The 57,671-nt window shown below is 43.9% G+C and carries 56 protein-coding genes and 1 tRNA gene (2 of these 57 cut by a window edge); 18 read left to right on the top strand and 39 right to left on the bottom strand.

Annotated elements, in window-relative coordinates:
• The 11 genes from ftsZ to ACTXGK_RS18055 all read right to left on the bottom strand — a co-directional run.
• Nucleotides 1-170, bottom strand: partial view of a cell division protein FtsZ gene (gene ftsZ, locus ACTXGK_RS18105; RefSeq protein WP_058024577.1) — the start only. Its footprint begins 1,036 nt before the window's first position; only the first 170 of its 1,206 coding nucleotides appear in the window; its start codon is at nt 168-170; the stop codon falls past the left edge of the window.
• Nucleotides 171-440: 270 nt separating this feature from the next.
• On the bottom strand, nt 441-1,778 hold the full coding sequence (gene ftsA / locus ACTXGK_RS18100; RefSeq protein WP_443515806.1) for a cell division protein FtsA: 1,338 nt from the start codon (nt 1,776-1,778) through the stop codon (nt 441-443).
• A gap of 112 nt (nt 1,779-1,890) precedes the next feature.
• On the bottom strand, nt 1,891-2,685 hold the full coding sequence (locus ACTXGK_RS18095; RefSeq protein ID WP_443515808.1) for a cell division protein FtsQ/DivIB: 795 nt from the start codon (nt 2,683-2,685) through the stop codon (nt 1,891-1,893).
• A 513-nt stretch (nt 2,686-3,198) separates the two neighbouring features.
• Entirely contained in the window at nt 3,199-4,299 is a 1,101-nt protein-coding gene (locus tag ACTXGK_RS18090) for a D-alanine--D-alanine ligase (protein WP_443515809.1), read from the bottom strand.
• Between the two features lie 23 nt (nt 4,300-4,322).
• Nucleotides 4,323-5,762, bottom strand: a complete 1,440-nt coding sequence (murC, locus tag ACTXGK_RS18085) for a UDP-N-acetylmuramate--L-alanine ligase (protein WP_443515811.1) — start codon at nt 5,760-5,762, stop codon at nt 4,323-4,325.
• Between the two features lie 87 nt (nt 5,763-5,849).
• Entirely contained in the window at nt 5,850-6,935 is a 1,086-nt protein-coding gene (gene murG / locus ACTXGK_RS18080; protein ID WP_443515813.1) for an undecaprenyldiphospho-muramoylpentapeptide beta-N-acetylglucosaminyltransferase, read from the bottom strand.
• Between the two features lie 276 nt (nt 6,936-7,211).
• The gene (gene gshB, locus ACTXGK_RS18075; RefSeq protein WP_443515815.1) at nt 7,212-8,213 is read right to left on the bottom strand and encodes a glutathione synthase; all 1,002 of its coding nucleotides are present in this window, start codon (nt 8,211-8,213) and stop codon (nt 7,212-7,214) included.
• A 52-nt stretch (nt 8,214-8,265) separates the two neighbouring features.
• The gene (pyrE, locus tag ACTXGK_RS18070; protein ID WP_443515816.1) at nt 8,266-8,982 is read right to left on the bottom strand and encodes an orotate phosphoribosyltransferase; all 717 of its coding nucleotides are present in this window, start codon (nt 8,980-8,982) and stop codon (nt 8,266-8,268) included.
• 61 nt (nt 8,983-9,043) lie between these two features.
• Complete coding sequence (locus tag ACTXGK_RS18065) at nt 9,044-10,042, bottom strand: hypothetical protein (protein WP_443515817.1); 999 nt, start codon at nt 10,040-10,042, stop codon at nt 9,044-9,046.
• Nucleotides 10,043-10,135: 93 nt separating this feature from the next.
• The gene (locus ACTXGK_RS18060) at nt 10,136-10,975 is read right to left on the bottom strand and encodes an SDR family oxidoreductase (protein WP_443515819.1); all 840 of its coding nucleotides are present in this window, start codon (nt 10,973-10,975) and stop codon (nt 10,136-10,138) included.
• Nucleotides 10,976-11,035: 60 nt separating this feature from the next.
• Entirely contained in the window at nt 11,036-13,192 is a 2,157-nt protein-coding gene (locus ACTXGK_RS18055; protein ID WP_443515820.1) for an Lnb N-terminal periplasmic domain-containing protein, read from the bottom strand.
• A gap of 157 nt (nt 13,193-13,349) precedes the next feature.
• Between ACTXGK_RS18055 and ampD the strand changes: the two genes are divergently transcribed.
• The 3 genes from ampD (at nt 13,350) to ACTXGK_RS18040 (ending at nt 16,404) form a co-directional block, all read left to right on the top strand.
• A complete protein-coding gene (gene ampD / locus ACTXGK_RS18050; protein ID WP_443515821.1) occupies nt 13,350-13,985 on the top strand; it encodes a 1,6-anhydro-N-acetylmuramyl-L-alanine amidase AmpD in 636 nt (211 codons plus the stop codon).
• Nucleotides 13,986-14,109: 124 nt separating this feature from the next.
• A complete protein-coding gene (gene murJ, locus ACTXGK_RS18045) occupies nt 14,110-15,660 on the top strand; it encodes a murein biosynthesis integral membrane protein MurJ (protein WP_443515823.1) in 1,551 nt (516 codons plus the stop codon).
• A gap of 129 nt (nt 15,661-15,789) precedes the next feature.
• Complete coding sequence (locus ACTXGK_RS18040) at nt 15,790-16,404, top strand: hypothetical protein (RefSeq protein ID WP_443515824.1); 615 nt, start codon at nt 15,790-15,792, stop codon at nt 16,402-16,404.
• Between the two features lie 11 nt (nt 16,405-16,415).
• Here ACTXGK_RS18040 and ACTXGK_RS18035 read toward each other — a convergent pair whose 3' ends face one another.
• Nucleotides 16,416-17,027 (bottom strand): GNAT family N-acetyltransferase, encoded by a 612-nt coding sequence (locus ACTXGK_RS18035; RefSeq protein WP_443515826.1) that lies wholly within the window; start codon nt 17,025-17,027, stop codon nt 16,416-16,418.
• A 245-nt stretch (nt 17,028-17,272) separates the two neighbouring features.
• On the opposite strand from ACTXGK_RS18035, the gene ribF reads away from it, so the two are divergent.
• Nucleotides 17,273-18,340, top strand: a complete 1,068-nt coding sequence (gene ribF / locus ACTXGK_RS18030; protein ID WP_443515828.1) for a riboflavin biosynthesis protein RibF — start codon at nt 17,273-17,275, stop codon at nt 18,338-18,340.
• Between the two features lie 84 nt (nt 18,341-18,424).
• Here the strand turns inward: ribF and ACTXGK_RS18025 are convergent, their stop codons facing one another.
• From ACTXGK_RS18025 to ACTXGK_RS18010, 4 genes are all read right to left on the bottom strand, one after another.
• Nucleotides 18,425-18,664, bottom strand: a complete 240-nt coding sequence (locus ACTXGK_RS18025; RefSeq protein ID WP_238037890.1) for a DUF2789 family protein — start codon at nt 18,662-18,664, stop codon at nt 18,425-18,427.
• Nucleotides 18,665-18,946: 282 nt separating this feature from the next.
• Nucleotides 18,947-19,936 carry a malate dehydrogenase gene (locus ACTXGK_RS18020; RefSeq protein WP_443515830.1) on the bottom strand — a complete coding sequence of 330 codons (990 nt, stop codon included), beginning with the start codon at nt 19,934-19,936 and terminating at the stop codon, nt 18,947-18,949.
• A gap of 396 nt (nt 19,937-20,332) precedes the next feature.
• Complete coding sequence (locus ACTXGK_RS18015; protein ID WP_201598007.1) at nt 20,333-20,974, bottom strand: T2 family ribonuclease; 642 nt, start codon at nt 20,972-20,974, stop codon at nt 20,333-20,335.
• Nucleotides 20,975-21,475: 501 nt separating this feature from the next.
• The gene (locus ACTXGK_RS18010) at nt 21,476-23,596 is read right to left on the bottom strand and encodes a lytic transglycosylase domain-containing protein (protein ID WP_443515832.1); all 2,121 of its coding nucleotides are present in this window, start codon (nt 23,594-23,596) and stop codon (nt 21,476-21,478) included.
• A 347-nt stretch (nt 23,597-23,943) separates the two neighbouring features.
• On the opposite strand from ACTXGK_RS18010, the gene miaB reads away from it, so the two are divergent.
• Nucleotides 23,944-25,437 carry a tRNA (N6-isopentenyl adenosine(37)-C2)-methylthiotransferase MiaB gene (miaB, locus tag ACTXGK_RS18005; RefSeq protein ID WP_443515833.1) on the top strand — a complete coding sequence of 498 codons (1,494 nt, stop codon included), beginning with the start codon at nt 23,944-23,946 and terminating at the stop codon, nt 25,435-25,437.
• An 86-nt stretch (nt 25,438-25,523) separates the two neighbouring features.
• On the opposite strand, the gene ACTXGK_RS18000 is transcribed toward miaB, so the two are convergent.
• The 6 genes from ACTXGK_RS18000 to ACTXGK_RS17975 form a co-directional block, all read right to left on the bottom strand.
• Complete coding sequence (locus tag ACTXGK_RS18000; protein ID WP_443515834.1) at nt 25,524-26,372, bottom strand: SDR family oxidoreductase; 849 nt, start codon at nt 26,370-26,372, stop codon at nt 25,524-25,526.
• A 141-nt stretch (nt 26,373-26,513) separates the two neighbouring features.
• Entirely contained in the window at nt 26,514-26,750 is a 237-nt protein-coding gene (locus tag ACTXGK_RS17995) for a hypothetical protein (RefSeq protein WP_443515836.1), read from the bottom strand.
• A gap of 131 nt (nt 26,751-26,881) precedes the next feature.
• A complete protein-coding gene (locus ACTXGK_RS17990) occupies nt 26,882-28,096 on the bottom strand; it encodes an RtcB family protein (protein ID WP_443515838.1) in 1,215 nt (404 codons plus the stop codon).
• A 768-nt stretch (nt 28,097-28,864) separates the two neighbouring features.
• The gene (locus ACTXGK_RS17985) at nt 28,865-29,593 is read right to left on the bottom strand and encodes a LysE family translocator (protein ID WP_443515840.1); all 729 of its coding nucleotides are present in this window, start codon (nt 29,591-29,593) and stop codon (nt 28,865-28,867) included.
• Between the two features lie 135 nt (nt 29,594-29,728).
• On the bottom strand, nt 29,729-30,967 hold the full coding sequence (gene argE / locus ACTXGK_RS17980) for an acetylornithine deacetylase (protein ID WP_443515841.1): 1,239 nt from the start codon (nt 30,965-30,967) through the stop codon (nt 29,729-29,731).
• A 91-nt stretch (nt 30,968-31,058) separates the two neighbouring features.
• Nucleotides 31,059-31,712 carry a UPF0149 family protein gene (locus ACTXGK_RS17975; protein WP_443515843.1) on the bottom strand — a complete coding sequence of 218 codons (654 nt, stop codon included), beginning with the start codon at nt 31,710-31,712 and terminating at the stop codon, nt 31,059-31,061.
• A 210-nt stretch (nt 31,713-31,922) separates the two neighbouring features.
• Here ACTXGK_RS17975 and ACTXGK_RS17970 point away from each other — a divergent pair, with 210 nt between their 5' ends.
• Both ACTXGK_RS17970 and ACTXGK_RS17965 read left to right on the top strand, forming a co-directional pair.
• Entirely contained in the window at nt 31,923-32,363 is a 441-nt protein-coding gene (locus ACTXGK_RS17970) for a hypothetical protein (RefSeq protein ID WP_443515844.1), read from the top strand.
• Between the two features lie 107 nt (nt 32,364-32,470).
• A complete protein-coding gene (locus tag ACTXGK_RS17965; RefSeq protein ID WP_443515846.1) occupies nt 32,471-32,917 on the top strand; it encodes a cell division protein ZapA in 447 nt (148 codons plus the stop codon).
• 147 nt (nt 32,918-33,064) lie between these two features.
• Here the strand turns inward: ACTXGK_RS17965 and ACTXGK_RS17960 are convergent, their stop codons facing one another.
• The 4 genes from ACTXGK_RS17960 to ACTXGK_RS17945 form a co-directional block, all read right to left on the bottom strand.
• On the bottom strand, nt 33,065-33,361 hold the full coding sequence (locus ACTXGK_RS17960) for a hypothetical protein (RefSeq protein WP_227675646.1): 297 nt from the start codon (nt 33,359-33,361) through the stop codon (nt 33,065-33,067).
• 249 nt (nt 33,362-33,610) lie between these two features.
• Nucleotides 33,611-35,704 carry a glycine--tRNA ligase subunit beta gene (glyS, locus tag ACTXGK_RS17955; RefSeq protein WP_443515848.1) on the bottom strand — a complete coding sequence of 698 codons (2,094 nt, stop codon included), beginning with the start codon at nt 35,702-35,704 and terminating at the stop codon, nt 33,611-33,613.
• 9 nt (nt 35,705-35,713) lie between these two features.
• Nucleotides 35,714-36,700 (bottom strand): glycine--tRNA ligase subunit alpha, encoded by a 987-nt coding sequence (glyQ, locus tag ACTXGK_RS17950; RefSeq protein ID WP_371532046.1) that lies wholly within the window; start codon nt 36,698-36,700, stop codon nt 35,714-35,716.
• Nucleotides 36,701-37,151: 451 nt separating this feature from the next.
• A complete protein-coding gene (locus ACTXGK_RS17945; RefSeq protein ID WP_201597988.1) occupies nt 37,152-37,364 on the bottom strand; it encodes a PspC domain-containing protein in 213 nt (70 codons plus the stop codon).
• Between the two features lie 581 nt (nt 37,365-37,945).
• On the opposite strand from ACTXGK_RS17945, the gene nadR reads away from it, so the two are divergent.
• The 3 genes from nadR (at nt 37,946) to ACTXGK_RS17930 (ending at nt 40,500) form a co-directional block, all read left to right on the top strand.
• Nucleotides 37,946-39,001, top strand: a complete 1,056-nt coding sequence (gene nadR, locus ACTXGK_RS17940; RefSeq protein ID WP_443515850.1) for a multifunctional transcriptional regulator/nicotinamide-nucleotide adenylyltransferase/ribosylnicotinamide kinase NadR — start codon at nt 37,946-37,948, stop codon at nt 38,999-39,001.
• A 120-nt stretch (nt 39,002-39,121) separates the two neighbouring features.
• A complete protein-coding gene (gene pnuC / locus ACTXGK_RS17935) occupies nt 39,122-39,853 on the top strand; it encodes a nicotinamide riboside transporter PnuC (RefSeq protein ID WP_443515851.1) in 732 nt (243 codons plus the stop codon).
• A 212-nt stretch (nt 39,854-40,065) separates the two neighbouring features.
• Nucleotides 40,066-40,500, top strand: coding sequence for an Mpo1 family 2-hydroxy fatty acid dioxygenase (locus ACTXGK_RS17930; RefSeq protein WP_443515853.1), 435 nt, complete (start codon nt 40,066-40,068; stop codon nt 40,498-40,500).
• Nucleotides 40,501-40,663: 163 nt separating this feature from the next.
• On the opposite strand, the gene ACTXGK_RS17925 is transcribed toward ACTXGK_RS17930, so the two are convergent.
• From ACTXGK_RS17925 to ACTXGK_RS17915, 3 genes are all read right to left on the bottom strand, one after another.
• Nucleotides 40,664-41,275 (bottom strand): nitroreductase family protein, encoded by a 612-nt coding sequence (locus ACTXGK_RS17925; RefSeq protein ID WP_443515855.1) that lies wholly within the window; start codon nt 41,273-41,275, stop codon nt 40,664-40,666.
• Between the two features lie 208 nt (nt 41,276-41,483).
• Nucleotides 41,484-42,437 carry a pirin family protein gene (locus ACTXGK_RS17920; RefSeq protein ID WP_443515856.1) on the bottom strand — a complete coding sequence of 318 codons (954 nt, stop codon included), beginning with the start codon at nt 42,435-42,437 and terminating at the stop codon, nt 41,484-41,486.
• Between the two features lie 30 nt (nt 42,438-42,467).
• Complete coding sequence (locus ACTXGK_RS17915; protein WP_443515858.1) at nt 42,468-43,181, bottom strand: pirin family protein; 714 nt, start codon at nt 43,179-43,181, stop codon at nt 42,468-42,470.
• A 159-nt stretch (nt 43,182-43,340) separates the two neighbouring features.
• Between ACTXGK_RS17915 and ACTXGK_RS17910 the strand changes: the two genes are divergently transcribed.
• Nucleotides 43,341-44,246, top strand: coding sequence for a LysR family transcriptional regulator (locus ACTXGK_RS17910; RefSeq protein ID WP_443515860.1), 906 nt, complete (start codon nt 43,341-43,343; stop codon nt 44,244-44,246).
• A gap of 86 nt (nt 44,247-44,332) precedes the next feature.
• Here the strand turns inward: ACTXGK_RS17910 and ACTXGK_RS17905 are convergent, their stop codons facing one another.
• The 4 genes from ACTXGK_RS17905 to ACTXGK_RS17890 form a co-directional block, all read right to left on the bottom strand.
• Entirely contained in the window at nt 44,333-44,737 is a 405-nt protein-coding gene (locus tag ACTXGK_RS17905) for a roadblock/LC7 domain-containing protein (protein WP_371531801.1), read from the bottom strand.
• 8 nt (nt 44,738-44,745) lie between these two features.
• Complete coding sequence (locus ACTXGK_RS17900; RefSeq protein ID WP_201597974.1) at nt 44,746-45,279, bottom strand: GTP-binding protein; 534 nt, start codon at nt 45,277-45,279, stop codon at nt 44,746-44,748.
• Nucleotides 45,280-45,283: 4 nt separating this feature from the next.
• Nucleotides 45,284-46,012: a BLUF domain-containing protein gene (locus tag ACTXGK_RS17895; protein WP_443515863.1), complete on the bottom strand. Its 729-nt coding sequence runs from the start codon at nt 46,010-46,012 to the stop codon at nt 45,284-45,286.
• 184 nt (nt 46,013-46,196) lie between these two features.
• On the bottom strand, nt 46,197-46,556 hold the full coding sequence (locus tag ACTXGK_RS17890) for a hypothetical protein (protein WP_201597971.1): 360 nt from the start codon (nt 46,554-46,556) through the stop codon (nt 46,197-46,199).
• 425 nt (nt 46,557-46,981) lie between these two features.
• Between ACTXGK_RS17890 and ACTXGK_RS17885 the strand changes: the two genes are divergently transcribed.
• Complete coding sequence (locus ACTXGK_RS17885) at nt 46,982-48,223, top strand: amidohydrolase family protein (protein WP_443515865.1); 1,242 nt, start codon at nt 46,982-46,984, stop codon at nt 48,221-48,223.
• A gap of 329 nt (nt 48,224-48,552) precedes the next feature.
• On the opposite strand, the gene nhaC is transcribed toward ACTXGK_RS17885, so the two are convergent.
• Together nhaC and ACTXGK_RS17875 are read right to left on the bottom strand one after the other, a co-directional pair.
• Entirely contained in the window at nt 48,553-49,944 is a 1,392-nt protein-coding gene (gene nhaC, locus ACTXGK_RS17880) for a Na+/H+ antiporter NhaC (RefSeq protein ID WP_443515867.1), read from the bottom strand.
• Between the two features lie 228 nt (nt 49,945-50,172).
• Nucleotides 50,173-50,247, bottom strand: a tRNA-Gly gene (locus ACTXGK_RS17875).
• A gap of 587 nt (nt 50,248-50,834) precedes the next feature.
• Between ACTXGK_RS17875 and ACTXGK_RS17870 the strand changes: the two genes are divergently transcribed.
• The 4 genes from ACTXGK_RS17870 (at nt 50,835) to ACTXGK_RS17855 (ending at nt 53,194) form a co-directional block, all read left to right on the top strand.
• Nucleotides 50,835-51,647, top strand: a complete 813-nt coding sequence (locus tag ACTXGK_RS17870) for a M48 family metallopeptidase (protein WP_201597965.1) — start codon at nt 50,835-50,837, stop codon at nt 51,645-51,647.
• A gap of 219 nt (nt 51,648-51,866) precedes the next feature.
• Nucleotides 51,867-52,187: a BolA family protein gene (locus ACTXGK_RS17865; protein WP_058025709.1), complete on the top strand. Its 321-nt coding sequence runs from the start codon at nt 51,867-51,869 to the stop codon at nt 52,185-52,187.
• Between the two features lie 60 nt (nt 52,188-52,247).
• Nucleotides 52,248-52,607: a SirB2 family protein gene (locus ACTXGK_RS17860; RefSeq protein WP_186473680.1), complete on the top strand. Its 360-nt coding sequence runs from the start codon at nt 52,248-52,250 to the stop codon at nt 52,605-52,607.
• A gap of 185 nt (nt 52,608-52,792) precedes the next feature.
• Complete coding sequence (locus ACTXGK_RS17855) at nt 52,793-53,194, top strand: hypothetical protein (protein WP_201597961.1); 402 nt, start codon at nt 52,793-52,795, stop codon at nt 53,192-53,194.
• 154 nt (nt 53,195-53,348) lie between these two features.
• Here the strand turns inward: ACTXGK_RS17855 and trxC are convergent, their stop codons facing one another.
• From trxC to ACTXGK_RS17835, 4 genes are all read right to left on the bottom strand, one after another.
• Nucleotides 53,349-53,786 carry a thioredoxin TrxC gene (trxC, locus tag ACTXGK_RS17850; RefSeq protein ID WP_443516038.1) on the bottom strand — a complete coding sequence of 146 codons (438 nt, stop codon included), beginning with the start codon at nt 53,784-53,786 and terminating at the stop codon, nt 53,349-53,351.
• Nucleotides 53,787-53,917: 131 nt separating this feature from the next.
• Entirely contained in the window at nt 53,918-54,538 is a 621-nt protein-coding gene (locus ACTXGK_RS17845) for a class I SAM-dependent methyltransferase (RefSeq protein WP_443515870.1), read from the bottom strand.
• 24 nt (nt 54,539-54,562) lie between these two features.
• The gene (locus ACTXGK_RS17840; RefSeq protein WP_201597955.1) at nt 54,563-54,745 is read right to left on the bottom strand and encodes a YgaP family membrane protein; all 183 of its coding nucleotides are present in this window, start codon (nt 54,743-54,745) and stop codon (nt 54,563-54,565) included.
• A gap of 60 nt (nt 54,746-54,805) precedes the next feature.
• Complete coding sequence (locus tag ACTXGK_RS17835) at nt 54,806-55,678, bottom strand: MBL fold metallo-hydrolase (protein WP_443515872.1); 873 nt, start codon at nt 55,676-55,678, stop codon at nt 54,806-54,808.
• 295 nt (nt 55,679-55,973) lie between these two features.
• Between ACTXGK_RS17835 and ACTXGK_RS17830 the strand changes: the two genes are divergently transcribed.
• Nucleotides 55,974-56,336, top strand: a complete 363-nt coding sequence (locus ACTXGK_RS17830) for an ArsR/SmtB family transcription factor (protein WP_394211890.1) — start codon at nt 55,974-55,976, stop codon at nt 56,334-56,336.
• A gap of 54 nt (nt 56,337-56,390) precedes the next feature.
• On the top strand, nt 56,391-57,671 hold the 5' portion of the coding sequence (locus ACTXGK_RS17825) for a SulP family inorganic anion transporter (protein ID WP_443515874.1). 429 nt of this gene lie beyond the right edge of the window; the window shows 1,281 of its 1,710 coding nt (coding positions 1-1,281); its start codon is at nt 56,391-56,393; the stop codon falls past the right edge of the window.

The following is a 57,671-nucleotide window of genomic DNA, read 5'->3' as shown; positions in this document are numbered from 1 at the left end:
TCTAGCGCTTGCTTATCTGTATTAGCACAGACGAACGTTACACCTCTAATCCCTTGTTGTACCATATGTTCAACCGCATTACCGCCGCCGCCGCCAACACCGAATACAGTGAAGCTCGCTTGGCCGTTATTTTGAAGCTGGTTATCATCTGGCATGGTGTATTTTGACATAAAAAAGATTCTCCAGTTGCAGATAGCGTGTAGGTCGATACGTAGTAACGCACTCATATGGCGCGCTATCGACATACTATATATAAATGTATTTAAATAAAACAGGGCTATGGATCAAATAGTTCAGCGCGGACCATAATATGTCATCATCGCTTAAGGTATTACTGTTACTGCTTAGCGTATTGCTTTCAATATGACTTCAATTTTCGCTTACTTCATTCAAGAGCATCTTACAAAAGTGTTTATGCTCTACATGTTTGGTCAGTAGGTCTATAGTATTTTTTTCAACACATCAGCAAAACGTTTGCCTGCGCTTTGAAAGACCCCTGTGACTCGATTTTTTTGAATCGTATCAGGTTCACTTTTTTCACTACGGCGAAATTGCTCGCTTTGACTATATAAGAGTGTGCCAAAAGCTGTTTGGTAAGCCCGGTCATTGACCTGACTATTAAGCTGTTTAAATGACTCGTCGTTATCAAAATGATTGTAAGCACTAATAGCAGGATGTGTATTGGTCAGTACTACTGGCATTTTGAGCAGCCGTTTAGCAAACGGTATCATACCTTTAATGGTACTACCGCCGCCTGTCAGCACGATACCTTTGTCAATGTAGCCTATCAAACCTGCTTCATGCAGTTGACGAGCGACTTCAGTGAATATCTGTACATAACGCGCTTCAATGATGCGTGCTAAATTATAGATACCGATGTTGATTTCATCGCTCGATCCTTGCGGTTTAAACAAAAAGAATGAGCTTGGATCAACACTATTGGCATCAGCGGTACCATGAGACTTTTTCAGTTTCTCAGCTTCAATCATCGATATACCGAAATCAGCTGAGATATCCATTGTCACTTCATGGCTGCCAGTAGCTATGCAGTGCGTAAAAATCAATTTGTTTTCTTTGTAGACGCAGATACTGGTCGTACTAGCACCGATATCTACCAAGCAAACCCCTTGCTGACGCTCTTCAGTCATCAGACTATATTCAGCACTGGTCACTGCATCAAACACGATATGGTCAATACCAACATCGCAGCTTTGTAATAGTTTTTGAATATTTTGGCGACTAGCGACAGGCATCATCATCATGTGATACATCACAGTGATATTATGTGCCATTATCTCAATTACATCGTCGACCATGAAGTCCTGATCATCAACATAGATGCCTTGCTGACAGCAATGCATGAGATAGTAATCGGATGGCAGATCGCGCGACTTGGCATTAGACAAGGCCTGTACCATATCTTTAGCACGTACGAACTCGCCTTCAACCCTCACTTCTCCAGCACTGTTTTTACTAGATAGCTCAGGTGTTGCGAGCGTCAACCACACGCTATGCACGCGGCAATTGGCAGTATCTTCTGCTTCTTGGATGGCTTGCTTGATAGCACCTTGTAGGCGTTCACGATGCTTGATTTGGCCTTGATAAAAATCGCTATTTTTAACTTGCCCTACGCCTAAGATACGAATGTCTTTTGCAGAGACAACATTGCCAATTACGACATACACTGCCGTGGCACTTAGATGGACAACAACCAAATTTTCGTTATATTTCATGGTACCAGACAAATTATTACTAAATAGGAGCGCAAATAACGCCATCCTATTGAATCATTAAAAAAAGCGCTGTTAATACGCTATGATGTTGTACATATCTTATTCATTTTGGGCAAAAAGTTTCGACTCAAGTAATCACTCATCAGTATTGCTTTAATTATTTGGGCTCATCAACTGGCGGCGCTGACATATCCCAAGCAATTGTAAAACCGTTCTTGTAGCGTAAGTCTACAGATTGCATCTCATCTCGGCGTCCGCTTAACTGATTACCAAGTAACTGGCTTAGATTCAGTAATTTTTGTGCGGTGTTCTCATTATCGACGATGACGCGCAAGCCATTATCAAAACGAATGAGCCAAGTCATCCTTGGTGACAAAATAATGTCTTCAACCTGCATATCAAGTGGCGCATACCAGTCATTGACTTGCTGCATTTGCTGCATAATGACTGGCGCTTGAGCCATTTCACCTTGCAAAGTAGCAAAGCGCTCTTGCGTCAAGTCGCTACTATCAGCAGGAACGAACACAGATCCTTTTGCATCAACCAAGCGTTCTGTCCCAAAATTAGCGACTGGTTGCTTAGGTAAGGCGGTAACCACAATGCCGCGTTGCCAGTCTCGAGAGATACTCACTTGATCAACCCATGCAAGGCTTGTCGTAATATCTCTTAATGCTTGCAAATCAGAAGTAAAAAAACTGCTGACTTTTTGCTGGTCCATCACTGTCTGTAATGAGTTATATTGAGCGGTAGAAAGCCCTTGACTACTGACATGAATCTCAGCAGGCGGTGCATCACGTAACGCTTTACCACCCATTATCAATATTAGTACCAATAAACCTAATACCAATATCATAAAAAGATATCGGGCCGAGGCTGGTAATTGGAGTTTAGATGCTGGGCGACCGGCTTTATCACTCATCAAGTCAGTTACCTCGTTGACAGTTTGAGCCATAACGACCTTTGTCCCTATATTTGCATAAAACTGATCATGCTAATTATTGATGTAAACCTGCAAGTTTTTGCAGAAGCTTATTAAGGCAATATATTATCAAAGACTGTCGATAAAAAGACTGATAGTCAGCGATTATTCTTATTTAAACGTAACATTTTTCTTAGGTTATGAATAACTTATAAGTTATCCCTACAAAAAACGTAAATATTACTAAAACAAAGCTATTCTTACAATATTAACGTATTTTATAGGCAAACAATAGCGTAACGCTCGCTAGCGGCCTTGAATTTACACAAGTTTACATGAAGCTGTCTTATAGCAGCTCTAGTGACACATTAACGGCTTTTTTGGCTAAAATCGCCATGCTACAAAAGCGATAAAGCTGAGCAATTATAAATCTCTATATAATTTATGATTGCCCATGTTTTAACGTAGCTCATTTACTCAAAGTGATTGTCATCAGACTCATTGTTAAAAAATCGTGATAAATATGATGGACGTCACATTAAAAAATTAGACTGTCTGCGATAATATGTGCCAGCACAATGTGTCAAAATCCATGCCTCTAGCTTTGGCTGCCATCGGCACCAAACTATGGCTGGTCATACCGGGCACGGTATTGATCTCAAGCAACCAAAAATTCCCTGCTTCATCTTGCATGGCATCGATACGTCCCCAGCCTTTTGCATCTACTGCACGGAATGCCGCAAGACTTAAATCTTGCAGATGCTTCTCATCAGCAGCGCTCAATCCGCAAGGAATATAGTAGCTGGTATCGTTACGATTGTACTTGGCTTCAAAGTCATAGAAGTTTGTGATATCAGCAGGCTCAAGTCGAATGACAGGATAAGCTTCGTCATCGATAATCACAATCGTAAACTCACGACCTGTGATCCAGCGCTCAGCCATCACGGCATCACCACACTGTACTGCTGTGGCATAAGCAGCAGGTAACTCATCAAGATGGTTGACCTTGGTCATACCAATACTTGAGCCTTCATGAACGGGCTTGATGATAAGTGGCAGTCCTAACATATTGACCACTTGCTGCCAGTCGGTATCAGCCGTCAATAATGAAAACGGTGCTGTGGATAAGCCGCAACCTTGCCATAGTTGTTTGGTACGCACTTTGTCCATACCTAATGCTGATGCCAAAATACCAGATCCCGTTTGCGGTATATCAAACCACTGTAATACACCTTGCAATAGACCGTCTTCGCCGCCGCGACCGTGCAAGACATTAAACACGCGATCGTAATCACGTAATTCTGTGATGTCTTGATGCTTAGGGTCAAAATGAGTGGCGTCGACACCTTGGTTTTGCAGTGCTTGCAATACAGCCGCACCGCTATCCAAAGACACGCTGCGCTCATTGCTGCTACCACCATAAATCACAGCGACTTTACCAAACTGAGCGGCATCTTTTACATGACCAGTCATCGTACTGATAGATTTTTTATTCTCTTTTTCATTTGGTGAAATGCTCGCGTCGCTTTGTCCTGCTTGTGCAGCCGCCGCCAATGCTGGTTCTGGATTGTTAATGGCTGACTTATCTTCGGTATCATCGATAGCGAGGTTTTGAGTACTCATGTTTTCTTTATTATTCGTCGTCATGAAGATAATTCCTAAATTTTAGCTTACTTGATGTAAAGATTATTGGCAGCCAAATCAATAGCGATCTGCCCCACATTACCCGCGCCTTGCGTGATAAGCATGTCATTGGCTTTTAATAAACGCTGCATCACAGGAGCAAGATTGTCTTTGTCAATAATCGTCGGTTCAACTTCACCGCGCAGACGGATACTACGTGCTAATGACTTGGTATCAGCGCCTATAATCGGGCTTTCACCTGCTGAATATACATCCAATAGTAGCAGCTCATCAACACTTGATAGCACTTCAACAAAATCGTCATAGCAATCACGGGTGCGACTATAACGATGCGGTTGAAATAACATCACTAAACGGCGATCAGGAAAGCTTTGGCGAGCGGCTTTGATGGTTGCGTCAACTTCTTTTGGATGATGACCGTAATCGTCAATCAACAGGACATTACCATCATCGATATCGACCGAGGCATGCTGCTCAAATCGGCGGCCTACCCCTTCAAATTTCTGCAAGGCACGCTCAATCGCGGCATCATCGACACCTTCATCGGTTGCCATGGTGATAGCGGCCAGCGCGTTGTAAACATTGTGTGTACCAGGAATGTTTAGTGTCAGACGCAATGGTTCACGGTCACGGCGCAATACAGTAAAGTGAGTCTTGGTACCTTCTGTCACCAAATCGACAGCTTGTACATCGTTAAAAGGCTCAAGTCCAAAGGTCAACACTGGACGACCAATATCATCAATCATTGCATACAGCTCAGGGTCATCACCGCATACCACAGCCAAACCATAAAACGGCATATTGTGTAAAAACTGAATGTACGCGGCTTTTAATTTATCAAAGCTGTTGCCATAGGTTTCCATGTGATCTTGATCGATATTGGTCACAATTGCTGCCATCGGACGCAGTGATAAAAAAGACGCATCGGACTCATCCGCTTCTGCTACCAAGAAACGGCTGTTGCCTAATGCAGCATTTTTACCCGAAGCATTTAGCTTACCACCAATCACATAGGTAGGATCTAGCTGCCCTTCTGCCATCATCGTGGTTAGCAAACTGGTCGTCGTCGTTTTACCATGCGCACCAGCAACCGCAATACCATGGCGATAGCGCATCAACTCGCCAAGCATATCGGCACGGCGTACGACTGGCAGGCGAGCTTCAAGCGCAGCTTTTACCTCAGGGTTGCTACGATCAATCGCTGATGACACGACAATGACATCAGCGTTGGCAATGTTTTTGGAATCATGACCAATTGATATCTTGATGCCAATCTGCTGTAAACGCTTCGTCACCAAGCTTTCTGCAATGTCAGAACCACTGACTTGATAACCTTGATTGTTCATCACCTCAGCGATGCCGCACATGCCTGAGCCACCGATACCAATAAAATGCAAATGCTGAATACGGCGCATTTCTGGTATTTCAATCAAACGCTTAGGAAGGGCTTTGGCAGAGGTAGACATAAAATTTTCTCTTTATTAAGGGATAATAAAAATTAAAGGACAGTAAAATATGATCAATAAAAAAATAACGAGTGGCAAGAATTTAGACTATAAGGCTTGCCAAATAATATCAGCCACTTGTTTACTCGCGCTGCGATTGGCAAGCGCATGACCTTTCTTGGCCATTTCAAGGCATTTCTCTCGATTGAGTACGCTAAGCTCATCACTTAAACGTTTGGCCGTTAGCTCTGACTGTGGCAATAAGATCGCAGCAGCATGTGAAGTCAATGTGCGCGCATTGGCGGTTTGATGGTCATCAACCGCATGTGGTAGCGGTACAAAAATAGCAGCAATACCGACATTTTGGATTTCAGTCACTGTCAATGCACCAGCGCGACAAACGATAATATCTGCCCAGTTGTAGGCCGCCGCCATATCATCGATAAAGGGCTGCACTGTGAACTGATGCTTGCTTAAATCTTGCTCGCTATAAGCCGCCTGAGTGGCTGCTTCGTTATTGCGTCCGCATTGATGAAGGACTTCAAACGGTTGGTCTAGCAAAGCCAGTGCTTTTGGCACAGTATCATTCAATACCTGAGCACCAAGCGAACCGCCCACGACCAGCAGTTTAAGCGGTGAGCTATCATTGACGTCATAACGCACCTTTGGCTCTGCGACACCAGTGATGGCGTTACGCACAGGATTGCCAACTGTTTCAAGCTTGGCATCTTGCTCACTATTGGCAAAGGTGTTCTCAAATGCTTGTAATACTTTGGTAGACAGCTTAGACAGATAACGATTGCTCATACCAGCGATGGCATTTTGTTCATGGATAATTAGCGGTGTATTGGTCAGACGTGCAGCAAGTCCACCAGGCGCACTTACATAGCCACCAAAACCAACGACCACGTCAATCTGATTGCTGCGAATCACTTTCACCGCAGCCATCGTCGCTGACAATAACGTTACTGGTAGCTTGACTAAACGACCCACGCCCTTACCACGCAGCCCTTGCATATTGATGGCATGAAAAGGATAACCTGTCGGTTCAACCAAGCCGTTTTCCATACCATTTGGCGTTCCAAGCCAATGAATAACCGCACCGCGCTGGGTCAGCTCATCGCTCACTGCAAGCGCGGGGAAAACATGTCCGCCCGTCCCAGCTGCCATCATCAATATGTGCGGTGTTTTCATGAATATCTGCCTATCTTTACTTTACTTATATGAAGGATTTGTCCTACTACTATGAGGCCATTTACTAAAAAAATGACACGGTAAAAGCCCGCATAGTATAGAGGAAATCATTGTCTTATATACAGTACTTTATGCAGTAGAAATAACAAAAAAACCAAGCCATGAGCTGGCACGACTTGGCGTCATGTACTATTGACACACGACCCTAAAAGGCAATGCTAAAAAGGTATTAAGACGTACTTTCTTTAATAAACATGTGTCTTAGACTGCCTAAAACTATACCGTAAATTTATTTTCGATTGCCATGATAAAGTCGGTCGCGATATCGGTACCGCATTGGTCATCAATCTCACGCACGCACGTTGGGCTGGTGACATTAATCTCAGTAATACGTCCACCGATCAAGTCCAAACCCACGAACATCAGACCTTTTTCTTTGACAATCGGCGCCACAACTTCTGCTACTTGACGCTCAATATCGGTTAATGGCATCGCCACACCGCTACCACCTGCGGCAAGATTACCACGGGTCTCGCCTTTGCTTGGGATACGCGCCAAGCTATAGTCGACCACGACGCCATCTACAATAAGTACGCGTTTATCACCTTCTTTAATCTCTGGCAAATAACGCTGCGCCATGATGGGCAAAGTCTCAAGCTCAGTCAGCACCTCAATCGTCACGCCAATATTTGGACTATCCGCAGTCAGACGGAAGATACCCGTACCGCCCATACCATCTAGCGGCTTAACGATGACATCTTGATGCTCAGCGATAAACTGACGAATGTGAGCTTGTTTGCTGGTCACAATCGTTGGGCTCATATACTCACTAAACCACGTCGCAAATAATTTCTCATTACAATCACGGATGGCTTGCGGATCATTGACCACGAGCACGCCTGCTGCTTTGGCATGATCTAACATATAAGTGGCATAAATAAAGCGCATATCAAACGGTGGGTCTTTGCGCATCAAAATCACGTCATAGTCAGCAACTGAGCGTGTCGTTTTATCACCCAGTGTATAAAAATCTGCAGGATCACGCTTCACCGTCAGCGGCTGCGTATCAACCATTAACTGTCCACGGTCCAACCACAAGTCATGAATCTGACAATAGCCAAGCTGATGCCCGCGATCCTGAGCGGCCCACATCATAGCGAGACTGGTGTCTTTTTTATAATTGACCCGCTCGATAGGATCCATAATAACGAGTATTTTTAGCGATTTTTCTTGGCTTTCTTGGCTTTCTTGGCTTTCTTGGCTCATTGTCTGACTCATAGTAGGGCTCACTTACGTTATATTATTAGTATAAAACAGGCTCAGTGCCCAACTATACGCCGTACTGCTCACGGTAATGTTGCATTTTGGCTAACTGGGTCGCGTCTTTGTACTGGCTCTCATCGTCTTCCAAATAGCTGATTAAATCGTCGATATCAACCAATGCACGCACTGGCACTGCTAATGTGGCAGCAAGCTCTTGAATAGCAGAGTGCTCAGCTTGGCCTTTTTCTTTGCGATCAAGCGCGACAATAATACCAGCAACGCTTGCCCCTGCTTGCTCTAGAATCTCCACCACTTCACGCATCGCTGTGCCTGCTGTGATGACATCGTCAAGCACCCAAACAGCCTTGCCACTTACGTCAGCACCGACCAAGTTACCCCCTTCACCGTGGGTTTTGGCTTCTTTACGGTTGTAACCCCATTTGGCATTGATGCCATGATGTAGCCATAATGCTTGCGCGGTCGCAGCGACAAAAGGTATGCCTTTATAAGCCGCACCAAAGATGACCGGCTCTTGCGCATCAGCGCCATCATTTGCCGTACTCATTTGCTCAGCCATTTGTTCAGCCAAGGCATCAGCATAGCCGCGTGCTAGCAATGACAACATCTCACCCGTTGCAAGCAGACCTGCATTAAAGAAATATGGACTAATACGACCTGATTTGAGGACAAACTCGCCGAATTTAAGTACTTGGTTATCTAAAGCCAGTTGAATAAATTGATGAGATGAAAACGTTGGGTCTTGCGGGCGTGATACGTGAGACATGATGACATTCCTATGGGCAAAAAGAGGGGCGAAAAATTTGCATTATTGTACGCATTATTGATCAGCTTGACCAACCGTTGATTTCGTAATCCTGCATATTGGCATAGCGAGTCAACAAACCACTACGCGACGAGATATTAAAATAGCTCTGTCCATCTGCTCGCACTTGTATCTCCCAGCCTAAATGATACGCAGCAACAATGATATGACCAGAAAATATTCGGATTTGACGATATGCGTGACGCTGCGTAGGCTCACAGACAATTTGACTAAGCAAATAACTACGTACGTGCTGGCAAATTTGCGCGGCACTACAGCTATGATTGATACTTTTACGGGTACTACATTGCTTGAGCGCATGGACAGCAGCACTACACGCCATAATATCTGTCGCCAAACTGCCCTCGCCTGTCTCAAATTGCTGTGGTTGCAAAATCACTTGCCAATCATCAGCATACAGGCTACTCAGCAGCTCATCAGGATTATAGCGTTTGATCAATGCGCGCAGAGAGGCTGAAGACTCGTTAATTTCGCTATTGTTATTTGGCTCAGCCATCTCGTCGCTATCAGCAGAGCCAAACCCATAACGGTTTAGTTTTGGATAGGCACGAATCGCCTGCTGGATATCTGACATATCTAATAATGTCATCTCTGATAATGGCGATAATAAGGGCTGATCACTGTGGTTCTGATAAAAACTATCAGGCAGCTCGACAAGCTGCGCCGCCTTGAGTAACGATAGATGCTCCGCCAAGGGTTCTGAAGCAATCAGCGACCATTTTGACAAGCTATCTACATTAGGCTGATAAAACCGCGTCGAATTACCATAAAGCCTGCGCAATTGACCATTTAAGCGCCTAGCAGGCTCAGGAATATCACTCAACGGTCTGGCAGGATCAAGGGGTGATCGTTTGGGATCAAAATTAGGATGTACGATCGCAGGCTGCTGTGAATCAGCTAGCATAGAGGACTGCCCAGCATCGCCTTTTGTGAGCTTGCTACCTTCTGCTGCCAGACTAGCATGAGACAAACGGTCATCAGAAGTAGAAGGCTGGGTCATGAAATCTCCATACAAAATAAACTATAAAAACAATCAAACTAAAAGACGATCTTAAGCTTAAGAGCTTATACTTAAATACTTACACCGAAGAGCTTACTCTTGGTGAGCTAAAATATCACGATAGCCTGTTTGCCAATCAGCGTACTCAAGCCAAGCTAACGGAATATTGCTGTGCAAGCGCTTTCCTGTCACTGACGTCTTTTTTTCATCGATAATAGGCGCGGCTTCACCGATTTGTTCACTCAACCAAACGTCAAGCTCAAAGGTGGTCACAGGTCTGTAGTCTGTCGCAAGGTAGAGTGGCTTTGGTGTTTCTGTCGTCAACACATTGGCAATGATAGTGACCAAGTCGCGATCCATAATACGATTGCTCCAATGCTCAGCGGCTACTGGCTCTTTTTGTGGCTCGCGAGCTTTTCGCAGGCGCATAAGACGCTCACGTCCATAAATGCCGCTAGGACGAATGATGATGGCTTTGTCACCAAAGCTTTGTTGCAGTGCTTGTTCGGCTTGCAATATGACCTTTGATGCGTCACGCTCAGGCGTCATAGGTTCAGTATGCTCATCAATCCATTCGCCATTATCTTGACCATAAACACCAGTAGAAGAAATAAACACGACGCGCTGCAAATTCGCCAGATTCGGAGCAAGCGTTGCCAAATGCTGGCTGATCGCCAAGTAGCTGTCATGATAACCGCTGGTCGAATACTCATCAGGTGTGACGATAATCGCAATATGCGTAAATGCTTGCAGTTGATCGGTCGTCAGAGTCAGCGCATCTGCCTGCAAAAATTCAGCGTTATCCACTAGGGCATAATGATCACGCTCACTACGGGCCAGCCCTGTCACAGAAAAACCCTTTTGCGCAAGGGTGTTGGTGACTGGCAAGCCGATATCGCCTTGCCCGATGATGAGTATAGTTGGTGTATTCATAAAGCATCTTTCCTTTTATACAACTTACACAGCGATTACAGCGCTAAGAGATAACTCTACTCAAAAGTACCGTCTGTATGACAGCTGTATATCCTCATTCGCATCGACGCGCTCTTGCCAGTCATAGCTGGCATTGATACGTAATGCTTGTTTTTTATCAATATCGTATTGTAGACCGAGGCTTGAGATCGGTTGCCAATAATGACCACGGACGTTGGACTCATCGCTGCTGCCATGATACCAATATGGCAATTGCAATTCAGCTTGCGCACGTAACTGATTGTTAATCTGATAACGACAACCAGCATTGATGCCAGCACCTACCCGAAAGCCTTTATTGATAGCGCGTCCTGCTTGTGCTGTCCCAGCCAAAAACGTATAGCATAGCTGCGGTGGCATCTGACCCGTACCTATGCTTGGGGTACCGAACGCCCAAGACCACCCCGTCTCGTAACCCACACTACCCACCAGATGATCTCTCCCGCCCTCTTGTGAGCCATCATTCACTCGCGTCGCCTCAATACTTGCGCCCCACGTTTTGCCTTTTTTGCCAGCATTGATAGGATTAAAAGAGCGCCCACGAATCAAAGTCGCATTTTGTAAGACCACGCTGTCTGGTTGATTGGGCTTATCATCATCTGTGTCATACAGGCGTAAGGTCGCAGCCAACCCTTCTAAATTAAAAAACTGCGGATACCCTGATGCGTGGTCAAGCGTATCATGAAACCCTGCTCTAACCCCAATATCGATATAGTCATTGTCACCGCGCTGACCGATAGCTATCGTCCCCAGCTGTAGTGGATGCCTATCTATTGGGTTATTATCCGATACGTCAATTTCACGTTTGCGTAACCGTTGTCCATCATCTGATAAGCTTGATACAGGATTAAGCTGTGCCGACTTTATCTCATTTAAGGTTTGTTTGGCGCTGTTATGATAGCCCAGCTGCGCGCGTTGTTGCTTAACGTCATTAAGCTGAGCTTGACGCAACGTATTATCGGCAGGGGTATAAGTGGCATTTGCCAAAAGGTTTTTGTTATTCAATAGTTGGATAACATCAGAGGGCACAACAACATAAGCCAGTTGCTTCAATAGACTTTGCTGCGGACGAACCACGTCGATCAAGCGCAGGATCTCAGAAGCACAATTATCCGTAGTGAAGTAATACAGCATTTTTAGCGCTTTGGTCTCCCAAACATGGCGCATAATCTGCTGCACTTCACTTGGAGTCAAATTCAATGGATACGTCCACGTATCACGCTCATCGTCTTGTAGATATTTTGCGAGCTTTTCTGGATAAGGATCAATCTCGATGGCGCTATCATAACTGCCAATCATAGATTTGGTCGCATAGATTGGAAAGCTATCGTCTGGATCACCATCCACCGTATAATTGAGCGCATACGCCTGTCTGATTTGATTGGGGTCTGCTACGCTCGATTTTGAATCAATGCGCAGTAGCGTATGACCGAAGGCAGAGAGTGGATTGTCCAAATACTCTTCGGCAAACACAATAGATAACCGCTCAGGGGCCAATGTCGCCATCCAGTCATCTAGCTCTGGACACTCAGCCGATAAATGCCCATCATCGATAGCTAACTTTTCTTTTAGCCATGCCACTCGTGCTGGGAAACGGCACAAAACGGAATTGTTATTGGCTTGATTTTTTATATGAATGTTTGCTTGGTTATTACCAGTTGTCTGCGATGTGAATTCTTTTGCCAGTGCTGTCAGGGTCGCGTCTAATTCTGCGGCTGAATCCTGCTGACCGTTATCACTCAAAAAGAAGCTTGGATCGTCGACCAAACTCTCCGTTTTCTTTTTAGAAAACATACTGCTTTGGTCATCGTAAAAATACAATAAGCGTCGCCATGTTGTATGCTGTGCTAAATTGTCGGTTTTTGCCTGTCTACGCCATGTTGCCAGTAACTGCTCTGTCGCCATATCTGACCCAGCCGCAATATTATTTTGACTATTGTCTCCAGTATCACTGAGGTTAGATATCTCAATGCGAACAGCAGCTTTAGCGTCACTAGGTGACGTACTATCTGATAATTTAGATGAGAGCGCACCTTCAGTGACCAATAAAGGTGTCGGTAAAAATGCCTGCGTGTTTGCAGAGAATAATAGCGCTGCTATCGCCAATGGTAGCCGCGCTCGCTGACCAATGGTTATTAGAGTATAAGTTCCAGACGTAGACATCGGTTTTATAGACATGAGGCAGGCTCTCACACGTTATTATTTATACGCTATTCGCGCTGTTAAGGTTTATTATGCTAGAGACTCAAATGATATAAACAGGCTGTGACCATCTAACTACTTTGATAAACTTTCTATCACAACATCACCAATACTATTATAAAAAGAGAGCTTTATGCCCGCTTCATCCTCAAATTCATCATCATCTACATTGCCAATGACAATCACAGACGGTCTGCTATCAGCCGCTACTTGGCTGGCCTCACCCAACTATAATGTCAGACCGAAAGGTGTCAGTATTGATGCCATCATTATTCATAATATTAGCCTACCACCCAATGAGTTTGGTGCGTGCGACCCTAGTGGCACACATTATGTAAAGGCATTATTCACCAATCAATTAGAGTGGGATGCACATCCTTACTTCCAGACAATCAAAGGTGCAGAAGTGTCAGCGCACCTGTTTATCGAGCGTGATGGGGCTATCACTCAGTTTGTCAATTTTAACGAACGCGCTTGGCACGCTGGACGGTCTAGCTACTTGGGCCGACCTGAATGTAATGATTATAGCATTGGCATTGAGCTTGAAGGGTCAGATTTTGTGTCCTTCACTTCTGCTCAATATGAGAAGCTCGCAGCGGTAATTGCGGCTATTTATGAAGCCTACCCCAAAACACAGCGACATTTGACAGGGCACAGTGATATTGCGCCAGGACGTAAGACTGACCCTGGTGATTATTTCGAATGGGCAAGATTGCGGGAGCTAATTGCAGGGTTATTACGAAATAACTCTTTATCACTGCAAAAATGATTTCCACATCCAATCCATTTATCTCAGTGGTGAAAGTGCTATAATTCGTCAGTTTTTTTGCAACAGCAAATCAGTACACCACCTCTTACACAACCCTGTACACAACTTAGCAAGATAGGTTCTCATGGCAAAAAGTCGGTTATTTCGTTCAACCATGGTGGTCAGTAGCATGACCATGTTGTCACGTATTCTAGGTCTGCTACGTGATGTCATATTATTGGGGGTTTTTGGGGCTGGTGGTTTGATGGACGCCTTTTTGGTCGCCTTCAAAATCCCAAATTTTTTGCGACGACTATTTGCCGAAGGGGCGTTTAGCCAAGCATTCGTTCCTGTGCTGTCTGAGTACAAAGAAAAATACAGCTTACAGCAAGTACAGATTTTGGTCAGTCGTACCTCGGGCGCACTTTTGCTGGTGTTGTCGATGCTGACGGTGGTCGTTATTTTGATTGCACCTTGGGTGGTAACCTTGTTTGCCCCTGGGTTTGCCGATCAGCCTGACAAGTTCGCCATTACCGCTGAGCTACTGCGCCTCACCTTTCCCTATTTGCTGTTTATTTCTATGACAGCTTTTGCCAGTGGTATTTTGCAAAGTTATGGCCGTTTTGCAGCACCTGCCTTTGCCCCAGTCCTATTGAATTTATGTATGATTGGTGGTGCGCTGATTTTTGCGCCGATGTTTGATACGCCTATTATGGCGCTTGGCTATTCCGTGGCAATCGCAGGTTTGCTACAATTCTTGATACAACTGCCGCAGCTCTGGCAACAAAAACTACTGGTCGCGCCCAAAATTGATTTTCAGCATGAGGGTGTTCGCCGCATTCTCAAATTAATGCTGCCTGCTATCTTTGGTGTGTCTGTCACTCAGATCAACTTGTTGCTGAACACCGTTTTCGCCTCATTGATGATTGGTGGTTCGGTCTCTTGGCTCTACGCGGCTGAGCGTATGAGCGAGCTACCACTAGGGCTGATTGGTGTGGCGATTGGTACGGTAATATTGCCAAGTCTGTCAAAAAGTGAAGCGCAAAAAGACGATGTTAGTTTCAAAAAGACCATCGATTGGGCCGCGCGCCTTATCATTTTGGTCGGTGTACCTGCCTCGGCTGCGCTCTTTGTACTCGCAGATGTGCTGATGCAAGCCCTGTTCTTACGCGGTGAGTTTACCCTTCGTGATGCACAGATGAGCTCGCTGGCATTGCGTAGTATGGCAGGTGGTATCTTAGGATTCATGCTGATCAAAATCTTTGCCCCTGCATTTTTTGCGCGTCAAGACACCAGAACACCTGTCAAAATCGGCATCATTTCTGTTATTGCCAACATGGTATTTAGTGTCATCTTTATTGGGATATTCTACTTCTTAGAGATACCACTACATGGTGGCCTAGCCTTGGCAACGACGGGCGCAGCGTTCGTAAACGCAGGCTTGCTCTATTACTTCTTACACAAGCGCGATATTTTCCGTTTTGGTCCTCATTGGAACAAACTATTCACGCAGTTTGCCATTTCGACTGGCTCCATGATTGGTGTGCTTTATCTCATGTTGCCCTACTTCCCTACTGATGAAGCCCAGTGGCAACGCATCATCGCACTCGTGATTATGTGCGTCGTGGGAGCGCTTGTCTATGGCGTGGTGTTGCTAGCGACAGGTTTCCGTCTTCGCCAGCTCAAACACGGATAAGCCAACGTAGATATAGGCATGAGCTTGGCTTACGAAACCAAAACAAGCCTATCATCAGAATTGACAATGCTTGCCACCGATCGTTGTCATAATGACCTATTAATGAATAACTGACATTTGAGGTTTGATATGACAACGAAACAGCCACTCTTCCAGCGCTTACCGCTTCTACTTGCAACAGGTGTCCTCGGTACTGGATTACTACTGAGCGGTTGCAGCAACAATGAGTCTGCAGACACTGAAACTGCTGCCAATAATGAAGAGGTTGCAGCTGTCGTTGATACTTCAGAAGAAGGCACAGCGGAGCAAAAAGAGACAGCAGATAGCACGAGCGAAACGACTCAAGCCACAGATGATACTGAGAATAAAACGACCATTGATAATGACAATATCAATCCAGTCACTGCTTCGACCACACAAAAAAGCCTAGTGACCAATCCGACCCAAGTTGGTACACCAGAGGACACGGTCAAAAAAGCACTAAATAGTTTGTATTATGGTGATGTGAAGGATGCGGTAGGCTACTATCAAGTAGATATGGCAAACTTTGAGCAAGAGCTTGCCAACACTCAATCGGCATTTCAACAAACGGTCGATGGCGTGACTATTACTGACACAACGTACAGTGATGACAAAACGCGTGCTACTATTACGGGCGAGTTGATGCTCAAAGGACAAAGCGACCCTGCACCATTGACCTATCAACTACAGAAAATCGACGGCCAATGGAAAATCTTGGGTTAAGGTACTTTACTCTAACTATCTGCAACGTTGTCCGATGTCACGGCTTTACCAAGCATCACGACATCAGCGATAAACCCGTCCATATCGCAAACTTCTGGCATATATCCCCACTGCTCAAAGCCAAGTTTACGAAAAAGTCCCAAACTTGGCTGATTGTGAGCAAAGATAAGGGCAACGATATTTCTGATTCCTAAACTGGGCGCTTGCGTCAACATCCAGCGTGTCAACAGACTGCCCAGCCCTTTACTCTGATAATCTTGGTTTAGATAAATGCTAATCTCAGTGCTGATATGATAAGCGGTACGCGCATATAAATCACTGAAGCTGCCCCATGCAACAATTGGCAGTTTTGTACTTTGTCTATCGGCATCACCTTCTGGTAATGCTTTAACTACATAAATAGGCCTCGTTGGACTATCCAAATGCTCATCGAACCAAGCCGTACGTTCTTCGAGCGTTACTAACGCCAAATTTGCCGTTGCTTGTTTGCCAGGAATACTTTGATTATAAATCGCCAAGACTTCTGCTAAGTCTTCTTTACTGGCACGTTGCACCATAAACTGCTGGGTCAGCTGATGTGTCGACAGGTCAGTTGCTATGACATTTAAGGCAACATCGGACATAGAGTCTCCATATTGATTGGCATTATTATTGGTATTCATGATGATAGTAAAAAATCGTCATACTGATAATAGATGTGAGTACGAACCATGAAATTCATAGAGCGTCATTCATACTTGCATTATCCGTAGACTATAGGGTGTTAGTGTGGCTATTTTACTTTATAATGGCTAATTTTCGACACATCAATTTTGACCATAGATGTGTTTTTTCGTTTTTTATCTGGTCTCATCATAGCTGAAAACTTATGAAAACCTATTTTCTTGAGCAACTGATTGCATCATCAAATGCCGCGTCTACTACTAATGACCCAATAGAGTTAGCGCCTTGTGTGCTCACTATTGGCAATTTTGATGGCGTACACCTTGGTCATCAGGCAATGCTGGCACAAGTTCGTGATATTGCGCATACTCAAAACTTGGACGCTGCGGTCATGATATTTGAGCCACAACCACGTGAGTTTTTTGCACCAGCTAAAGCCCCTGCGCGTTTGACCAATCTAGCAGAAAAGCAGGCACTCCTAGCACAATATGGGGTTAAAACCTTAGTGGTGGCAGGTTTTGATGAGGACTTTCGCTCGTTATCAGCACAAGCCTTTGCCGATATATTAGCCACGCGCTTAAATGTAAAAGCGCTGGTACTAGGCGACGACTTCCGCTTCGGTCATGATCGTACTGGCGACAGTCAGTTTTTGCGCGATTATGGTTGGGATGTGACTAACCTACATACCATCACTGATAGCAATATTGACAACGACCACTTGAATGATGTCAACAATGAGGCTGCACGTATTAGCTCTACTCGTATCCGTGACTTGCTATTGGCAGGTGATATTCATGCTGCCAATATACTTCTGGAGCGCGACTACGCCATTACCGGGTCGGTCGTCCGTGGCGATCAAATTGGTCGCACCATGGACTTTCCTACTGCCAATATTGATTTGCAGCGAATAAAACCCGCTTTGCATGGCATTTTTGCCGTTGATGTCGTCAGCTTAGATGAGAATGGAGAGGTCATACCTGATGGTTTAATAAAGCTAGCTATTGATAACAATATAGGCGTCGCAGGTTTGCGTCCACATAGTTTGTTCGGTACCGCTAACATTGGCAAAAGACCCTCTGTTGATAAAGGTGATGACTGGCGATTGGAAGTACACTTTCCCAAACTAAAAGCAGATTTGTACGGGTTGAATCTAGAAGTGCGCTTCTTGCACTTTTTGCATGGTGAGCGTCGCTACGATGGTTTGGACGCCTTGAAAGCGGGTATTCATCAAGATGTCACTGACCTACTAGAATGGCGTGATAATCAAGTTTAGTAGTCAGGCGTATCTTACATAAATAAAAAACCCCACGATATGAATATTGTCGTGGGGTTTTTCTTATTATACTTTTATGTGCTGTTAAGCATCAGGATGCATGCGTACATTTAGATCATCAATCACTTCTACCCATGCGGCATCTTTTTGCCATTCTTCTTGTAAAAACATACGCTGGCTATCGGTCCAGACATCAGCTTCTATCAATTTCTCTTCACTTGATAGCTGGTTGTCTGCGATAAACTTATCAATCGCTTCATCAGAGCTATCTAGACCTAACTGAGCAAACAACTCATTCATATTATATTCTGGCTCACCCAACATACTTTTCTCCTTAAATGGTGTAGAGGTAATTGTGCTTATTATTCAAATTAACCCATTTATTGTAGCAAGCTTTATGCTAATAGCTGTTAATCAACGTTTATCTAACGTTATCAATTGTATTGACAGCAAACAGGTACATTTGAAAGGATGAGATAAATTGCTTTTTATTTCATCATATCTTTTGAATAAAAAATCTTATAAACACAAAAAAGCCCTCCTATTTGAGAGGGCTTTTCTTTTTCACGCATTACTTAAGTTAAGACAGCTATATAACTGCTTAGCTTATGGTAGCAGGTGTGCTACTGCGTCACGCTCTTCACTAAGCTCTTGCTCAGTGGCAGCCATTTTCTCTTTAGAGAAATCTGATGATACATCAACGCCGTCTACGATAGACCAGTCGCCGTTAGTACATGTGCATGGGAATGAATAGATCAAACCTTCAGCAATACCGTATTCGCCGTTTGAGTAAACACCCATAGAGACCCAATCGTTCTCGTCAGTACCTAGTGCCCACGTACGCATATGTGCGATAGCAGCATTGGCAGCAGAAGCGGCAGATGATGCACCGCGAGCTTTAATGATCGCAGCACCGCGTTGTTGTACTTCTGGGATATAAGTCCCTTCGTACCAGTCACGATCAACTAGATCTAGTGCAGGCTTGCCATTTACTGTGCAAGCGGTTAGGTCTGGATACTGAGTTGACGAATGGTTGCCCCAGATAGTCATGTTTTTGATGTCATTAACAGTGCTGTCAGTCTTGTCAGCCAACTGCGCCATAGCACGGTTGTGATCTAGACGAGTCATGGCAGTGAAGTTACGTGGATCAAGATCTGGCGCGTTACGCTGAGCGATAAGCGCGTTGGTGTTGGCAGGGTTACCGACGACCAATACTTTTACGTCACGGCTAGCGACTTCGTTCAATGCTTTACCTTGTGCTGAGAAGATCGCAGCATTGGCTTCTAGCAAGTCCTTACGCTCCATGCCTGGGCCACGAGGACGTGCGCCAACTAGCAAAGCATAATCGATATCTTTGAATGCAACATTGGCATCATCAGTCTGAACAATGCCAGCCAATAATGGGAATGCGCAGTCTTCTAATTCCATGACCACACCCTTTAGGGCGTCAAGCGCTGGCGTGATTTCAAGTAATTGCAAAATAACTGGCTGATCTTTACCTAGCATCTCGCCAGATGCAATACGAAATAGCATCGCGTAGCTGATATTACCAGCGGCACCAGTGACGGCAACACGTAAAGGCTGTTTCATTGACATTGAATACTCCCTAATTGATGATTGGATAATGCATAGTTTTCATTGATGATTATCATTATAGATATCGACTTGTCTGCCGCATTGCAGCATACATAAACCGAGAGCTAGTGTAGCACTTCATCACAGCGACCGTCTAGATACAGTCATAGACCCATCAGGGACTATATTGTTACATTTTATACGAAAAGAATATTTATAAGCTCAAAGCCTATGTGTAAAGGGCTGTGGAATTTTTAGATACAGTCCATATAGTATTTTATCGCTATGAGACGAATAAATAAGAGCATAAAAATGACAATGTAATACTGCCAAGTTCACTCAGATTTCATTAAAAATAGGACCGAAAAGGATGTAGAGAAAGAACGGTGGAGTATCTAAAAAATAGTTAAATAAAAGCTATCTACCACCTGAAATGATGAATTGGCTACCGCAGTTATCTACAACATTGTGACAAGTGCCAAAACTGCTGCCCTCATAGCACACATGAATATCTGTCAGTATCGATTGACGACGACTGCCTTCTTGGCAAATAAGATCAACACTATTTGATGACATACCACTATTTAGGCGCGTCATTTGACTAATAAATCGAGATTTAGAGACTGTATAACTGTTGCCCGTATTCAGCTCGTTAGGCAGTTTTAGTTCACCAGCGTAGTTAGTGATTTGTCGGAAGTAACTACTGGCACTTAACGGACTACAAGCACCATAGCGCTGCCACGTCTGGCTACGTACTGTCGTATCAGGCATGATCCGATTGACGACCTTTAGTTGTAGTGGCGTCAAACGTGGCTCGCTACCCCTGCCGCAGCGCTCACCATATCCCATGTCTAGACCTGAAACTGTCAATGAATAGCCTTCTAAACATTGACGCATACGGGCTCTTGTCGGCTGCATGCTGCATAACGCCGGAGTCATCTCGACCATCAATACGCGCTGACCAGCTTTGGCCGTACTCGCCGCATATGCTGGCGTAAGCATAAGACCTTGTATGATTAACAAAGCACCAAAACTCGTCGTCTTATTAACTTTACCCATATGATGCCTATTTATCAAACTTCCACTTATCAAACTTCCACGGAACTGCACCAAGAAACTGGATGTCTTAATTTTTGAGCTTGTTTCTGCTTTTGTATTAGATAACGGGGGCACCTGAATCAGTAACGGTTGCCGAGTTTTCGATAATACAGACAGTTTGAAGTATTTTTTGATCATAAGGCTGGGAGCAATTAGCAATGATAAAACATGGGCTATCACTTAAATCATTGTGCTAACAGCATTAAACACATAGCGATCTAAGAACAAGACTAAAGAACATAAACGTCAATTAAAGCAATGGTAACAAAATGTCTTTTTTAATCTATAGCAAAAACGTAAACGTTGTCGTGCTCGTCAACAATTACAAAACTAAGTCCAGTATTTATTATGCAGAATACGAAAACTTACTGTCATTCAGCCTATAAACAACTGTCATTCAGCCCATAAAAAATAGACCATTAACTATAAAAGCTAGTGGTCTATTAAATACGAATTCACTGATTAAAAAGCAGCAGGTACTGTACCCATACGTTGACTGATTGGCTGGCTACGACCCAGCAGACTGCTATAGATAGTGGCGTTTTCCATCACGTGTTTGACGTAGTTACGCGTTTCAGGAAAGGCAATCGATTCGACATATTGATCTGCGGCAATTGCGCCATAGGTTGGCTGCCAGCGTTTGGCATTATTAGGCCCAGCGTTATAGCCTGCAGTTGCCAATACAGGCTGATAGTTCAGTTTGCTTAAGATATCACCCATATACCATGTCCCATAACGGATATTGGTATCACCACTGTTGGCACGGCTCGCACTATAAGTCTCACCTAGATTACGAGCGATATATTTTGCCGTATCAGGCATGACTTGCATCAACCCACTAGCGCCCACATTTGAGCGTGCAGAAGATACAAAACGGCTCTCTTGACGCATGATGCCATAAGCCCACGCTGGATCAATACCCGCTGACTGACTATAGCGCACCACTGAATCTTGGTGCGGCATTGGATGCGAAAGTGCCAAGCTATCGACTCTATCGGTATTATCAACGGCATAAATCGCCCGATCGAGCCAGCCCATGTCATAGGCTTGACGCGCCGCCGCAATGATCAGGTTGTCATCACGATTATCGCGTGCTTGCTTCACAGCCCAGTTCCACTCGCGGTTGGCATACGCGCGACTAGCATCAGAGTTATATAAAGCAAATGCACGAGCAAAGTTAGCATCTTGCATCACGCGAGCGCGGTCAGCGGTACTGACATTAGGCAAATTACTACCACCTAAGCGGCTGGCATCAAATCGCTGACCGATTCTGTCTTTTGCCATCAAGCCATAGTAGTCATTACTTTTTGCTAGATTCTGATACATCTTTTTAGCAGTATTGCGTTTGCTACTATTACTCGATTGCTCATAAGCACGAGCCAGCCAGTATTGCCACTGACCATCCTTTTGAATTTCACCATCCATTTTTGAGATAGCTTCAACCACATCATCCCAGCGGCCAAAGCGGATCGCTGCCATGGCATAGTCTTCCGCTTCTTCAAAGTTAAAGTCATCATCTAAGCTATTGCGGAACCAGTCTACCGCTTCAGCATTAAAGCCGTCATCTGTATTGTGGTTCATGCGCTTAACGCCAAGCGTACGATAGGCATAACGGCGGGTTTCGTCATTCAATAGTCTGATAGCGCGCTGATTGTCTTGTTTGATATCAAAATCCAACTGTAGCGCGGCCTCACGATAGGATTTATCTGCGACACGGCCAATAGCATATAGGTATAGGTATTGATTGGTTTGGCTGGCAGGCTCGCGGCCAAAGCGGCTAAAAAACGACGAGGGGTTTAGCTGAATTTCACTGAGCGCCGAATAAGCAATCGGTGTACCTAGGCGTGACGACAGCGCCATAATGTCACCCGTTTTGCCTATTCGTAGCATACGTTTGAGACGAGAAGCGCGATCCTGATTGCTAATAAGCGCATTATTATTCATCTCCATCGCTAGCTGATCACACAATGCGGGCTGCTTTTTGGTGGTTAGCCAAACATCAGATTTGGCAGCCATGGCACGCATGGTATCACCGCCATTATTGAACCCAAGGGCGATAGCGCAGCGCTCACTGGCATCTGCATTGGTAATCAAATTGGCTACTTGTCTGACAGAGGCGTAGTCATTCGATCCCGCTTTGGTCTCCGCAAAGTCAGCCACCAGCTTCTCGGCCATGACCGTATCTGGATACTGGCGTACAAACTGCGATACTGCCGCTGAACTTTGTGAATTGAGGTCTAGATTCATCCGCCAGTAAGTTGGATACATGGCAAATAGACCACCGCTCATTATTTGCTCATAATTATAGAGCGCACCCACATCACCGCGATCCGCTGCGATAGCCGCCGCTGTAAACGAATCAATACTGCTGTCTTGTTGATAGTTGCTCTCTTGTTGGTAGCTTTCCTCATCGCCCCACGTTAACTCCGCGCAAGCCACTTGCGACATACCAAGTGCACTTACCGCTGTTGCCACGCTAAACGCACTCATCCGTAACGTACCGACTGCGATCCGCTTCGACGCGCGCTTTTGACTGACTGATTCTTCATCCTTGATGCTATGCGCAACACGCAACTTTGTCATACTGACTCTCTTTATGATATCTCTATAAATATATGAATAACGGTTCGCTAGGTACCGCCAAGGGTATATCAATCATCATACTATACTCATTGTACTTTCAACTATCTCCTTTACCTTTTGTTAATAAATAGGACAGCACGGTGTAACATAGAAATGATAATGAGCCTCAGTTTTTATAAATGGTAAGATTAATCACAGTAAATAATTGATACTGCTATGAATTATTTATCATATTGACGACCCATCGCCTATGCTAATTTTTCACATTGGTACAGGGTTGTGATAAAATACGCCACTTGTTAATCGGCTACTCCGCTATATTTTTGGTCAATCATGGACTTCCCCTTATGAGTGTTACTGTATTCAATCCCCGCATCGATGACGATGCTGCTGCTGAGACGACTGTCACCGCACGTGCTGTCACTGCACTCAAGGAGCAAAGTTCAGCCCAAGCGCCCGTCGAAAAAGCCGCAACCAAGAAGGTATTCATCACCACCCAAGGCTGTCAGATGAATGTCTATGATTCAGACAAAATGCTCGATGTGCTCGGTGATTCACACGGTATGGAAGTGACTCATGACATTGATGAGGCCGACGTACTGCTGATGAACACCTGCTCCATCCGTGAAAAAGCCCAAGAAAAAGTATTTTCAGAATTAGGCCGCTGGCGCAAGCTCAAAGAAAAACGTCCTGACCTCGTGATCGGCGTTGGCGGCTGCGTGGCCTCACAAGAAGGCGACAACATCCAAAAACGCGCGCCTTATGTGGACATGGTGTTTGGCCCGCAAACCCTGCACCGCTTGCCTGAGCTATATGATCAATCACATGAGCAGCGTGATATCGCGCCTAAAAACCGTATTGGTACGATTGACGTATCCTTCCCCAGTATTGAAAAGTTCGACTTTTTGCCAGAGCCAAGAGTAGAAGGCTACAAAGCCTTTGTCTCGATCATGGAAGGCTGCTCGAAGTATTGTTCATTTTGCGTCGTTCCTTATACGCGCGGCGAAGAGTTGTCGCGTCCACTCGATGATGTGTTGGCTGAGATCGATAGCCTTGCCGAGCAAGGAGTGCGTGAAATCAATCTCTTGGGTCAAAACGTCAACGGCTATCGCGGCGAAAAAGACGATGGCAGTATTTGCCGTTTCGCTGAGCTGTTGCATTATGTCTCGCACGTCGATGGTGTTGAGCGTATTCGCTATACGACCAGTCATCCGCTTGAGTTCACTGATGACATCATTGATGCTTATGCACAATTACCAGAGTTGGTATCACACTTGCACCTACCAGTACAAAGTGGCTCAAATGCTATCTTGGCAGCGATGAAGCGCAACCATACCATTGATGTTTATATCAATCAGATCAATAAATTGAAAGCCATTCGCCCTGATATTCACTTATCGAGCGACTTTATCATTGGTTTCCCCGGTGAGACCGACGAAGATTTCCAAGACACACTAAACTTAGCAAAAGAGCTGAATTTTGATCACTCATACAGCTTTATCTACTCTAAGCGTCCGGGCACGCCAGCGGCAGAGCTGCCAGATGATGTGAGCTTCACTACTAAAAAAGCACGTTTGGCTGAGTTTCAAAAAGTGATCGTTGACTCGACATTGGCCAAAACGCATGAGATGGTCGGTACAACGACTCGCGTATTGGTTGAACAAGTCGCCAACCGCCATCCAGACTGCCTAATCGGTACAGCGGATAATACGCGTACGGTGATGTTCCCTTATGACGAAGAAAAAATGGACGAGTTACTTGGTAAAATTGTCAGTGTGCGCATCACTGATTTTGTCAGCCCGCATATGGTGAAAGGCGAGCTGATCGAAGTATTGGCGTAACCATTGAAAGACCATTCTAAGCAAATAAAAAAAGCCGTTCACAATCATCGTGAGCGGCTTTTTTTATTACGTTTAAAAATGACATATCATTCATCTGCTTGGGTCGGCGCCGCTGTACTGCCTGCCAAAATACCGCCATCAATCGTCAGCTCAGTGCCTGTCACATATTTTGACTCACTACTTGCCAAATAGAGCGCGGCATAAGCCACATCCATGACGTCCCCCATATAGCCAAGCGGGATGTCTTTGCTGATCGCTTTGATCGCCTCTTCTCGTGCGTCGCCCTCGCCCAACATTGCATCCCACATCGGGGTAGAGATAGCAGCAGGGTGAATGGAGTTGCAGCGAATACCGTAGCTATTTTGTGCACAGTATAAGGCGACGGATTTGCTGTGGTTTCGAACTCCAGCCTTGCTTGACGCATAAGCGGTGGCTAATGGAATACCGACCATACCTGATCGTGAGGAGATATTAACGATACTTGCGTTACTGCCTTTCTGCGTTGGGCGATTTTTCATCAATGCGATGGCCGTTTTGCAACCTAATGCCACGCCATTGAGATTGACTTGATGCACCTTATGCCAACTTGCCATGTCCAAGTGTTCAGGATCATGCGCGCCTGAAGTTTCTAAAAATCCAGTAATGCCCGCATTATTGACTAAGATATCTAAGCGGTGATACTGACTTTGAATATATTGCGCCGCGCTTTGCCAATCATCCTCGCTTGAGACATCCAGATGCAAATACTCTGCAGGTTTGGACTTGTGCCATTGTTGACGGGTGACATTGATCTCATCGCATGCCTGCTGACCTTTATCATCATTGATGTCACTCAATATGACGATAGCGCCCTCTTTGACGAAAAGCTCGGCTATCGCTTTACCGATGCCTTGTGCTGCACCCGTAACTAATGCCACTTTATTAAATAATCTCATAGTATTCTCCTTTATTTTTTCTAACGTCCTTTATGTATTTAGCTTCGTTTGTTGAATAATACTTGCCATTCTAACTACTTAAATTAATGGAAAGCCGCCCATGGTTCGTATCAAGCGACTTTTTCAAACCATTATTTAACTTTACTCTGACAACCAATCCGTTTGGCGCAGCTGCTGCTTGGTCTCACGACGACGTTTTTTTCGGACGATATCAATATCTTCTTTTTCATGGATACCGCCTTTTCTTAACAGCGGATCAAGCGCCAAATAATTACGCGGCTTGACAGTGCCATGTGATGGCTCTGTGCCTACCGCCTGTTGTTGTGCCAGCTGTCGCTCAATCTGTTTGGCCTTTTTTAACGTTTGTTTTAAGCTCATATTGTTACCTGTTTTTTTATTTTTTGAGATACCAATTCCGAAAATCATCTTAGCGAGGAAAACGAGCGCAAATTGTACATCCAGTACATTAAGCAAGTTTGACGACGCTAAGAGGATTTTCAGGCTTGGTATTATCCTTTAATACACATGACCTGCTTCAACGTATGCACCACTTCAACCAAGTCTTTTTGATTAGCCATAACTTCATCAATGTCTTTATACGCGCCCGGTATTTCATCGATAACGCCTTTGTCTTTGCGACATTCGACACCATCGGTTTGCGCTTTTAGCTCATCAATGGTGAACGCGCGTATCGCTTTACCACGGCTCATCTGTCGACCTGCCCCGTGTGAGCAAGAGCAAAACGATTCTGCCGCGCCAAGACCACGCACGATAAAAGATTTTGCACCCATAGAGCCGGGGATAATGCCAAGCTCACCGGCATAAGCACTGATTGCCCCTTTACGCGTCACGTAAACCTGCTCGCCGAAATGCACCTCTTCATTAACGTAGTTGTGATGGCAATTGATGGCTTCTTTGGTCAGCTGAAATCGTGGTAATCCTGCTTGCGGCGATTGCAGCGCCTTAATCACCAATCGCATCATCTCGCGGCGATTCTCTAGCGCGTAATCCTGCGCCCAACCAACTGCCTCAACATAATCAGCAAAGCTGTCAGACCCTTGGGCAAAATACGACAAATCACGATCAGGCACATGACCAAAGCGTGATTGACGCTCTTTTTTGGCCAGATTGATAAAATAGCGCCCGATACAATTACCAATACCGCGACTACCAGAATGCAGCATCACCCAGACATCTTTGTTTTCATCCAAGCACAGCTCGATGAAATGATTGCCACCGCCAAGTGTACCCAACTGTTTGGCCCACGTACGCTCAAAGCCTTTAAGCATTTTGAGCAAGCCCAGATGCTTATCGGTAATTGGCTTTAGGCGTTTTCCTAATGGATCAAGTGTGGAGTTTTTCGCTTGGATTTGTTTGTGCATGTTAAAACCCACAGGCACTTGCTGTTCCACTACCAAACGTAATGACCTTAAGCTATCAGGTAAATCACTTGCGGTAAGGGATAAGCGCACGGCGTTCATACCGCAGCCGATATCCACACCGACCGCTGCAGGGATAATGGCAGACTTGGTCGGAATCACGCTACCGACTGTCGCGCCTTTGCCAACGTGCACATCGGGCATCACTGCAATGTGTGAATGCACAAACTCTAGCTGGGCTAAATTGCGTAACTGCTGCATGGCACCTTGCTCAACATTGGTGGTGTAAATCTTGACTGGTACGCCGTGTTTCCGATTTTTGTTTAATACTAATTGAATGCTCATTATTTTTATTTCCATTCTTTTATTTTAAATCCATGTATTTTTTAATTTGCCTATTTATATTTTTTAGACATTACTTATCTGTCTCGATTAAACTAAACGTTTAATAAGAAATGAATTAATAAATTATAAAATTTAGGTAATAAAAAACCGTATTTTTATTAATTAAAAATTAATAAAAATTCATGGTTAATTTATTATAGACATTTTAAAGAAAAATAATATAGATCAGAACCGTCGGCCACAGCGTAAATATTATACGCATAGAAAAGCTTTAGCTAAATCATAGCCTGAGTCGCTTTATTAGCAATAACGGTAAAGAAAAATGTTAGGCAAACAGATAACAGCAAGCGCAATATGGCTTAGCACAATCGCAGAGCAAATTTGGCACAGTAGACTTAGAAAAGAGATAGCGCAAGTAGATACAGAAAGCTATTCATTGATATGAATAGATAGAATATCACTCAATAGCTATATATAAATTTAGCCAAACCTTTTCGAAGTCTTCATTGTTGTCATGCTTTTCATACATTCAATCTTTAAAAACGTCTTAACAGTTATATAGGACACGATGATTCCTCCATAGGTTGTGGCTAATGTCATGGCGACAGTAGCAGATTTATTAGAAATTTATAGCAAAACTATAAATCAGTGAGACAATAATAACGATTTAAAAAATATTGTCAACTATTAATTTTTAAATAAAAAAACGCAATACCCGAGACTAATAATTTAACAAAGTAATTATTTCAAATAATAACGAATAAATTTTTATACTATAAAACTATTAATTACTTCAGCAAACAAAGCCGCTGCAATGATGATAAAGATAATGCCGCAACCACGATTGAGCCATGCTAAGCGATTACCGACATCAAGCCAGCTTGCCAGCTTCTTGCCACCGAGCGTATATACGATCTGCCAAATGGTTTCGCTCATGAATAGCCCAATGGTCAGTAGGATGTATTGCGGCCATAGCGGTGCACTAAAATTAATAAATTTAGGAAAAAAGGCCGCAAAGAATAAGATCGCTTTTGGATTGGATAAGGAGACCCAAACACCCGTACGAAACAGAATAAGATTACTGGGGCTTGCCTTGACCGCTGCACTAGAAAGCGAGCGTGGCTGTGGTGTACCAGCTTGACCCTCAGCAGCAGCATAATCGGCTTCAACCTCCGCACTTAACTCTTTAGCATCGCTCATCAAGCTACTATCGCCCGCATCACGCCATGAAATAATACCCAAATACACCAAGTATGCCGCGCCCACTGCTTTAATAATTGTGAGCAGCCAAGGCGATTGACGGCTGATCACATCTAGTCCCAACAATGTCGATAGCAGTAATACAAATAGACCAAGGCTTAACCCTGCCAGCGTCCATAATGTCCGCTTCACCCCATAGTTCATACCATACTGGAATGCCAGCAGCATGTTGGGACCTGGGGTCGCGGAAATCAAAAACGTACTTGCGAAAAACACTGCAAACAGATGCCAAGACATCAGCTAACCCCTACTTTGTTATATATAAATGGTTCTTATACGAACAGCCATATCACCAAAAAAAGAAATACCGCCATTGAGACGGTATTTTTATACTTACTTATATTATATACATATGTTTGGCATTTTTATAGGCTACTTGACGGTACAACTGTCTAGTAGTTTTTGCAAAAAGCCGTCACAACGTTCGATTTCGATCAGTTCAACATATTCATCCGCTTTGTGCGCCTGCTCAATACTACCAGGGCCGCAGATGATCGTTGGGATGCCTGCATTGGTAAACTGACCACCTTCCGTTGCGTAAGCGACTTTATGACGCTCGTCGTCCCCTGTCAGCGCCGCTATCAATGACTGTAGCTCAGCGCTATCGTCGTCCGTCATTGCTGGAACGCTTTCTTCTTGCATCAGCTCGATACCCGTCTCAGGCGCACGTGCTTGCATTTGGGCGTTTAGCTCAGCGACTTTTGCTTGAATAGGTTCGAGTATATCGTCTTGTGTCATATGTGGCAGGTTACGATAGTCAAAGGTGAACTCGCACAGATTGGGCACGATATTGGTGGCTGTACCGCCGTGTATCGTACCTACTGACAATGTCGAATAAGGCACCGTAAATAGCGCATCGTTATCGTCACGAGCGCTCAGCTCTTCGGCAAGCGTATCGACATAGCCAACCAATTTGCTTGCATAGCTGATCGCATTGACCCCTTGCGCAATCAATGAAGAATGCGCTGATTTGCCATGGACACGGCAACGATAAACCGCAATGCCTTTGTGTGCAACAACCATCGCCATATTGGTCGGCTCACCGACGATACAGTAATCAGGGGTGATACCGCGCGCTTTTAGGTCTGCCAAAATCAATGGCGCACCCAAGCAGCCCACCTCTTCATCGAACGACAGGGCCAAATGCAAGGGACGTCGCAGCTGGCCGCTATTTGATAACTGCACTGCTTGCGGCAACATCGTTAACGCACACGCGATAAAACCTTTCATATCGCACGCACCGCGTCCATATAGTTTGTCACCACGTATCGTCGCGGTAAATGGATCTGACTGCCAGTCTTGACCATCAACGGGTACGACGTCAGTATGCCCTGAGAGTACCAAACCGTTATTCACAATGTCAGCGTTTTCGCCAGCGGGTACGGTCACAAACAAGTTGGCCTTGGTTTTTGCCTCGTTAAAGGTCAAATCTACCGCCAAACCTAACTGCTCACAGTACGCTTGCACGTCTTCAATCAATGCTAAGTTGGAGTGTCGACTGACCGTATCAAAGGCGATCAGACGTGTCAGCCAATCAAGACTATTGCTCGGGTGCGTAGCAGGGTTTAACTGTTGGTCATTGCCAGCATTGTCATTAGTATCTTGGATCATAAAATATCCTTATTACGATTTTTAAGAGCTATTTTTCACAAACTATTTCTTAAAAACTAATTCTCACAAACTATAATTGATCAGATTCGTCTTATGATGGATTATTCTGATTCATCACGTCAAGCACTGGTGGCATCGGTTTTGGCACCTTACCTTCTGCCTGTAGTTCTTTGGTGGTTTTAGCATCGATAGACAGTCCAGCAATCAGCGCAATGTCTTTTACAGGCTTGCGCTTACGCGTCGCAAAGCTCACTGGCACCATACGAGCAAACTCATAGATATATAGATAGGACTCTTCCCCACCTTCGAAATCTTCATCTTCCTCTAAACGAATTGCGCCAATCTTAGCCAAATCAGATAACATCTCATTCTCTTCACTGGTCAGACCGCAATCAGTAATACCAAAACCGGTCATAAAGCCGTTTGACCACTGTTTCAATGCCATCACACGCTCGTATAAATCATGTTCATCATCAGGGATGAGTGGCATATAGGCGTAGGCATCATCTTTGTCTTTTAACTGAAACACGGTGTCTTCTGCTTCCTCTGTCAGCAAGGTCAATGCAGCCTCTGGTAGTGGCGCAAAGCTCAGCTCTTCAAACACCTTTGCCCATGTTGCTTCATCAGGCGCGTTACAGGCCGTCATGAGCCCTGTCATCAGGCCATGAACCTCACTGATAGACACGTCAGTCCAGTCATCAAACGCAGTCAGCCAAGTATTCCAGCCAGAGATATTATCATTCATAACAGATGTCCTAGTGATTAAGTGTTACTTATAAAATAAAAAATCGCGATAAAATGTCAGGGACAAATCATCGATAAATAAAAGTAAAAATACAAAGCCTTGTGCTTGTAATTACTTTGTTGATATAGATATTATGCGGTCACCTATGGCATTATTAAATGCAGCGAACAAAATTCATTCACGCTTACTTGTTAAGGATAAAAACTGACTATGTATGATCAACTTAGAATATTAGAAAAAATGGTACTCGACATCAAAAAACAGTATCAGCTTGTCAGTGCTGAACTTAGCAGCCTCAAACAATATCCTGTCACCGACTCTAAAGAATTTGCCGACCTAAAAACCAAGCTCGATAACAGTCATAGCGAACGTGACGGTGCCAAAAAGCAACTAAACGATCTCGACAAGCGCTATCAGAGTCTTGCAGAAGCGCATCATATGATCGGTGAAGAACAAGACAAATTGCAAAAACAAATCAGCCAATTACAACAACAAAATAGCGAGCTGCAAAAGCACAATAATGAATTGAAGCAGCAATATAGCGATATCAAACAACAAAACAGTGAACTGCAAAAGAAAAACCAATTAGCCGCTGAGCGCACGCAAGTTGTATTGCAACGCCTGACCCTTATTGATCAAGTAGAAGGCTAACGCGTCCCTGTAATAGATAGCAAAATATGCTACTTATTAAACTGCCCAACGCTATTTGTAAAACCTGATATCACTCATTTCACTGACCAGACACTGTAGGATGTATCATGACCGATGACCAAAGCAAATCGATAGACAAACAACCAAAAAACACTCAAGCGCCAAATGCACCATCAACAGCGCAAAAAACGACAGCCGCAGGATCAAATATATCAAGCGCCATGGCACAATCGAATACCAAGACACCTAAAGCACCAGAACCACAAATCAAAAAAGTTGATATCGCGATTGCTGGTGTTACTTATCCAATTTTTTGTCCAGTACATGAGCAAGAAGAGCTACTATCAGCGGTCTCTTATATCAATAACTATGCGCTTGATCTAAAGCGAGATGCACCAAGCCTCAGTCAAGAAAGCATACTAGTATTGTGCTGCTTGAATTTATATGAAAAAATCCATGCCAACCAAAGAAGTGATGAAGACCGTGTACAAAAAGATAAGCAATCACAGGCATTGTTAAATAAAATCATGAAAGACGCCCACTCTATTTTGTAATAGTCGCGGTGTTGTATCAGCAGATAGATTGTTCAAAACATGCATGATCTAATAGTGTGCGATATGATGAAAAAGCATCAAATCTACTAGCGCTTAGCCTACTAAAGCTAAGCGCTTTTTTATGGTCAATCGTTTTTATCTATTTGCTTACGCATAAGGTTTGTAAGTCTTGCCTGCGTGAAAGTCTGCCTGATGCTCATAATTGCAAAAGAATAATTCTTGGGCTGATTCAGTATTACCATCACTGGTTGTCGCTAAGCTAGGCTTAGTTTCAAGGACACCGCGATACTCCGCCAAACTGTTACCACAAAAATTGCACTGACGCGGTGTGGTGACATCACCCTCTTTTGGCATCATGCTTTTGGGTGGACGTGGGTACATAAACTTGTAAAAAGCCCACATGGAAGCCCAGATAATAAGAATCACAATAATAACGGCAAACACGGCAGCGCTCCTTCAATGACAAATAAACGTAATGAATAACAAGAGTGATGACACCTACCATGATTCAATACGCTCGAATGCATAAATTTTACCGTCAATAATGGTAATGGCACAATGCCTTTACGGTTAATTGTTGATTATGCTGGATTGTCATTAATGGCACTGACAAATACCCAAGTGCTATAGCAACAAAAAACTGGCCACATTGAGCCAGTTTTTATATCAAAACCTAAGATTAAAGGCTAGCAGTTATAGCTGTAGCTCGCTGATATCAGCCACAGTCAAGAACAAGGCGCGAACCTGCTTTAGCAACGCCAAGCGGTTATTTTTGAGCGCCGCATCGTCGCTATTGACCATCACGTTATCAAAGAACTGTGTCAATGGCTCATCTAAGCTCGCCAGCGTTTGCAATACTTGCGTATAGTCCGCTTGCTCCAGCAATGGTTGTACCCTTGTCTGTGCTTGCTTCACATTTGCATATAAATTTTGCTCAGCAGGCTCAGACAGTAGCGTCTCATCAACCGTATCAGCAACCTCGATCTCTGACTTGGCCAATATATTGGCAACACGCTTGTTTGAATCAGCCAACATCGACGCTTGTGACAGCTCGCTGAATGCTTGCACCGCACGAATACGCTGATCAAAATCAAGCGGCATATGCGGGTTAATCGCTTGCACTGCCTGAATCGTATCAACGCTTACACCTTGCTCTGTATACATCGCACGATAGCGCGAGTTTAAGAACGCCATGACTTGGGTAAAGGTATCGCCCATTTTGGCAATTTTGCTGCCCTCAGCATCACTATAGCCTTTAATCGCTTGCTCAACCAATGCCACCAGATTAATCGGTAACTGCTTTTCAATCAAAATGCGCAAAATACCAATGGCAGAACGACGTAAGCTAAACGGATCTTTTGACCCCGTTGGTGCTTGATCAATCGCAAAGATACCAACGAGCGTATCCAAACGATCAGCTAACGCTAGGCAAATACCAACTGGCGTTTGTGGTAATACATCGCCACTGAATTTCGGCAAGTACTGCTCTTCTAAGCTTGCCGCAACCGCTTCAGATTCCTTATTCAAACGCGCATAATACGTGCCCGCGATCCCTTGCAATTCAGGGTATTCACCGACGAGCGAGCTGGCCAAATCTGCTTTGGATAAAATACCCGCACGTACGGTGTCATCGACATTGATATCGTGACCCTGCTGCTGCATCAATGTGGCGATAAACGCAGCAAGCTTAGCAATACGCTCAGACTTCTCCCAAATCGTCCCCAATTTGTCTTGGAATACACGAGTTTTTAAGCTCTCTGTGAGCGCAAACAGGGGCTGTTTTTGATCTTGTAAAAAGAAAAACTCGGCATCAGCCAAACGCGGACGCACGACTTTCTCGTTACCTTCGATAATCTGATTGGGGTCTTTTGATTCAATATTGGTAATAAAGATAAAGTAAGGTTGCAACTTACCCGCTTTATCAGTTAAGCAAAAATACTTTTGATCTGCTTGCATGGTCGAGATAAGCGCTTCTTGCGGCACTTGTAAAAAGCGCGCCTCAAAGCTTGCTCGTAGCGCAATGGGGAAATCAACCAATGCGGTGACTTCGTCCAACAACTCTTGCGGTACGATAGCATCAGAATTGACTTCATCTGCCAATGCTTTAACTTGGTTTTTGATCAGCATTTGACGCTTATCAAAATCTGCCACGACTTTTAGACCATCTAGTAGCTGCTCATAGTCATTGGCATGATTGATATTATGATAGTCAGGACTGTGGAAACGGTGGCCACGAGTTTGCGAGCCTGTTTGATGCCCTTGAATAGTTGCGTCAATGACAGCGTCATCCTGCATCAATACTACCCACTGGACTGGACGGACAAACTCATTACGACTGGCACCTGAACGCATACGTTTGGCAATTGGTAGGCTATCTAGCGCCGTTTGAAAAATAGCTGGCAGTAGCTCGGTAGTCGCTTGACCACTGATCGTTTGCTCATAGCCGACATAGTCACCTTTATCGGTGTTAATGGTCGTAAGATCGCTCGCTTCAATGCCTAAGCCTTTAGCAAAGCCCATCGCAGCACGCGTTGGATTGCCATCGCTATCAAATGCCGCTTTGATAGCGGGCCCGCGTTTTTGCTCAGTGCGGTCAGGTTGCTTATCGCTAATGCCTTCAATTTGAATCGCCAAGCGACGCGGCGCGGCGAAGGCTTTGATGCTATCAAAGGTAATCTCAGCTGCAGACAATTGCTCAGCGACACTGGCTTGCAGCGCATCACGCAATGGTTTGAGGCTCTTTGGAGGTAGCTCTTCACACCCCAGTTCAAATAGAATAGTACTCATGGGATGCTCCTATTGCTTGTTCGTCGGTTGATTGTTGTCAGTGGTTTCTTTTGCTAAGCTGTCTGTTGCTGTATCTTCTTTGGGCAAATACTTCTCCAGTGCCTCGGCGCGATGTGCCTCATCAGCCAATGGGAAGCCCAATTTGGCACGTGCTTCAACATAGCCAAAGGCAACCTTACGTGCCAGTGTGCGTACACGCAAAATAAAACGCTGACGCTCCGTGACTGAAATGGCACCGCGAGCATCGAGTAAGTTAAACGCATGAGAGGCTTTTAAGACCATCTCATAGGCTGGCAATGGCAATCCTGCTTCAACCAGCTTATCCGCTTGCTGCTCATAAAAATCGAACATCTCACCCATCATTGGCACATCGGCGTGCTCAAAGTTATAGGTCGATTGTTCCACTTCGTTTTGATGGAACACATCGCCATAAGTGACGCGGCCAAACTCACCATCTGCCCATACTAGGTCGTAAACACTATCCACGCCTTGCACATACATCGCCAAACGCTCAAGACCGTAAGTGATTTCGCCTGTAACAGGGAAACACTCAATACCGCCGACTTGCTGGAAGTACGTGAACTGAGTCACTTCCATACCGTTTAGCCAAATCTCCCAGCCAAGTCCCCATGCGCCAAGCGTTGGTGATTCCCAATTGTCTTCCACAAAACGCACATCATGCACCAATGGATCGATACCAATAGCGCGTAGCGAGTCCAGATATAGCTCTTGGATGTTAGGTGGGTTCGGCTTTAGCACGACTTGGAACTGATAATAATGTTGTAAACGGTTTGGGTTGTCACCGTAGCGACCATCAGTCGGGCGACGCGATGGCTGTACATAGGCGGCGTTCCAGCGCTCAGGCCCTAATGAGCGCAAAAACGTAGCGGTATGAAATGTGCCCGCGCCGACTTCCATATCGTAAGGCTGCAATACTACGCAGCCCTTGTCAGCCCAATAATTCTGTAGGGTTAGGATTAAGTCCTGAAAAGTCATCGGTTGAGAGTCTTTGTCTTGTATCATCGGGGTTGTCGCTTCGGATGTCATAGTTTGGGTTTTCATAGTAAGTCACTGTGAAATGGGTATGATTAAATAAATCTCTGATAGCACTCGTCACCTATTTGGCAACGACGCTATTTGCCTGCTCACCTTACTAAAAATTGACTATTTTATCCATATTTACGTTAACTAAATTTGCGTTGTCGAAAAAAACACGCGGCTATATCCCTGATTTACGACCAAATCATCATAAAAAATGCCTGACCGGCGACTAATCTTGAAAACAAAAAAATACCCAAATGCGTGAGCATTCGGGCAGGAGGAAAATTGTGTCTTGGGCATCCTGATGATTCAGGCTTTTTATTTTTGGAGACTACTTTTTGGACAACTGCTTTTGGTACAGACTTACTTCTTTTAACGGGTCTTAATGTCTAAATATCAAATCCGGTTATTGATAGGAATCGCTATTGGCTTTTGGCATGATTATCCATAATACGATATAGATCAAAATACCCGGTACAGCAGCACTCAATGATGAGACAATTACAAATAGTAATCTGACCCATGTAGGTGACCAACCAACATATTCTGCAATACCGCCCATCACACCCGCTATCATGCGATTATTTTGTGAGCGATGTAATTTTGCTAACTTAGCCAAACTAAATACCTCTCTATTGTCTATTTTTATAATATATTTTTCTTCTTTTCTTACTTTTTGAGTCTTAAGGCTACCTCGCCTTGCCAACTTACAAATGAGTATATCAATTCTGGAAAATTTATCTGTTGAAGGTATAGACGTACTTTGTGAGTTTATGATACGTAAGCTTGCCCTAACCTGTCATACCACCACGCAAGCCCCTGATTTTAAATAGTTATTTCAAAATGTTTCAGAATCTATTTTGTTGCTAAAACCTTGCTTTAGCTACTTACACAGTTCATTATTTTTTAAATGAATCAAAGAGATAAGCGGCGTTTTGCTAAATATTTGATAGTAATAATGACCATTCAAACCTTCAACTGTCAAAAAATCACCACTCGCTTTTTATTTTTAGATTCACACAAAAACCGATGATGAAAAAGTTAATAATCTGCGTAAGAGTCAAATATAAGTCAGGTTTACAATAACCTACCTGTAAATCCTCCAAAACCTTTATACCATGCTGATAAGTAACTCAGGTTTTAGAGGGTTTGCCCTTAAATCTGAAACAAATATAAGCCTAAAACAAAATAAGGATGGCTATGTACGACAACGGATTGATGATTGGACACTTTGAGCCCTTACATTTGGGGCAAATGCGCAGCATATTAGAAGCAGCAGGACAAGCAAAGACTCTGCATATCGTCATTATGGCGCATCCATCACCGCATCCAGATTTTACGATCACTTTGCAAGACAAAGCGCGTTGGTTACAGATGGCCTGTGCAGACCTGCCATTTATTCATATTCACACGACTGATGAAATCGAGTTACCGCTTCACGAGCATCTTTATGATAGCAGCGAGGATGTCAGGATCGATGTGGCGATTAGCAATGCTAAGTTGCAGCGGTTGATAGAGGCACTTGCACTTCCTACAGAGACAGTATTGTTTATGGCGGAGAACCACCCACTGACGCAGAGTGATGTACAGGAGCAGCTTATCCTACAAGTGGTCACTACTCCGCTACAGCCTGAGTTCGACTCATATGCCATTGCTCGCGACCCAGTCACCCACTGGTCAGCAATTCATCCAGAGGCACGCGCCAACTATACAAAAACCGTTGCGATCGTCGGCGGTGAAAGCTCTGGCAAGACAACACTGGTGCATAAGCTTGCCAATTATTATGGCGCGAGCTTTGCGCTGGAGATGGGGCGTATATATGTGGGCACAGATTTGGGCGGTAGTGAGGTTGGGCTACAGTACAGCGATTACGGCCCTATTTGTCTGGATCATGCGCAAGCGATACGAGCGGCCAAAGCCCGTGCGACGGCTCCGATCACGATCGTCGATACAGATTTTGTGACGACGCAAGCATTTTGTGAAGAGTATGAGGGTCACACGCATCCTTTTGTCGCGGCTTGTATCGATGAGTTTCGGTTAGACCACACCATCATGCTCGACAACAATACGCCATGGGTCGATGATGGTATGCGCTCTTTGGGTACCCCTGAAGCACGCGGACGGTTCGAGCAGCGCCTACTAGACATTTTTGCGCGTCACGACATCACACCGCATATGATTGACCAGCCAGATTACGATGCTCGTTATCAGCAAGCACTGCAATTTATCGATCAGCATATCTATAGCAAAAAATAATAAGCTATACCAATAAATGCCACATTTATAATAATAATTTATTCAGCTAGCGCGTTGTAGTTAACATTATGTTGTCGTTAGCACTATATTAAAATCAGTATTTACTTTAGGGGAAAATTTATGCGTATTCAGCTATTGGATAACATCACCGGAAAATGGTCGATGCAATGGATCATCGTTTGGTTTATTTGTGGGGTCATTGCTCTGTCCGCAGGTTTTTGGCTCACAACAGACCACACCACGCTTGATTGGTTTTACTTGGCTGTCTCGTTTATTGGTCTGGTTTGTGTGGTCTCGCTGTCATTTCGCAAAAACGTCATGGGCAATGGCTTTGGTATGGGCGCAACCGCAGGGGAAGTCATTGTACAAGCAACATCTGGCGCAGTGGGTCTGATGCTCGCGCCCCTGTTTAACTTTTTCACTCATGTGTATGGCATCTTTTATTGGTCAAAACACACCGACCCTGATGGCGACATGATACCCAAATCAGCGAGCAAAGCCGTTTGGTTAATCACTGCCGCATTTATCGTCATTGGTCTTGCCCTTTTCCCAACCGTCAATGATCTACTGGCGAGCTACGGTTATGCAGTCGTAGAAGATGATAATAGTCTGTTTTTGGGATTCATCTCTTTCTTTTGGATCAACGTCATTGCCTTTGTACTTTCTATTACCGCGCAAGCCGCCATGATCCTGCGTTATTCCTTTAACTGGTGGTTATGGATCATCGTCAATTTTGTGTGGCTGATCGTCAATCTCATGTCTGGCAACTATATTTTTGCGATTCAAACCATGGTTTATCAAGTAAACGCCTTTGTCGGTCTTTATGAATGGCATCGTAGCGAACGAGGTTAATAGCAACATCTGTAGAAAAAAGCGTTTGAGATATCAAGATAAGTCCTACTAATATCGCATTGGCAACACGAGTGAAATTGACTGTGCCGTCTATCAGATAAAATGGTAGACACGCGCAATTAGTGCTACAACTGGTACTAATTGCGCCTGTTGATATTTAAATTGATAGCGCATATCAGTGTCTTATTTCATTTACTAACAAGGAGGTTAGTATGTCTCGTCAACCCAGAATGTCCAAACGCACGCTTGAGCAGTGGCTCAGTGAGTACGCGGTCAGTCACCAAAACTTAATCAACAAAAAAATCCATTGGCTATGTGTCCCAACGATTTTTGTTAGCCTGCTGGGCATGGGAATGTCGCTGTCTGTGTGGTTTACTCTCGTACTGAGCGCGTTGGTATTACTGTTTTATATACGCTTATCTACGCCGCTATTTTTGGCAATGGGGCTGTTTATTCTGCTTTGTCTGTCGGTCATGGCGGCTATGCCATGGGGATTTAAAGCGTGGGCGGCAGTATTTGTCGTTGCTTGGATTGGTCAGTTTATTGGTCATAAAATCGAAGGCAAAAAACCCTCGTTTTTTGAAGATTTACAGTTTTTGTTAATCGGTCCAGCGTGGGTCGCCAACAGTTTAATGCAACGTAAATAATCATTAAATTGTCGTATCAGTTCTGCAAACATCCAGTATAGCTGTACTGTCTTTGATTTTTATTATTCATAAAAAAACGCCACCCGATGATTGGGTGGCGTTTTTTATGTGGCATATATTTTATTTAGGATACTTCCTAAAATAAAGCAATAGGCTGCTTATCTTAAGCACCAAACACTTTCATACGCTCATCAAGTGGCTTGAATTCTTTGTCGCCTGCTGGCTGCTCAATCTTACCAAATACCATTTGCGCTTTTAGTTCCCAGTCTGCATCGATATTCCAAGTGCTCGCAACTTTCTGATCGATTACTGGATTGTAGTGCTGCAAGTTTGCACCGACATCAATGCTTGCTAGTGCCGTCCAGATGACATACTGATGCATCGCGTTGGTCTGAGTTGCCCAAATTGGGAAATTATCAGCATACAAAGGCGCCGCTTCTTGCATGCCTCTCACCACTGCTTTATCTTCGAAGAACAGTACCGTACCAGCACCCGCTCTAAAACCAGCAATTTTATCTTTGGTAGATTTAAACGCTTCTTCATCACCGACGATTGCACGTAGCGCTTCTTCAGTCATATCCCATAGTTTGTGATGATCATCACCGAATAACACAACGACACGCGTTGATTGCGAGTTAAATGATGATGGTGTATGCAAGACAGCATGCTCAACTACTTTTACGACTTCATCGTTAGATACTGGCAACTGGTCGCTTAGTGCATAAATAGTACGGCGTTTCTCTGCTAATTGCTGTAAGTCTTTTAGTTCTGACATAGTACTTCTCCATATTATTGTAGGAATGGTTTGCTTTGGGTTAATAGACCTTGTCAATCTTATGATCAACAAGTTTTTATGAAATAGTTTGTTTATTTGCGCTATTATCGGAACAATTCACTTAAAACCCCATAACTTTTTTGTAAAAAAAACTTAACGATAGCGATTATCTTTGAAAAATAATTTAATAAATTTTGCGTGTTGATAATTAGCCTTTGAAGCCTTTGGGTAGTTCTGGTGCCACCAGACGCTGCATATCAGAATCAACCTTGCCAAAACGCTCATGGCCATTATTCCAATCGATCACTGACTGCTCAAGCTCTTCTTTGTTATCAGCGACAAAGTTCCACCACAACAGCACCTTGTTATTCAGAGGCTCACCGCCAATAAACATCAAGCGTGTGCCTTTCTTTGCGACCAGCGTTATCGTCGTATCGTTAGAAACGTCTGTACGATGAAAACGTAATAATTGGTCTTTTTTATACACCTGACCTTCAGACTCTAACGTACCGACAACCACTAAAATACCGTACTCAAAGCTCGCCTCCAAATTCAGCGTGACGTCTCCGTCTTCTAAAAAATACACATCGATACCAACCATCTTTGAGTACTGCAACGTTGGCGCTTGATGGTGCTCACCAGACGCTGATTTATAACTACCTGTGGTCAGAATCAGCTCGACGTTGCCCTCAGTCCATGTTGGCAGCTCCGGATAGTGATGAAAACTGCGTTCAATCTGCTGGTCAGTGGGTAAAGCGATCCATAGCTGTATCATATTGATATGACGTGCAGCGGCGCTTGAGTGAGCAACATCTGAGTCAGCATTGTCCAAAAAAACGCTTTGCTCTGTATGGCTGATACCTTGTGTCAGCCCAGTACCTGCTGTCATGAGGTTGACTTGGTTTTTGGCAATGACTTGCGCGCTACCCAAGCTGTCTTTGTGTAAAATCTCACCTTCAATCATCCAACTAAACGTCTGTAGATTGGTATGCGGATGGCGCCCAACTTGCACACCTGAATCATCTTGATCAAACTCAGCTGGCCCTGCATGATCCAAAAAGCACCACGCGCCAATGGGCTGTTTGCCTTTGTTGGGCAATAATCGAGCAATAGGAACACCGCCAACCTCAGTCAATCGTGGCTCTAGAGTTCTAATTGTCATATGACACCTCTTGGTATATGTCCTATTCATCTACAAAGATAGCGGTACTTCCATCAGCAATACTTTTGCAGCCTCTTCCGCTTCCATAGTGAAGTGCTTAGTATCCCAAACCCCAAGGCCATCTCGAGTAGCCAAAATGTTACCGTTTACAACGACTTTGCCACTGATAACAAAAATATAAACACCATTATTAGGATTGTTTAGCTGATAGGTCTGCGTCACGCCTTTATCAAACTCTCCCATACTGAACCAAGCATCTTGATGAATCCAAACCCCTGCATCATCCACATTTGGCGATAACACTTGATTAAATTGGTTGGCTGTCATGATTGTCCCCATATGCACTTGCTGATAGCGAGGGGCAACGTTCATTTTATTTGGCATGACCCAGATTTGTAAAAACCTTACGGCTTCTTCACGACTGCCATTCATTTCACTATGAGTGATGCCTGTGCCCGCTGACATGACTTGGATCTCACCCGTCTCAATAATGCCTTCATTACCGATGCTATCGCCATGCGCCAGTTTGCCAGCTAAAGGAATGCTGATAATTTCCATATCACGGTGCGAGTGGTTGCCAAACCCTTGACCACCAATGACAAAATCATCGTTAATGACACGTAAGACCCCGAAGCCCATACGCTCAGGATTATAGTAATTGGCAAAGCTAAAGGTATGACGGCTTTTGAGCCAGCCATGGTTGGCATTACCGCGGGATTCTGCTGCATGATAGATCGTTTTCATTATTTATCCTTAATTATCAACACGTTTATCATCTATATATTTGTTATTAATTCACGTGATTGAACAATGTATCTATTATAATTGTTGACTATACAGAGATAAACAGACATAAATGCAAATAACTATTCTTTTTATAAGAACAATCATGAGGCATCGATAATGGGACAATTAGAAGACATGGCGATGTTTGTACGCATTGTCGAGGCAGGCAGTATCACCAAAGCGGCTGAGCAATTAAATATTGCAAAGTCAGCCGTCAGCCGCCGCCTAAAAGACTTGGAGACGCGCCTAGGCAGCCAATTGATCAGCCGTACGACGCGCCACTCTCACTTGACACAAGCAGGTGAGCAGTATTATCAGCAGGTCAACAGTATCTTAAACGCGGTTGATGCCTTGAACGAGACTACCAGTGACACGCCAACGCGCATTGGGGGTACGCTAAAGATGACAGCGCCGTTATCGTTTGGTCTTATGCATCTGACTGATGTGATTGATGAATACGCCAATCAGCACCCAAACCTGAAGTTTGAGTTGGATTTTTCTGATCGGCATGTTGATTTGATTGAAGAAGGATATGAGCTGGCTATTCGAATCAGAGAGCTACGAGATTCTAGTTATCAAGCAAAGCCGCTGGCACGAATTCGTTGCGTCATCTGCGCCAGTCCCGACTATCTAAAAAGAATGGGCACACCTGATACATTAGAAGATTTGGAGGGGCATGAGTTTTTGCAATACAGTCTTGGTCAAACAAACAGCATAGAGCTGATTGACGCACAAGGGAAAAAACATTATCACGCGATGAATGCCAAAATTAAAGCCACCAATGGTGAGTTTTTAACGGATTTGGCAGTAAAAGGACATGGCATTACCGTCATTCCAACTTTCATCGCTTATAAAAAACTGGCACGTGGCGAGCTTGTACCGATTTTGCAGCAGTATCAATTGCCAATACTAAACGCGTATGCCGTCTATCCAAAAAATCGTTTTTTATCGCAGCGTTGTCGTTATTTGATTGACTTCATTGCCGAGCGCTTTGGTGATCATCCCTATTGGGATGATTTTTGATAGGAGTTAATTGCGCAAGGTTAATTTTTTACAAAGTATAGCGCCGAGGCTACTCTACGAAGCGCTCTACTGTCAATAATTTGACTCTACTCAGTAATCGCTGAAATTTCACCAATCAGCTTCTTAGTCTTATATCTTGCTTCTGCTAATGCCATCTTGTCTTGTGCCACAACGGTTAATACACATGGCTTGCCGATATAATCCGTTTTGACAAATAGCATGTTGCCAGACGTGGCTTCAACGATCGTGATATCGCACTTTCCTTGTTTCATCTGGGTAGCTGATGAGTCGCTGAGCGCTGATAGCGTACTGCTCATCGCCGCAAACTTGTCGGATTGGTTACTCAACTCTTTGATCGAGAAGCAGCTGATAGGAAAACCATCTGTGGTGCATAGGCTGACCAATATGATTTCTCTATTGGCTTCACACAAGGCTTTCATGTGCTTTAAGAGTTCTATTTTCGCTGGTGATTTTTCGTTTTGTGTAGTCATATCTAACATCAACCTTGATTGTTCAGGGTATTAAATAATGATAATAGAGACACGGCGGACTCTTTATTTCTAGGATCTGTATTGATTACTGGAGCCACTATATCATGCTCCATCAGCATGACTCTGATTTCTTGTCCGAGCGCTGCCAAGCTTTGTTTATCAGCATCTTCACAATGGGTAATACCAATAATACAAGTCGTCTGTTTTTCTGCTGGTGCAAAAAAATGTAGCAGTTTATCTAAGTTAGCATAATCAGGCGTCTCGCCATGCTTGATCAGGATTAGCAAACCCCACAAGGAGTGATTGACGAATTCCCACAAAAACGAAAAACGCTCTTGACCTGGAACCCCATAGATACCTAATGCCATATCATCAGACAGGGTGATTCTTCCATAATCAATACCGACGGTAGTGTACTCTTTACCAATATCGATACTAGATTTTGCTTCTGTCTCGAAAGGACTTATCTCACTCAACGTCTTAACCATTCGAGTTTTTCCGGCGCCCACTTCACCAATGATAGCTAGCTTTTGATAATTCAATTTTTTACCTCATTCCTAAGAATCTTTTGATCGCACCGTAAAATTTGTTAGGCTTTTTTTCACTAACCTTTTGCTCATCTAATGGCTGTGCGTCTGTCACATTTAGTATACCTGATTGCTCAAATCCCACTATCATTTTTGTGATTTGATCAAGTGAGCCAAACTCGCCACTATCTACTAACGCATCAAATGGATACGGTTTTTTGGTCAATTTAACACACAAATCCATAATCATTTGAGGGTTACTTTCATGATTTAAGTCAGGCCAAGCCAATAACTTAAGACTTTTGCCTTTATAGTCCTTTTTTGACGCGTTATTGGATTTTTTTGTGTCAAAGAAAGGCTGAATACGCTTGGTTTGTAGTTCATCAAAACTATTTAAAATCGCACTATTATTTTCAATAAAAGTATCAAAAAAAGTGCCTTTATCTACAAAGTCAAATACGCTGACGCCCCAATTATTAAAGCTGCGCTCTGTCACATTTTTTTCAAGAAAAATCCAAATATCTTCATGCCTAGGATCAGATGCTATCTTGGCCATCAACTTATCTACTGCAGCATAAGGGCCTTCGAGCACCTGAAGGTACTGCCCTTCGCGATAAGATATGATACCAGTGATTTGTAACTCTGGATTATGCTTGCTAGAGACTCTGACAATATCTGATAATCCAGCAGGCATACGTACACTGCGATCTTTGATAGGCGCTCTGCTGACATATGCAACACATTTCATTTTGCCACCATTTGATAGAACATCCAAAACTCAATGAATTCTTTATAACCATGTATAAAATAATAATTCGTTATACACAGTACGCATATAACGAATTTGACCTTATTACTCATAATGTTTAGTGCACTATCAGCAATAAGTAGGACTCAACAAACCAACGACGGCTTGATTGATGTTAGCCAAATTATATTTCTAATTTGCTTTCAATTGACTGTACTTTACGGCGTGCCAATGCAAGGTTCGCTTTTGATTTATCAAGTACTAGGTAGATGAATAAATCTTCATGACTGGCTGTCGGACGAATGATGTGCAGCTGAGACTCTAGTGTGATCAACATATCTTCGATTTCACCTTTGATATCTAGTGATTTCATCGTTGCTACTTTTGCTTTTACGACTTGCGAGTTACCAGCAGCAGCCAGTTCTAAATCAACACCACCGCCAATCATGCCTAGTACCATACCTGACATGTAATCAACGATACAGGCACCCATAGCACCATCAAGATCCATTAATTCTTTCAAAGACTCATTAATATTTGACATACTTTTTTCCTATCCATTTGTTTGTGTGTAGATGAGATAATTTCTCTTGAAAACGCTTGTGCAATTCAATCGTAATAAACTGCTTGATACTTATTCACTACTTACCTAATTATTAGCTAAACTTAAATTATTTGATTTATATTGAAGAAAGTGATGATAATTCAATACAGACATTTAAGTGTGTTTTTAGGTACAGGAACTATAGCGTGCTCGTAAACAAAGCCGTCATCCCATATCAATTATTATATGCTATATAGCAACTCAGAGCACATTTGTACCTAACCATTCAAGAACAAATAACGACCGCTGAGTAGGAAAAACCATACCAATCAATAATCATTCTACTTTAGAGCGCAAAATGGCATTTTTGATTTTGAATTTAATAGATTTTTTCGCAGGCTTCATCAAACAATAAGAGAAACATAATGTCAGATTTACTCATAAAAAATGCCCGATTGGCCAATCGAGAAAACTTGGTCAATATCAGTATAAATGGCTCTCATATTGAGAGTATTAACAACATCTCGGAGGCATTTAAAAATAATGACAATGAGCCAACCGCTATTTTTGATGCTAAAGGCAATTTTGTCTGCTCAGGATTTTTTGAGAGTCACATTCATCTTGACAAAGCCTGCATCCTAAATCGTTGCACGATAGAGCAAGGTGATTTAGACGAAGCCGTTGAAGAAACCAGCAAGGCGAAAGCAGAATTTACACAAGCAGATGTGTTTGAGCGCGCATCAAAAGTGATTGAAATGGCCATCAAAAAAGGCACCGTTGGTCTACGTAGTTTTGTCGAAACCGATTCAAAAACAGAAATGCGGGCGTTTAATGCCATAAAAAAAGCGCGAGATAAATACGCATTTGCTATTGATATAGAGATTTGTGCTTTTGCCCAATCAGGATTAACCAATGCGCCACATACCTATGAGCTATTAAAACTCGCATTGTCGCAAGGCGCTGATTTAGTTGGCGGTTGTCCTTATAAAGATGATAACCCTGACAAACATATCGAGATGGTGTTTGATTTGGCAGAACAATTTGACGTCGATGTTGATTTTCATCTCGATTTTGATTTGGATCAAAAAAACTCCAGCATTCCAAAACTGGTTGAAGAAACCATCAAACGCCATTACCAAGGCCGTGTGTCTATCGGGCATGTGACCAAACTGTCTGCAATGGAGAAAGACAAGCGCACAGAGATGGCAGCGTTATTGAAACGCGCTGATATTACTTTGACTGTTTTACCTGCCACTGATATGTTTTTAAATGGGCGTGATTATGATTCTCTAATTCCTAGAGGCATGGTGAATGCCAATGAGCTTTTAGAGATGGGTATCAATACGACCCTCTCTAGTAATAATATTTTGAATGCTTTCACACCTTATGGCGATGCCTCATTGGTCAGAATGGCGAATATGTACGCCAATGTCGCACAGTTAGCAAAGGATAAACAGATAGCAGATGTGTTTAATATGATTACCAAGAACGCAGCTCAGCTACTCTCAAAGCAGACAGAGATAGTAGTAGGAGCACCAGCGACGTTAGTGATATTAGAAGCAAAAGACGCGGTAGAGACGATTAGAACCAACGCTCAAGCATTGGCAGGCTTTAAAAATGGTAAGCAAACATTCTGTAATGACGCCGCTCGCATTTGTTTTGAATGATATAAATAGTATCGCTTGGAGATGTTCAATTAATTAAACGATTCAATCTATTGAGTACGATATTTCCAAAAGTTCTCATCAATTTAAAAGTTATCAAAAACTGTCATGACTAAAATCATAAAAGCATCATCCGACTACTCATTGGATGATGCTTTTTGCGGCTTATATACGCCTACTCTACTGTTGCGCTCAGATATCTACACTTTCAAATGAAGCAATATGTATCTCACCGCAAATAACTGCACTCATATAATGCTTTGGATCTTAAGATAAGAAATAAGTTAACCATTATAAAAAATAGCACTATTTATAAACTGTCTTTATTAAAATCATCGCCTGCTTACCCTTTTACTAATCGTCAGCCCCGTAAAGCCAAACAGCAGTGTTAATAGTAGTGACAAATAACAGAAAAACGCATACGGCAAATACTCTAATACCGGCACCCCTAACGCCTGACTGATAAACACCCCGCACACACTCCAAGGCACCAATGGATTGATCACCGTTCCTGCATCCTCAATCGTCCGCGACAAATTCTTAGGATGCAGGTGCAAGCGCTCAAACGTCGACCGAAATGCCGTACCGGATAATAGAATACTCAAATACTGCTCACCGATCAGCACATTGATACTTAGTGCCGACATCGCTGCGGCAAAGATCGCCCGTCCTGACGTCGTCAAGGTGTCCTTAATACCAGATAGCAGTGCTGGCAAAATCCCTAGTGCCGTCAACAGACCACCTAAACTCAGTGCCAATATCACAATCGCCTGTGTAAAGAACATACTCTGTACACCGCCACGCGACAGCATACCGCCCACCTCACCCAATTCTAATGACTCAGCAGGCGTATAACCGGCAAACAGATAACCACCTAATTGACCAAAGCTTGGTGAGCTATGGACATAAGTAATGATGAGTGCAGCGGCAATCGTACAAATAATCGTATAAATCGCATTGACCCGAAACAGAGCTAACCCCACCAATATCACAAAGGGTAATACCGAATAACCATGAACCAGGCCACTCTCTATTAGCTGTCCTTGTAGTATGGTCACTTGACTCAAATCAGCACTGACCGTCTGTCCTGAGAACATCCAGAACAAGATGACGGTTAGTATCCACGCAGGCACTGTCGTATACATCATGTTGCGAATGTGCTCAAACAGATCAATACCCACCACAGAGGACGCGATGGTACAGGTATCAGACAAGGGCGACATCTTATCACCAAAGAACGCGCCTGAAACGACAGCACCTGCTGCTATCGCCACATTGGCATCAAAGGCATTACTCATACCAATAAAGGCCACACCAAGTGTTGCAGCCGTCGTCAAACTACTGCCCAAGGCAATACCGATAATGGACGTTAATATAAAGGCAGAGATATAGTAATACTCAGGAGAGATGAGCTGAAAACCAAAGTACATAAGTGTGGGAATGGCGCCAGACATCATGAGAGCGGCAACCATCAAACCAATAAAGAAGAACAAATAGATGGCACCGATACCACGCATGACCCCTGAGGCCATTTGTGCTTGCATGTCATCAAAGCTCAGACCTTTGGTCATACCAATAGCGAGTAGCACACAGATGGCAAGGATAAGAGACAAATGCGGTACCCAGCCAAAGCCAATCATGGTAATACCCATAATAGCAATGACGATGGCTGAGATAATAAAGGCAAGCTTGGCGCTAATCTGGGTGAGCGGTTTTGGTGGCATGACGTGCCCTTATATTGCTTATAGATTGAAAATACTCAAGTATTTAGGTTGATACGTCTAGTGCATAGCACCCATGACAGCTATTGCTACCTTGTCTTCTTTCCATAGAGCGTCGATCTGTCCTTTGTCTTCTATTATTCATCTAAAAAGTAGCGCTAAGTTGGATTTTACGCATAAAAAAAAGCCTCACTATAAAGTGAGGCTTTTTGCGCTTTTTCAAGCCATATTTGGAGCGGGAAAAGAGATTCGAACTCTCGACCCCAACCTTGGCAAGGTTATGCTCTACCACTGAGCTATTCCCGCTTATTATCGAATCGTTGTGTTGTTAACAACTACTCCGTCTCGATAGGCTGGCTATTTTAGCAAATATTCTGTGGGTGTCAACACCTTTTTTAAAAATTATGGCTAATATTTTTAGTTCAGACCTTCGTTTTTGAGGAAATTCAACATAAGCAATTGATTTAAAAACAGGAATTACTTTTAGAAGAATATAAATTATTTTATCTTAATAATAGCACTTTGAGGTTTTATCTTCTTTCATTGATACCTACTACTTTGGTTAAACCTCATAGATCTATAATTCACCTTATGTCACGTTTGTACATGACTATAAAAAGTTCTTTGTTATGACTAAAAGCAAAACGTTACTTCATTATGAGCAATGTCTATTTCACTTACAATCATACGCTCTATTGTTACTTTTCCTATCTTGGTTTTACTTGGTTAACATTATTATACTTATCTACAATGACAGCTCGAACAGGCTTTTACTGTCTTGGTAGGTGATTGGGCGTCGATAAAGAGCCATAAAAAATAGCGCCATTACCTACTGCAACGTGATTTACTTTGTTTGATTTTATTTTTTACCATTTATCGAGAGGATGCTTTTCATGAAAAAACTATTGACCACTAGTGTGATGGCGGCTTCATTGTCCGCACTGACATTGACTGGTTGTACCAGTACCACCAATACTGGTGCCATCGGCGTCGATCGTCAGCAGTTATTATTGGTTTCTAGCGAGCAAGTATTGCAGCTATCTGCACAGAGCTACGCTAAGACATTGCAAGATGCAAGATCAAAAGGTGTATTAGATACCAATACCGCCCAACTAAATCGCTTAAAAAACATTGCTAATCGTTTGGTTGGTCAAGTGGGCGTTTATCGTGCAGATGCGGCAAAATGGAAATGGGAAGTACATACGATCAAATCTGACCAGTTGAATGCCTTTGTTATGCCAGGTGGTAAGGTTATGTTTTACTCAGGCATCATTGACCGTTTGAACTTAACTGATGATGAGATTGCTGCGATCATGGGTCATGAAATCTCTCACGCATTACGTGAGCACTCACGTGAACGCATTTCACGCGAATACGCGACCCAAACAGGTATCGGTGTTGCTGCTAGCATCTTTGGTCTATCACAAGGTCAAGCGCAGCTAGCAAGCGTTGCTGGTGATCTAGGCTTGAGCCGTCCGCACAGTCGTACCCAAGAAAGTGAAGCCGATCAAATTGGTCTTGAATTAATGGCACGCGCAGGTTATAACCCGCAAGCCGCTATTACTTTATGGCAAAAAATGCAGCGTGCGAGCCAAGGCGAGCCGCCTCAATTTCTAAGCACTCACCCAACAAGTAGCAGCCGTATCGCGGAGCTACAATCGTTGATGCCAAAAGTAATGCCACTTTATCAAAGGTCGCGTCGTTAATACGTCACCCTCTACTTTGATATTTGATTTATCAAGTATGTAGATACGAAAAGCAAGGTATAGCCAATACGCTATGCTTTGCTTTTTTATTGGGGCTTGTTTAGACAGCAAAGGCTTTTTAATCACGCACTATACCGACTGCTCTGTCTGCTATAATGCCGATAGATATCATTTGCAGATTGCCTAATAGAATTGCGCAATATACATTGAAGGATTGTTATGAGCACTACACCTACCGCCGATGCACTTCATGCCAAGCTACAGGCTCTAGAGCCGCAGCACATCGAACTAATCAATGAGTCGATGGCTCATGCTGGTTACTTCGAAGGCAAAGAAAGCCACTTTAAGCTCACTATCGTCAGTGAGGCGTTCGAAGGCAAGCGACTGGTCGGGCGTCATCAGCTAATATATGGATTGGTTACGCCTTTATTGACGTCACAAGGCGGTCAAGTACATGCCTTAGCCATTCATGCCTACACGCCGACAGAATGGCAAGGTCAAAGCCCTGACAGTCCATTATGCGCGGGTCAAAATAAATAGCTGAAAATAAAATGTCTTAAATAAGCCCATATAATGTAGGTCTAGCAGGAGCAACATTCGATGAAACATCTACACATGCTGATGGCGGTACTGACCATTGTGCTGTTCTTATATCAGAGCTACTTAGTGCTCAGCGCAAATAGACGCGCGCCACGCGTAGTCAAAATCGCCACTCATATTATCTATGCACTACTGATCTTGTCAGGCGCCATCATGCTCATGCAACTGATGAGTGTTAATGCGCCTGTACAGTGGGTGTTTGCCAAAATTATCTTACTTATCGCAGCGATTAGCTCAAGCATCAAAGCCTTTAATGCTCATGCGACACCTACTCAGAGCAAAACAGGTATCCTGATTTCAGCTATCGCATATGTTGGTATTGTAATACTTGCCTTTGCCAAACCCGCCAACCTATTTTGATAAGTAATTGTTGTTGTAGCAGAGCTTCAATATTTTGAGTAAATATCGTACTGCTATCGCACAAGCATTCGTATTGATAAGACCGTAAAATATTTAACCATTTATATTTTTTCAATATCTTAATCATGCTATTTTTGCTATCTTAAATAGATATAAATACAATCACTTAGCCTAATGGAGCCACTATGAAAACGTTTACCACAGCGACACTACTGGCAACAGTTGGCGTTTTTGCGCTCTCAGGCTGTGCCTCTACTGGCAATGTCACGCCGCAATATGTGCCGCCAAGTACTTATCAAAACTATGATTGCCAAGCATTGAGCCAAGAGTACAATCGCGTCAACCGTTATGTCGAAGCAGCGCGCAATGAGCAATCTACCTTGTCGGCTTCGGGTGTAGGTGTTGGCGTCTCTGCAGGACGTTGGGGTATCTCTCCCAATATTAGCTTTGGGGTTGGCAAAAGCAACAATACGAAAGCGCGTGATGCAAAGTTGTCACGGCTATACGGTGAGCGTGATGCCATCGTACAAACTGCCCGTATTCAACGCTGTAGTTTTGCCAATGGCATAAAGATTTATGGTGAATAAGATTTAGGCCAAGAAAAATCTAGCGGTAATACAATACTGTTAAATTGTTATCATGACACAAGAAAAAAGCCAATACGCGATTAGCATATTGGCTTTTTTATCATTATAGCTTACAAGCATTGTCCTAATCTGACGAATACTACTTTACTAAGCCCTACGCCTGCAAGCTTTGCACCCACTGAACAATTTGGTTGCTTGGTAGTGCGCCTGACTGACGCGCAACTTCCTTACCATTTCTAAAGGCTACCATCGTTGGTAAACTGCGGATGTTATAAGGGGCTGCCGCTTGCTCGTATTTATCTGTTTGTACTTTGGCAAACACCACCTGCGGCAATTGACCAGCAGCCGTCTTGAACTCTGGCGCCATCATAATGCACGGCTGGCACCAGCTCGCCCAAAAATCTACAATGGTCAATACATCGTTCTTCTGGATAACCTTATTGGCCGTTTGTGCATTAAGCTCGTGCGGGCTTGCGGTCAATAATGGCTGACCACACTTACCGCATTTCGGTGCAGCGCTTAGCCGTGCAGCAGGCACGCGATTGGTTGCTTGGCAGTGTGGGCATACTAAATGAAAACTGTGTTCACTCATCATTTGATTCCTATTTTAATTATTCTAATCGCTTTACTTTTTAAAGATTCATTGTTGGTATCTACGAATGAAAGCTGTCTGCAAAAGATGCTTGCATGAATAATTTTAACATAGTTGCTAATACTCGTTCTTTATACCACTTGCTGTGCCACGCCACTATACACATAGCTCATCGGTCGTGGACCGGGTAAGTACGCTTCAGTTAACTCATCGATGACAAAACCACCTGCTCTAATCAATGCTGGAATATCACGATCTAAATGACAACCGCCCGCCATCGGTTTCCAAAAAGGCGTCAATCGATGCTGCCAGCGCTCGACAGAAATGTCTGGCGCCAAGCCATGCTCACAGAATAACAAGCGACCGTCAGGTTTCAGCACACGCGTCATTTCTTGTAATGCTGAGATCGGATCGTCGATACTACACAAGGTAAAGGTCATAACAATAGTATCAAATCGATCCGTATCAGCATGAATACCCTGCACATCCACCGCTACCACATCAACTGGAATGCTAATGTCAGCGGCTCGCTGCCGTGCTAGCGTCTGCATCTGAGCCGCTGGGTCAATACCGATAATAGCAGAGACTTTTTTGGAATCATAAAACTGCAAATTTAGACCGCTACCAATGCCAACCTCTAATACCTCACCGAACGCCTGAGGAACAATTTTGGACCGAGCTTTCATTACATTGCCTGTGCTACAAGCGACATCTATCAGCTTTGGCAATACGTAACGCTCGTATGGATTCACTGTCCTCTCCCTTTATTGAACCACTTAGCGCTTGCAGGTATTCATACCAAGCATGCTATACAGAGGGCAAAAACGCGATAATCCTGTTAGTAAAGGAACTAAGCCGATTACGCCCCACCAACTGCCATAATATATACCTAATGCGATAATCACCACGCCAACAATAATACGTAGTAACCGTTCAGTACTGCCGATATTTATTTTCATGACTGTGTCCTTTATATCTCATTTATTAGGTAGTAATGGTCACCCATAGCGCTACTTGGCTTATTCACCAAGGACATTAATGGGCACTTTTAGATAACGCGTACCGTTGTCTTCTGGCTCTGGAAATTTCCCCGCATCAATATTCACTTGTACCGCTGGGATAATCAGACGCGGCATGTCCAAGGTCGCATCGCGGCGCTCACGCATTTGCACAAACTCTGCTTCGTTGATACTGTCTTTGACATGGATATTTTCTAATTTTTGCGCCGCAACCGTGGTCGTTGGGCAATGCTGGCGACCCTTACTAGGATAATCATGACACAAGTACATCACAGTATCTTCAGGGAGTGCGAGCAGTTTTTGAATAGAGCGATAAAGCGTCTTTGCGTCACCACCTGGGAAATCACAGCGAGCGGTACCCACGTCAGGCGCAAACAATGTATCGCCGACGAACACCACTGTTTTCTCATCATCAGCAGCCATATAAGCCATATCAGCACGGGTATGTCCTGGCACATACATCGCAGTGATAGTGATACTACCAAGCGCTAGCGTCTCACCATCGTCCGTCAAAATATCAAACTGACTGGCATCAGTGCGGAAACTGGTATCAAAGTTAAAGATTTGCTTAAATATTTTTTGTACTTCGGTGATGTGCTGCCCAATGACCAGTTGTCCACCAAGGCTTTCTTTGACGTGGATAGCTGCCGATAAATGATCAGCATGCGCATGAGTTTCAATAATGTATTCGAGCGTCCAATCATTCTCACGTACGAACTCAATGACCTCGTCAACGCTGCTCGTGCTCGTCCTGCCTGATTTTGCATCAAAATTTAATACTGGATCGACAATCGCACACACTTGCTGCTCGACATCGGCAAGTACATGAGTGTAGGTTTCTGTGTCTCTATCTAAGAAAGAATGAACTTGCATGGTTGCCTCTTTACTTATCTATGAATGTTTTTGCTATAGGGCTTTTTTTATCTCTAATTAACCCTTAAGTATGATATTGAGTCGTATATAATGTTTGCTTATATTTACGACTTTTTGTTATCACCAATATAGCAACTGCAACACATTTTATCAATTTATATAATGTAAATAATGATATCTTGCTATGTGGCGCGATATCATTGATAATCAACCATATATTATTAAAAATAATATGGCAGTGACTGCCCTATTATATAAGGAGCTTATTCTGGCTACTTCTAATTCAGCAATGAGTATGTCTACTCACAGCGCTAACGATGATGTGTCATCTGATAGCGCAGACTTTTCATCTATCGATCTTGCTAAACAAATGCAACAAGCCTCGATGCAAGCCAGCCAGCTACTAAAGTCGCTCTCGCACCCTGATCGTCTGCTTCTGCTTTGCCAGTTGACACAAGGTGAATACTGTGTCGGTGAGCTTGAAGGACTGGTCGGTGTTGGACAACCAAGCTTGTCGCAGCAGCTGGGTATCTTGCGTAAAGACGAGCTGGTTGCGACACGCCGTGAAGGCAAGCAAATCTACTATAGCATCGCAAGTGACGATGCCTTGGCCGTACTAGAGCTGCTTTATCAGAGATTTTGTGCCAAAACCGAATAATGCCGTACTCGCCTGACTGTTTTATACTGCTTTCTATCTTGGTGATGTATTGATATGTCTTCTATCGCTGCTCGTCTGATTCCTACTTGGCTGCGCCAATACCAGCTCACGGCGTTACCGACCGATCTCGTCGCAGGACTGGTGGTGGGCGTATTGGTGATACCGCAAAGCCTAGGCTATGCAGTACTTGCTGGTCTGCCGCCCGTGTATGGTCTGTATTCTGCGATCGTGCCTGTGCTCGTCTACGCTTGGCTGGGTTCTAGCAACGTACAAGCCGTCGGGCCTGTCGCGATTACTGCCATCATGACGGCCAGTGGTCTACTGCCTTATGCTGAGCAAGGCACAGAGCAATATGCCCTGATGGCGAGTTTATTGGCACTCATGGTAGGGACGCTGCTGTGGATTGCAGGGCGGCTAAAGCTTGGCTGGATCATGCAGTTTATCAGTCGCGGTGTCTCAGCAGGGTTTGTGAGCGGTGCGGCAGTGCTTATCTTTGTCAGTCAGCTAAAGTATCTGATGGCGATACCTATCGCTGGTAGCAGCTTGGTTGGCTATTTATCTACCATGCAGCGTTATGCCAGTCAGGTGCATCCGCTAACCTTAGTGATTGGTATTATCGCGTTTGTACTTTTGGTCGCTAACCGCTATGCGAGTCAATGGGTATGGCGAACGTGGCTGTCATCATCATATGCCAAATGGGCCGAACGTTTATTTCCACTGGTTTTACTGATTATCGCCATCGTGCTGAGTATGCTATTGCACTGGAATTCGCTAGGGGTTGCGACCATTGGTAGTATTCCACAAGGTTTACCCAGCTTTACGCTACCGCATATGACCGATCTACAGGAAGCGCTCAAACTCTTGCCGACTGCAGGGTTGATGGCACTGATCGTCTTTGTCTCAAGCAGTTCCGTTGCCAGTACTTACGCACGCTTGCGTGGTGAGAGCTTCGATGCCAACCATGAGCTGACTGGTCTTGGTCTTGCCAATCTGTCTGGCGGACTGTTTCAAAGCTTTGCGGTCGCAGGTGGCTTTTCGCGCACGGCGATCAATGCTGACTCAGGGGCAAAGACACCGCTTGCCAGCCTTGTGACGGTGCTGGTAATGACTGCCGCGCTGATTGCCTTTAGCAATGCACTCGCACCGCTACCCTATGCGTTACTCGGTGCAACCATCATGGCTTCTATCATTGGTCTGATAGATATTGCAACCTTGAAATCTGCTTGGCAACGCGATCGCTTGGATGGGTCTAGCTTCTTGGCAGCGTTCGTCGGTGTGCTTATATTTGGGCTAAATACAGGTTTGGTCATTGGCCTAATGGTGTCATTCGCCAGC

The organism is Psychrobacter sp. T6-5 (assembly GCF_052258485.2).
Lineage (GTDB): Bacteria > Pseudomonadota > Gammaproteobacteria > Pseudomonadales > Moraxellaceae > Psychrobacter.
The sequence above is the reverse complement of the archived record's forward strand: the minus strand, read 5'-3'. Positions and strand labels throughout refer to the sequence as shown.

What these genes read in the sequence shown, in the direction of transcription:
- ftsA (WP_443515806.1), bottom strand. Translation starts at nt 1,778, where the DNA reads ATGGCGTTATTTGCGCTCCTATTTAGTAATAATTTGTCTGGTACCATG.
- ACTXGK_RS18095 (WP_443515808.1), bottom strand. Translation starts at nt 2,685, where the DNA reads ATGGCTCAAACTGTCAACGAGGTAACTGACTTGATGAGTGATAAAGCC.
- ACTXGK_RS18090 (WP_443515809.1), bottom strand. Translation starts at nt 4,299, where the DNA reads ATGACGACGAATAATAAAGAAAACATGAGTACTCAAAACCTCGCTATC.
- murC (WP_443515811.1), bottom strand. Translation starts at nt 5,762, where the DNA reads ATGTCTACCTCTGCCAAAGCCCTTCCTAAGCGTTTGATTGAAATACCA.
- murG (WP_443515813.1), bottom strand. Translation starts at nt 6,935, where the DNA reads ATGAAAACACCGCACATATTGATGATGGCAGCTGGGACGGGCGGACAT.
- gshB (WP_443515815.1), bottom strand. Translation starts at nt 8,213, where the DNA reads ATGAGTCAGACAATGAGCCAAGAAAGCCAAGAAAGCCAAGAAAGCCAA.
- pyrE (WP_443515816.1), bottom strand. Translation starts at nt 8,982, where the DNA reads ATGTCTCACGTATCACGCCCGCAAGACCCAACGTTTTCATCTCATCAA.
- ACTXGK_RS18065 (WP_443515817.1), bottom strand. Translation starts at nt 10,042, where the DNA reads ATGACCCAGCCTTCTACTTCTGATGACCGTTTGTCTCATGCTAGTCTG.
- ACTXGK_RS18060 (WP_443515819.1), bottom strand. Translation starts at nt 10,975, where the DNA reads ATGAATACACCAACTATACTCATCATCGGGCAAGGCGATATCGGCTTG.
- ACTXGK_RS18055 (WP_443515820.1), bottom strand. Translation starts at nt 13,192, where the DNA reads ATGTCTATAAAACCGATGTCTACGTCTGGAACTTATACTCTAATAACC.
- ampD (WP_443515821.1), top strand. Translation starts at nt 13,350, where the DNA reads ATGCCCGCTTCATCCTCAAATTCATCATCATCTACATTGCCAATGACA.
- murJ (WP_443515823.1), top strand. Translation starts at nt 14,110, where the DNA reads ATGGCAAAAAGTCGGTTATTTCGTTCAACCATGGTGGTCAGTAGCATG.
- ACTXGK_RS18040 (WP_443515824.1), top strand. Translation starts at nt 15,790, where the DNA reads ATGACAACGAAACAGCCACTCTTCCAGCGCTTACCGCTTCTACTTGCA.
- ACTXGK_RS18035 (WP_443515826.1), bottom strand. Translation starts at nt 17,027, where the DNA reads ATGTCCGATGTTGCCTTAAATGTCATAGCAACTGACCTGTCGACACAT.
- ribF (WP_443515828.1), top strand. Translation starts at nt 17,273, where the DNA reads ATGAAAACCTATTTTCTTGAGCAACTGATTGCATCATCAAATGCCGCG.
- ACTXGK_RS18025 (WP_238037890.1), bottom strand. Translation starts at nt 18,664, where the DNA reads ATGTTGGGTGAGCCAGAATATAATATGAATGAGTTGTTTGCTCAGTTA.
- ACTXGK_RS18020 (WP_443515830.1), bottom strand. Translation starts at nt 19,936, where the DNA reads ATGTCAATGAAACAGCCTTTACGTGTTGCCGTCACTGGTGCCGCTGGT.
- ACTXGK_RS18015 (WP_201598007.1), bottom strand. Translation starts at nt 20,974, where the DNA reads ATGGGTAAAGTTAATAAGACGACGAGTTTTGGTGCTTTGTTAATCATA.
- ACTXGK_RS18010 (WP_443515832.1), bottom strand. Translation starts at nt 23,596, where the DNA reads ATGACAAAGTTGCGTGTTGCGCATAGCATCAAGGATGAAGAATCAGTC.
- miaB (WP_443515833.1), top strand. Translation starts at nt 23,944, where the DNA reads ATGAGTGTTACTGTATTCAATCCCCGCATCGATGACGATGCTGCTGCT.
- ACTXGK_RS18000 (WP_443515834.1), bottom strand. Translation starts at nt 26,372, where the DNA reads ATGAGATTATTTAATAAAGTGGCATTAGTTACGGGTGCAGCACAAGGC.
- ACTXGK_RS17995 (WP_443515836.1), bottom strand. Translation starts at nt 26,750, where the DNA reads ATGAGCTTAAAACAAACGTTAAAAAAGGCCAAACAGATTGAGCGACAG.
- ACTXGK_RS17990 (WP_443515838.1), bottom strand. Translation starts at nt 28,096, where the DNA reads ATGAGCATTCAATTAGTATTAAACAAAAATCGGAAACACGGCGTACCA.
- ACTXGK_RS17985 (WP_443515840.1), bottom strand. Translation starts at nt 29,593, where the DNA reads ATGTCTTGGCATCTGTTTGCAGTGTTTTTCGCAAGTACGTTTTTGATT.
- argE (WP_443515841.1), bottom strand. Translation starts at nt 30,967, where the DNA reads ATGATCCAAGATACTAATGACAATGCTGGCAATGACCAACAGTTAAAC.
- ACTXGK_RS17975 (WP_443515843.1), bottom strand. Translation starts at nt 31,712, where the DNA reads ATGAATGATAATATCTCTGGCTGGAATACTTGGCTGACTGCGTTTGAT.
- ACTXGK_RS17970 (WP_443515844.1), top strand. Translation starts at nt 31,923, where the DNA reads ATGTATGATCAACTTAGAATATTAGAAAAAATGGTACTCGACATCAAA.
- ACTXGK_RS17965 (WP_443515846.1), top strand. Translation starts at nt 32,471, where the DNA reads ATGACCGATGACCAAAGCAAATCGATAGACAAACAACCAAAAAACACT.
- glyS (WP_443515848.1), bottom strand. Translation starts at nt 35,704, where the DNA reads ATGAGTACTATTCTATTTGAACTGGGGTGTGAAGAGCTACCTCCAAAG.
- glyQ (WP_371532046.1), bottom strand. Translation starts at nt 36,700, where the DNA reads ATGACTTTTCAGGACTTAATCCTAACCCTACAGAATTATTGGGCTGAC.
- nadR (WP_443515850.1), top strand. Translation starts at nt 37,946, where the DNA reads ATGTACGACAACGGATTGATGATTGGACACTTTGAGCCCTTACATTTG.
- pnuC (WP_443515851.1), top strand. Translation starts at nt 39,122, where the DNA reads ATGCGTATTCAGCTATTGGATAACATCACCGGAAAATGGTCGATGCAA.
- ACTXGK_RS17930 (WP_443515853.1), top strand. Translation starts at nt 40,066, where the DNA reads ATGTCTCGTCAACCCAGAATGTCCAAACGCACGCTTGAGCAGTGGCTC.
- ACTXGK_RS17925 (WP_443515855.1), bottom strand. Translation starts at nt 41,275, where the DNA reads ATGTCAGAACTAAAAGACTTACAGCAATTAGCAGAGAAACGCCGTACT.
- ACTXGK_RS17920 (WP_443515856.1), bottom strand. Translation starts at nt 42,437, where the DNA reads ATGACAATTAGAACTCTAGAGCCACGATTGACTGAGGTTGGCGGTGTT.
- ACTXGK_RS17915 (WP_443515858.1), bottom strand. Translation starts at nt 43,181, where the DNA reads ATGAAAACGATCTATCATGCAGCAGAATCCCGCGGTAATGCCAACCAT.
- ACTXGK_RS17910 (WP_443515860.1), top strand. Translation starts at nt 43,341, where the DNA reads ATGGGACAATTAGAAGACATGGCGATGTTTGTACGCATTGTCGAGGCA.
- ACTXGK_RS17905 (WP_371531801.1), bottom strand. Translation starts at nt 44,737, where the DNA reads ATGACTACACAAAACGAAAAATCACCAGCGAAAATAGAACTCTTAAAG.
- ACTXGK_RS17895 (WP_443515863.1), bottom strand. Translation starts at nt 46,012, where the DNA reads ATGAAATGTGTTGCATATGTCAGCAGAGCGCCTATCAAAGATCGCAGT.
- ACTXGK_RS17890 (WP_201597971.1), bottom strand. Translation starts at nt 46,556, where the DNA reads ATGTCAAATATTAATGAGTCTTTGAAAGAATTAATGGATCTTGATGGT.
- ACTXGK_RS17885 (WP_443515865.1), top strand. Translation starts at nt 46,982, where the DNA reads ATGTCAGATTTACTCATAAAAAATGCCCGATTGGCCAATCGAGAAAAC.
- nhaC (WP_443515867.1), bottom strand. Translation starts at nt 49,944, where the DNA reads ATGCCACCAAAACCGCTCACCCAGATTAGCGCCAAGCTTGCCTTTATT.
- ACTXGK_RS17870 (WP_201597965.1), top strand. Translation starts at nt 50,835, where the DNA reads ATGAAAAAACTATTGACCACTAGTGTGATGGCGGCTTCATTGTCCGCA.
- ACTXGK_RS17865 (WP_058025709.1), top strand. Translation starts at nt 51,867, where the DNA reads ATGAGCACTACACCTACCGCCGATGCACTTCATGCCAAGCTACAGGCT.
- ACTXGK_RS17860 (WP_186473680.1), top strand. Translation starts at nt 52,248, where the DNA reads ATGAAACATCTACACATGCTGATGGCGGTACTGACCATTGTGCTGTTC.
- ACTXGK_RS17855 (WP_201597961.1), top strand. Translation starts at nt 52,793, where the DNA reads ATGAAAACGTTTACCACAGCGACACTACTGGCAACAGTTGGCGTTTTT.
- trxC (WP_443516038.1), bottom strand. Translation starts at nt 53,786, where the DNA reads ATGAGTGAACACAGTTTTCATTTAGTATGCCCACACTGCCAAGCAACC.
- ACTXGK_RS17840 (WP_201597955.1), bottom strand. Translation starts at nt 54,745, where the DNA reads ATGAAAATAAATATCGGCAGTACTGAACGGTTACTACGTATTATTGTT.
- ACTXGK_RS17835 (WP_443515872.1), bottom strand. Translation starts at nt 55,678, where the DNA reads ATGCAAGTTCATTCTTTCTTAGATAGAGACACAGAAACCTACACTCAT.
- ACTXGK_RS17830 (WP_394211890.1), top strand. Translation starts at nt 55,974, where the DNA reads ATGTCTACTCACAGCGCTAACGATGATGTGTCATCTGATAGCGCAGAC.